The 57,671-nt window shown below is 70.7% G+C and carries 47 protein-coding genes (2 of these 47 running past the window's edge); 32 read left to right on the top strand and 15 right to left on the bottom strand.

Annotated features, from left to right (window positions below):
* Nucleotides 1–109 carry the beginning of an SDR family NAD(P)-dependent oxidoreductase gene (locus tag IPJ17_10810; GenBank protein ID QQR76030.1) on the bottom strand. Its footprint begins 587 nt before the window's first position, so the window shows 109 of its 696 coding nt (coding positions 1–109); its start codon is at nucleotides 107–109; the stop codon falls past the left edge of the window.
* Nucleotides 110–144: 35 nt separating this feature from the next.
* On the bottom strand, nucleotides 145–1,554 hold the full coding sequence (locus tag IPJ17_10805) for a class II fumarate hydratase (protein ID QQR76029.1): 1,410 nt from the start codon (nucleotides 1,552–1,554) through the stop codon (nucleotides 145–147).
* A 267-nt stretch (nucleotides 1,555–1,821) separates the two neighbouring features.
* Here IPJ17_10805 and IPJ17_10800 point away from each other — a divergent pair, with 267 nt between their 5' ends.
* The 4 genes from IPJ17_10800 to IPJ17_10785 all read left to right on the top strand — a co-directional run bounded on the left by IPJ17_10800 (nucleotide 1,822) and on the right by IPJ17_10785 (nucleotide 9,161).
* Nucleotides 1,822–4,071, top strand: coding sequence for a hypothetical protein (locus IPJ17_10800; GenBank protein QQR76028.1), 2,250 nt, complete (start codon nucleotides 1,822–1,824; stop codon nucleotides 4,069–4,071).
* A 17-nt stretch (nucleotides 4,072–4,088) separates the two neighbouring features.
* On the top strand, nucleotides 4,089–4,577 hold the full coding sequence (locus IPJ17_10795; protein QQR76027.1) for a hypothetical protein: 489 nt from the start codon (nucleotides 4,089–4,091) through the stop codon (nucleotides 4,575–4,577).
* 29 nt (nucleotides 4,578–4,606) lie between these two features.
* Nucleotides 4,607–6,781: a hypothetical protein gene (locus IPJ17_10790; protein ID QQR76026.1), complete on the top strand. Its 2,175-nt coding sequence runs from the start codon at nucleotides 4,607–4,609 to the stop codon at nucleotides 6,779–6,781.
* Nucleotides 6,782–6,959: 178 nt separating this feature from the next.
* The gene (locus IPJ17_10785; protein ID QQR76025.1) at nucleotides 6,960–9,161 is read left to right on the top strand and encodes a hypothetical protein; all 2,202 of its coding nucleotides are present in this window, start codon (nucleotides 6,960–6,962) and stop codon (nucleotides 9,159–9,161) included.
* Between the two features lie 221 nt (nucleotides 9,162–9,382).
* Here the strand turns inward: IPJ17_10785 and IPJ17_10780 are convergent, their stop codons facing one another.
* The 3 genes from IPJ17_10780 to IPJ17_10770 form a co-directional block, all read right to left on the bottom strand.
* The gene (locus tag IPJ17_10780; protein ID QQR76024.1) at nucleotides 9,383–11,440 is read right to left on the bottom strand and encodes a ferrous iron transporter B; all 2,058 of its coding nucleotides are present in this window, start codon (nucleotides 11,438–11,440) and stop codon (nucleotides 9,383–9,385) included.
* On the bottom strand, nucleotides 11,440–11,721 hold the full coding sequence (locus IPJ17_10775; GenBank protein QQR76023.1) for a ferrous iron transport protein A: 282 nt from the start codon (nucleotides 11,719–11,721) through the stop codon (nucleotides 11,440–11,442). Before IPJ17_10775 ends, IPJ17_10780 begins: the two co-directional genes overlap by 1 nt.
* A gap of 174 nt (nucleotides 11,722–11,895) precedes the next feature.
* Complete coding sequence (locus IPJ17_10770; GenBank protein ID QQR76022.1) at nucleotides 11,896–13,716, bottom strand: NUDIX hydrolase; 1,821 nt, start codon at nucleotides 13,714–13,716, stop codon at nucleotides 11,896–11,898.
* Between the two features lie 489 nt (nucleotides 13,717–14,205).
* Between IPJ17_10770 and IPJ17_10765 the strand changes: the two genes are divergently transcribed.
* On the top strand, nucleotides 14,206–15,624 hold the full coding sequence (locus IPJ17_10765) for an IgA Peptidase M64 (protein ID QQR76021.1): 1,419 nt from the start codon (nucleotides 14,206–14,208) through the stop codon (nucleotides 15,622–15,624).
* Nucleotides 15,625–15,687: 63 nt separating this feature from the next.
* Here the strand turns inward: IPJ17_10765 and IPJ17_10760 are convergent, their stop codons facing one another.
* A complete protein-coding gene (locus tag IPJ17_10760; GenBank protein ID QQR76020.1) occupies nucleotides 15,688–17,346 on the bottom strand; it encodes a VCBS repeat-containing protein in 1,659 nt (552 codons plus the stop codon).
* Between IPJ17_10760 and IPJ17_10755 the strand changes: the two genes are divergently transcribed.
* Nucleotides 17,345–18,427: a 1-acylglycerol-3-phosphate O-acyltransferase gene (locus IPJ17_10755; GenBank protein QQR76145.1), complete on the top strand. Its 1,083-nt coding sequence runs from the start codon at nucleotides 17,345–17,347 to the stop codon at nucleotides 18,425–18,427. The two genes, IPJ17_10760 and IPJ17_10755, sit on opposite strands and share 2 nt — an antisense overlap.
* Before the next feature lie 12 nt (nucleotides 18,428–18,439).
* On the opposite strand, the gene IPJ17_10750 is transcribed toward IPJ17_10755, so the two are convergent.
* From IPJ17_10750 to carB, 7 genes are all read right to left on the bottom strand, one after another.
* On the bottom strand, nucleotides 18,440–18,871 hold the full coding sequence (locus IPJ17_10750; GenBank protein QQR76019.1) for a nuclear transport factor 2 family protein: 432 nt from the start codon (nucleotides 18,869–18,871) through the stop codon (nucleotides 18,440–18,442).
* 167 nt (nucleotides 18,872–19,038) lie between these two features.
* The gene (locus IPJ17_10745) at nucleotides 19,039–20,022 is read right to left on the bottom strand and encodes a class I SAM-dependent methyltransferase (protein QQR76018.1); all 984 of its coding nucleotides are present in this window, start codon (nucleotides 20,020–20,022) and stop codon (nucleotides 19,039–19,041) included.
* Nucleotides 20,023–20,133: 111 nt separating this feature from the next.
* On the bottom strand, nucleotides 20,134–23,424 hold the full coding sequence (locus IPJ17_10740) for a glycosyltransferase (protein QQR76017.1): 3,291 nt from the start codon (nucleotides 23,422–23,424) through the stop codon (nucleotides 20,134–20,136).
* Nucleotides 23,425–23,553: 129 nt separating this feature from the next.
* Nucleotides 23,554–25,056 carry a hypothetical protein gene (locus IPJ17_10735; protein ID QQR76016.1) on the bottom strand — a complete coding sequence of 501 codons (1,503 nt, stop codon included), beginning with the start codon at nucleotides 25,054–25,056 and terminating at the stop codon, nucleotides 23,554–23,556.
* A gap of 46 nt (nucleotides 25,057–25,102) precedes the next feature.
* A complete protein-coding gene (locus IPJ17_10730) occupies nucleotides 25,103–27,814 on the bottom strand; it encodes an insulinase family protein (protein QQR76015.1) in 2,712 nt (903 codons plus the stop codon).
* 49 nt (nucleotides 27,815–27,863) lie between these two features.
* Nucleotides 27,864–30,041 carry an EAL domain-containing protein gene (locus IPJ17_10725; protein ID QQR76014.1) on the bottom strand — a complete coding sequence of 726 codons (2,178 nt, stop codon included), beginning with the start codon at nucleotides 30,039–30,041 and terminating at the stop codon, nucleotides 27,864–27,866.
* Nucleotides 30,038–33,250, bottom strand: coding sequence for a carbamoyl-phosphate synthase large subunit (gene carB / locus IPJ17_10720; GenBank protein ID QQR76013.1), 3,213 nt, complete (start codon nucleotides 33,248–33,250; stop codon nucleotides 30,038–30,040). Before carB ends, IPJ17_10725 begins: the two co-directional genes overlap by 4 nt.
* Nucleotides 33,251–33,478: 228 nt before the next feature.
* Between carB and IPJ17_10715 the strand changes: the two genes are divergently transcribed.
* From IPJ17_10715 to IPJ17_10705, 3 genes are all read left to right on the top strand, one after another.
* Complete coding sequence (locus IPJ17_10715; GenBank protein ID QQR76012.1) at nucleotides 33,479–33,874, top strand: hypothetical protein; 396 nt, start codon at nucleotides 33,479–33,481, stop codon at nucleotides 33,872–33,874.
* A 267-nt stretch (nucleotides 33,875–34,141) separates the two neighbouring features.
* Complete coding sequence (locus tag IPJ17_10710) at nucleotides 34,142–35,134, top strand: NAD(P)-dependent alcohol dehydrogenase (protein ID QQR76011.1); 993 nt, start codon at nucleotides 34,142–34,144, stop codon at nucleotides 35,132–35,134.
* 337 nt (nucleotides 35,135–35,471) lie between these two features.
* Nucleotides 35,472–35,945 carry a DUF1203 domain-containing protein gene (locus IPJ17_10705; protein ID QQR76010.1) on the top strand — a complete coding sequence of 158 codons (474 nt, stop codon included), beginning with the start codon at nucleotides 35,472–35,474 and terminating at the stop codon, nucleotides 35,943–35,945.
* 134 nt (nucleotides 35,946–36,079) lie between these two features.
* Here the strand turns inward: IPJ17_10705 and IPJ17_10700 are convergent, their stop codons facing one another.
* On the bottom strand, nucleotides 36,080–36,655 hold the full coding sequence (locus IPJ17_10700) for a hypothetical protein (GenBank protein ID QQR76009.1): 576 nt from the start codon (nucleotides 36,653–36,655) through the stop codon (nucleotides 36,080–36,082).
* Nucleotides 36,656–37,289: 634 nt separating this feature from the next.
* Between IPJ17_10700 and IPJ17_10695 the strand changes: the two genes are divergently transcribed.
* The 14 genes from IPJ17_10695 to IPJ17_10630 all read left to right on the top strand — a co-directional run bounded on the left by IPJ17_10695 (nucleotide 37,290) and on the right by IPJ17_10630 (nucleotide 51,079).
* A complete protein-coding gene (locus IPJ17_10695) occupies nucleotides 37,290–38,060 on the top strand; it encodes a DUF4157 domain-containing protein (protein ID QQR76008.1) in 771 nt (256 codons plus the stop codon).
* A 142-nt stretch (nucleotides 38,061–38,202) separates the two neighbouring features.
* Nucleotides 38,203–38,625: a hypothetical protein gene (locus IPJ17_10690; protein ID QQR76007.1), complete on the top strand. Its 423-nt coding sequence runs from the start codon at nucleotides 38,203–38,205 to the stop codon at nucleotides 38,623–38,625.
* A 368-nt stretch (nucleotides 38,626–38,993) separates the two neighbouring features.
* Complete coding sequence (locus IPJ17_10685; protein ID QQR76006.1) at nucleotides 38,994–40,724, top strand: beta-lactamase family protein; 1,731 nt, start codon at nucleotides 38,994–38,996, stop codon at nucleotides 40,722–40,724.
* A 263-nt stretch (nucleotides 40,725–40,987) separates the two neighbouring features.
* Entirely contained in the window at nucleotides 40,988–42,394 is a 1,407-nt protein-coding gene (locus IPJ17_10680; GenBank protein QQR76005.1) for a hypothetical protein, read from the top strand.
* A 90-nt stretch (nucleotides 42,395–42,484) separates the two neighbouring features.
* Nucleotides 42,485–42,925 (top strand): hypothetical protein, encoded by a 441-nt coding sequence (locus IPJ17_10675; GenBank protein QQR76004.1) that lies wholly within the window; start codon nucleotides 42,485–42,487, stop codon nucleotides 42,923–42,925.
* A gap of 279 nt (nucleotides 42,926–43,204) precedes the next feature.
* Entirely contained in the window at nucleotides 43,205–44,146 is a 942-nt protein-coding gene (locus tag IPJ17_10670; GenBank protein QQR76003.1) for a PD40 domain-containing protein, read from the top strand.
* A gap of 179 nt (nucleotides 44,147–44,325) precedes the next feature.
* On the top strand, nucleotides 44,326–45,006 hold the full coding sequence (locus IPJ17_10665; GenBank protein QQR76002.1) for an SDR family oxidoreductase: 681 nt from the start codon (nucleotides 44,326–44,328) through the stop codon (nucleotides 45,004–45,006).
* Nucleotides 45,007–45,209: 203 nt separating this feature from the next.
* The gene (locus IPJ17_10660) at nucleotides 45,210–46,244 is read left to right on the top strand and encodes an alpha/beta hydrolase (protein QQR76001.1); all 1,035 of its coding nucleotides are present in this window, start codon (nucleotides 45,210–45,212) and stop codon (nucleotides 46,242–46,244) included.
* Nucleotides 46,245–46,322: 78 nt separating this feature from the next.
* Complete coding sequence (locus tag IPJ17_10655; GenBank protein ID QQR76000.1) at nucleotides 46,323–46,775, top strand: hypothetical protein; 453 nt, start codon at nucleotides 46,323–46,325, stop codon at nucleotides 46,773–46,775.
* 175 nt (nucleotides 46,776–46,950) lie between these two features.
* Entirely contained in the window at nucleotides 46,951–47,922 is a 972-nt protein-coding gene (locus tag IPJ17_10650) for a c-type cytochrome (protein QQR75999.1), read from the top strand.
* 104 nt (nucleotides 47,923–48,026) lie between these two features.
* Entirely contained in the window at nucleotides 48,027–48,617 is a 591-nt protein-coding gene (locus tag IPJ17_10645; protein QQR75998.1) for a hypothetical protein, read from the top strand.
* Between the two features lie 13 nt (nucleotides 48,618–48,630).
* Nucleotides 48,631–49,053: a hypothetical protein gene (locus tag IPJ17_10640; protein ID QQR75997.1), complete on the top strand. Its 423-nt coding sequence runs from the start codon at nucleotides 48,631–48,633 to the stop codon at nucleotides 49,051–49,053.
* On the top strand, nucleotides 49,050–49,502 hold the full coding sequence (locus IPJ17_10635) for a GNAT family N-acetyltransferase (protein QQR75996.1): 453 nt from the start codon (nucleotides 49,050–49,052) through the stop codon (nucleotides 49,500–49,502). Before IPJ17_10640 ends, IPJ17_10635 begins: the two co-directional genes overlap by 4 nt.
* Nucleotides 49,499–51,079, top strand: a complete 1,581-nt coding sequence (locus IPJ17_10630) for an MFS transporter (GenBank protein ID QQR75995.1) — start codon at nucleotides 49,499–49,501, stop codon at nucleotides 51,077–51,079. Before IPJ17_10635 ends, IPJ17_10630 begins: the two co-directional genes overlap by 4 nt.
* A gap of 94 nt (nucleotides 51,080–51,173) precedes the next feature.
* Here the strand turns inward: IPJ17_10630 and IPJ17_10625 are convergent, their stop codons facing one another.
* Nucleotides 51,174–51,392 (bottom strand): hypothetical protein, encoded by a 219-nt coding sequence (locus tag IPJ17_10625; GenBank protein ID QQR75994.1) that lies wholly within the window; start codon nucleotides 51,390–51,392, stop codon nucleotides 51,174–51,176.
* A 621-nt stretch (nucleotides 51,393–52,013) separates the two neighbouring features.
* Here IPJ17_10625 and IPJ17_10620 point away from each other — a divergent pair.
* The 9 genes from IPJ17_10620 to IPJ17_10580 all read left to right on the top strand — a co-directional run.
* Nucleotides 52,014–52,745, top strand: coding sequence for a class I SAM-dependent methyltransferase (locus IPJ17_10620; protein ID QQR75993.1), 732 nt, complete (start codon nucleotides 52,014–52,016; stop codon nucleotides 52,743–52,745).
* Between the two features lie 91 nt (nucleotides 52,746–52,836).
* On the top strand, nucleotides 52,837–53,691 hold the full coding sequence (locus IPJ17_10615) for a hypothetical protein (protein QQR75992.1): 855 nt from the start codon (nucleotides 52,837–52,839) through the stop codon (nucleotides 53,689–53,691).
* A complete protein-coding gene (locus IPJ17_10610; protein QQR75991.1) occupies nucleotides 53,688–54,146 on the top strand; it encodes an aminotransferase class III-fold pyridoxal phosphate-dependent enzyme in 459 nt (152 codons plus the stop codon). The genes IPJ17_10615 and IPJ17_10610 overlap by 4 nt, the downstream gene beginning before the upstream one ends.
* Nucleotides 54,147–54,224: 78 nt before the next feature.
* The gene (locus tag IPJ17_10605) at nucleotides 54,225–54,941 is read left to right on the top strand and encodes an aminotransferase class III-fold pyridoxal phosphate-dependent enzyme (protein ID QQR76144.1); all 717 of its coding nucleotides are present in this window, start codon (nucleotides 54,225–54,227) and stop codon (nucleotides 54,939–54,941) included.
* A 92-nt stretch (nucleotides 54,942–55,033) separates the two neighbouring features.
* A complete protein-coding gene (locus tag IPJ17_10600; GenBank protein ID QQR75990.1) occupies nucleotides 55,034–55,432 on the top strand; it encodes a hypothetical protein in 399 nt (132 codons plus the stop codon).
* A gap of 54 nt (nucleotides 55,433–55,486) precedes the next feature.
* Entirely contained in the window at nucleotides 55,487–55,759 is a 273-nt protein-coding gene (locus IPJ17_10595) for a DUF2007 domain-containing protein (protein ID QQR75989.1), read from the top strand.
* A 7-nt stretch (nucleotides 55,760–55,766) separates the two neighbouring features.
* Nucleotides 55,767–56,633 (top strand): TlpA family protein disulfide reductase, encoded by an 867-nt coding sequence (locus IPJ17_10590; GenBank protein ID QQR75988.1) that lies wholly within the window; start codon nucleotides 55,767–55,769, stop codon nucleotides 56,631–56,633.
* 197 nt (nucleotides 56,634–56,830) lie between these two features.
* Entirely contained in the window at nucleotides 56,831–57,265 is a 435-nt protein-coding gene (locus IPJ17_10585) for a hypothetical protein (GenBank protein QQR75987.1), read from the top strand.
* 50 nt (nucleotides 57,266–57,315) lie between these two features.
* Nucleotides 57,316–57,671: the 5' portion of a hypothetical protein gene (locus tag IPJ17_10580; protein ID QQR75986.1), read on the top strand. The gene runs 52 nt beyond the window's last position; 356 of the gene's 408 nt are visible here — the first part of the coding sequence; its start codon is at nucleotides 57,316–57,318; its stop codon lies beyond the right edge, outside the window.

The following is a 57,671-nucleotide window of genomic DNA, read 5'->3' as shown; positions in this document are numbered from 1 at the left end:
CCCCGAGGCCACGGACGAGAGGAAAGACGGTCCATCCACGTCCGAGGTACTCGTCGAGCAGTGCCCGCCCGAACCCCCGGGCTGCACCGGTGATCAGGACAGCCGGCACCTCGTCACCCTCCCCGCATCGGCGATGACGACAACTCAGGCGTCCCCGCCGTGCAGGCCACCCTCCGTCTGGCTCCACGGATCGAGCACGGCGCGCAGATCGTCGGCCGGCAGGAGCTGCTGCTCCTCGCAGAGCTGCCGCACCGTCTTGCCGGTGGCGAGCGCCTGCTTGGCGAGCGCTGCCGCGGCGTCGTAGCCGAGGCGCGGCACCAGCGCGGTGACCATGGCGAGCGAGAGCTCGACGAGCTCGGTGCTCCGTCCGCGGTCGGCGACGAGCCCGGCGACGCAGCGGTCGGCGAGCAGACCGCAGGCGCTGGCCAGCAGATGGATCGAGTGCAGCAGGTTCCAGGCGATGACCGGCATCATCGTATTGAGCTCGAAGTGCCCGCCGGCACCGGCGATGCCGATCGTCACGTCGTTGCCCATCACCTGGGCGGCCACCATCAGCGTCATCTCCGGAATCACCGGGTTGACCTTTCCCGGCATGATCGAGCTGCCCGGCTGCAGCGCCGGCAGCACGATCTCGCCGAGCCCGCAGCGCGGCCCCGAGGCGAGCCAGCGCAGATCGTTGGCGATCTTGGTGAGCGACACCGCGATCGTGCGCAGCGCCCCCGAGGTCTCGACCGCGGCATCCCGCGCCGCCAGCGCCTCGAAGCGGTTCGGCGCCGGGACGAACGAATGGCCGGTGCGGTCCGCCAGCCGGGCGATCACCGCGTCGGCGAATCCGGGCGGCGCGTTGAGCCCTGTCCCCACCGCGGTGCCGCCGAGCGCCAGCTCGGCGAGCCGCGGCTTGACCGCGGCCAGGCGAGCGAGGCCGTTGCGCACCTGCTGGGCGTGCCCGCCGAGCTCCTGGCCGAGCCGCACCGGCACGGCGTCCTGAAGGTGGGTGCGGCCGATCTTGACGACATCGTCGAATTCGCGCGCCTTCGTCTCGAGCGCCGTGGCCAGCCGCGCGAGGGCCGGCTCGAGCTCCTCGGCGATCGCACCATAGGCCGCGACGTGGATCGCCGTCGGGATGACGTCGTTGCTCGACTGCCCGGCGTTGACATGGTCGTTGGGATGGACCGGGTGCTTGCTGCCGCGCACCCCGCCGAGGATCTCGATCGCCCGGTTGGCGATCACCTCGTTGGCGTTCATGTTCGTCGAGGTCCCCGAGCCGGTCTGGAAGACGTCGACCGGGAACTGGTCGTCGAGCCGGCCCTCCGCCACCTCGTCGGCCGCCTGCCGGATCGCCCCGGCCAGCTCGGGTGAGAGCCGTCCGAGCCCGGCGTTGACCGCCGCCGCCTCGCTCTTGATCGCCCCGAGCGCCCCGAGGAAACGCCGCGGGAAGACCCACCCCGACACCGGAAAGTTCCGCCGCGCCCGCTCGCTCTGCGCTCCCCAGTACGCCTCGGCTGGAACCTCGACTTCGCCAAGACTGTCCTTCTCGACGCGGGTGGCTGACATAGACCCTCCGTTCTCGCGTTCGGGGCCCGAGCTGTTCGCCGATCGGCCCCGTCGACCGTCCGATCCTCCTCCGATTCGCCGCCGCGACCAAGCGCCGCCCGCCCCGACCCTTCGGAGGCCTCCGCGAGACCGGTTGTCGCAATCATCCATGCCGCTGTCGCGATCAGCCATGGAGTCTCGAGAAGCACCCCTCTAGCCTCGTGGGCATCCGCCGCCACACCTGGGGCGCTCGCCGATCTTCGGTCGCGCCGCCAGGAGGGAGGTCCGATGTCGCGATCCGGGCCGGTCTCCATGCTGAGCACACCTTTCCAACCGCTCCCGCCCAACCCAGGCACGAATCCCACCTGGGGCGGCACCCTGCCGCCGCGTGTCGCGCTGGCAGGTCTCCTTCTGCTTGCCGCCTCGAGGGGGTCGACCTCCGGCGCCGAAGGCTCGGCGCAGCCCGTCTCGCCCGGCGAGGTCGATCGGACGGTCGAAATCGCCACCTCCTGCCCGACCTTCACCTGGGCCGCCGGCGACGGCGCGGCAGGCTACGAGCTCGCCGTCCTCGACCTGGGGCGTGCGGAGGAGCCCCTCGTCGCCTTCCGCCGGACGATCTCCGGCGCCGCCACCGCCTGGACCCCCGCCCGGGCCGATTGCCTGAAGGCCGGCGGGACCTACGCCTGGACGTTGCGCGCCCTCGATGCGGCCGGACAGCCGCCGGACGGCGAAGCCTCCTGGCCTGCGCTGCGCCACTTCTCGTTACCGGCGACGCCGAGCGCGGAAGAAGTGGCCACGGCTCTCGACACGCTCCGTCGCTGGCAGGCCGCGGAGACCCCGACCGTCGCGCCCGGAACCGCCAGCGCCCCGTCTCACGACTCCCCCTCCCCTCGCGTCGCCGACAGGTTGGTCGAGGCCGCCGGCACCGCGGCCGTCCGCGGCGAGAACCCGGCCGGAACCGGCGCGAGCTTCGGCGTCCTCGGCCAGAGCAGCTCCGCCGCTGGCGCCGGACTCGTGGCGATCAACCTCGCCGCCGGCCCCGACCTCCTGCTCGACGGTGCCGCGCAGGGTGAGGTGGACACGAGCCTCACGCAGAGCGGCGTCGACCGACCCTCGGCCTCCGCCCAGACCTTCGACGTGCGCAACTCGGGAGGAGGCGGCATGGCGCTGCGCGTCGACGGCACTTCGGTCAGCCTGCTCGGACACACCCACAGCGGCGGAGAAATCGTCTCGGGCACCGTCGCGGAGAGCCGCATCGCCTCGACCCTCGCCCGCGACAGCGAAGTGATGACTCTCGTCCTCGCGGGCGACGGCAGCGGCTCGACGCTCGACGCCGACCGCCTCGACGGACAGGAGCCGGGCAGCACGGGCTCGATCAACAGCGCCAGCAACCCCGTGCACTGGACCAAGCTCAAGGGCGTGCCCGCGACCCTCGCCGACGGCGAGGACTCCACGATTCCTCCGCGAAAGCCCTTCCGCTCCATCGCCATCGATGCCGCCGGCGACGTCGGCGAGTTCGCCTCGGTCTCCATCGGCGCCGACGGCCTGCCGATCGTGAGCTACTACGACCGCACCAACGGCGACCTCAAGGTGGCCCATTGCGAGACGATCGACTGCGCCGAGGCGACGGTCACCACCCTCGATGCCACCGGCGATGTCGGTCAGTACACCTCGATCGGCATCGTCGGCGACCTGCCGGTCATCGCCTACTTCGACGTCACCAACCTCGACCTGAAGCTCGCGCGCTGCGACGACGCCGCCTGCACCTCCGCCGAGCTTTCCGTGCTCGACGCTGTGGGCGACGTCGGGCGCTTCGCCTCGCTGATCGCCGCCAACAGCCTCGGCGGACCGTCGGTCGCCTACTTCGACAACAGCAACGGCGACCTCCGCTTCCTCCGCTGCCGCAACGCCATCTGTTCGGCGACGGACCGCACCACCGTCGACGCGGAGGGCCTCGTCGGCTACTTCGCGTCGCTCGCTGTCGCTCCCGACGGCGACCCGGTGATCTCCTACTGGGACCTCTCGGAGAACCAGCTCAAGCTCGCCCTGTGCAGCAACGTCACCTGCTCCTCGAAGTCGCTCGTCGTGCTCGACGCCTCGGGCAACGCCGGCTCGCACGGCTCGCTGACCGTGAGCTCCGACGGGCTCCCGCTCGTCGTCTATCGCGACGCGTCGGTCAGCTATCTCAAGGCGGCCCACTGCAACACCTACGACTGCTCCTCCGTCACCCTCACCCCGCTCGTCTCCGACGGCGGCTTCTACACCGCGGTGACGGTCGGCGAGGACGGGCTCCCGATCATCACCCACCACCACTCGGGGGCGGGCATCCTCGGCGTCGCGCACTGCGCCGACCCCGCCTGCACGAAGTCGCGTTCGGCCCAGGGGCCCTACCTTTCGACGGACTTCGGCGAGTACACGTCGGTCGCCATCGGCGTCGACGGCTTCCCCTTCCTCGTGCACCACGACGAGGCCAATGGCGACCTGATCGTGCAGCACTGCTCCGACCGCTTCTGCACTCCCGGCTTGCGCCGGCGCTGACTCGAGGAGGACTCGTCATGTTCCGTCTTCCCTTCGCCCTGGCCCGGTTCGTCGGTCTGCAGCTCCTGCTCACCGCGGCCGCACCCGCCGCCGGGCCAGCCGCGATCTGCAACGTTCCGTCCGTGGGCTACCCGACGATCGCCGCCGCCCTCGACGACGCCACTTGCGATCCGATCCAGCTCGCTGCCGGGACGATCGCCGAGAACGTGGCGGTCTCGCGCTCCGTTTCCGTCGTCGGCAGCGGCTCGACGGCCACCACCCTCGCCGGCTGGCTGCGGGTGCGCGGCGCGACGACCGTCCTCGCGATCGGCTCGCTTCGGATCGACGCGTCCGCGGCCACCGCGGACCTCTGCCACGCGAGCGGTCTCGACGCGCGCGGCGGCGCGCAGGCGGCGGGGTCCGACCTCGTCGTCGTGGGACGGCCGACGCCGACGGCCTCTTGTGGCTTCTTCTCCGACGGCTTCGAGAGCGGCGATCTCACGCCGTGGTCCGCTCGACGACCTTGATCCGCGACCCTTCGAACCGGAGATCCTCCATGCGAATGCACTCGGCCTTCCCCCTCTCGACCGTCCTCACTGCGAGTCTCGCGCTCGTCCAACCGGCGGCCGCCGTTCCTCCCGCGACGACGGTCTCGCCCGGCAGCCTCACCGCATCCGTCGGCGCGCCGAGCGCCTGCCCCACGTTCAGCTGGTCCGCGGTGGCCGGGGCTGCCGGCTTCGAGCTCGTCGTGCTCGACCTCTCCGCGAGCGAGGAGTCTCGCGTCGTCCTCGCCCCGCGCATCGCGGGCGCCGCCCTCTCCTGGACACCTGACGCCGGAGAGTGCCTGGCACCCGGGCGCCTCTATGCCTGGACGGTGCGCGCGCTCGACTCCACCGGTGCTCCGCTCGACAGCTCCGGCGATGCCCAGGGCTGGGCGCCGCCACGACGCTTCACTGTTCCGAGCCTGCCGACCGCGAGCGAGGTCGCCGCCGCGCTCGCCACGCTGCGCCGCTGGCAAGAGGGACAGACAGCCCAATACTCCCTCCCGCCGGCAGAAGTTCTCCCCACTTCTCCCTCCTTGCGCGAGCGGGCCGCCGCAGCGGAAAACAGCTCCGCGGTGCGCGGCGAGAATCCGGCGACTTCCGGCGCCAATCACGGCCTCTGGGGGCAGACCGGCTCGGCCGCCGGCGCCGGCGTCGTCGCTGCGAACCTCGCAGGCGGGGCGGACCTGCGGCTCGACGGCGGCAGCGCCAGCGTCACCGATGCCATCCTCACCGAGAAGTCGCTCGATCGGCCCTCCCCCTCCGGCGAGAGCTTCAGCATCACGAACTCCGGTGGCGGGGGCATGAAGCTCTATGTGCAGGGCACAGAGGTCAGCCTCACCGGGCACGGTCACAACGGCAGCGACATCATCAGCGGAACGATCGCCGAGGCTCGCATCGCCGCGACGGTGGCGCGCGACGCCGAGGTGATGCCGATCGTCCTCGCTGCCGACGGACCGGCGTCGGGCCTCGATGCCGACACGCTCGATGGCCACGAGGCGGCCGGTTTCCAAGCTCGCGTCACCGAGTTCTGCGGGAGAGGCGAGTTCATCAGCTCGATCGACGCGAACGGCGGCGTCACCTGCAGTCCGAGCGGGGGCTACACCGCACAGATCGTGGTGGACAACCCGGCCAACGCGGTGGGCGAAGGGGCCGCCCTCGCCATCGGCCTCGACGGCTTGCCGGTGATCAGCTACCGCGACTCGTCGGCGACTTCCCTCAAAGTGGCCAAGTGCCTCGACCCGGTCTGCGCCCGCCGAATCGTCAGCACCGCCGACAACGGCGGAACGGTCGGCTACGAGACCTCGATCGCCATCGGTCGGGACGGCTTTCCGGTCATCAGCCACCGCAACCCCGGGGACGGCTGCCTGCGGATCACGAAATGCAACGATCCCGCCTGCACCGGCGGCGACGAGACCTCGACCAACGTCGACGACTTCGCCAACGACACCGGGAACTCCAGCTCCATCGCCATCGGCGACGACGGCTTCCCGGTGGTGAGCTACCTCGACGCCACCCTCGATGCCCTCAAGGTCGCGAAATGCAACGACGCGGCGTGCACGACATCGACCCGGACCGTCGTCCACGACCCGGTCGACCAGATTCTGGGCAAGACCTCGCTCGCCATCGGCAACGACGGCAAGCCGGTGATCTCTTTCCTCGACTGGACCGCGGGAACGCTCAAGGTCGCCAAGTGCAACGACGTCGCTTGCACCGGCGGCGGCGAGACGATTAGCACGGTCGACGACTCCGCATGGGTCGGAAGCAACAGCTCGATCGCCATCGGCCTCGACGGCTTCCCGGTGATCTCCTACTTCGACGACACCAACGACGATCTCAAGGTGGCCAAGTGCAACGATGCCGCCTGCGCCGGTGGCAACGAGACGATCACCACCGTCGACGGCTTCTCGGAATCTGTCGGTTGGTACACCTCCATCGCCATCGGCACGGACGGATTCCCGACCGTCAGCTATCTCAACTTCGAGTTCAATCAGGTCCGCCTGCTCAAGTGCTCCTCCGCGAGCTGCGCGGCTCCCGGCCGCACGATCTCGGTCGTCGACAGCTCGACCTTGGTCTCCTGCCAGACAGCGATCGCGATCGGACGAGACGGCTTCCCGCTCGTCGCTTACTGCGACAGCGCGGGCAACACGCTGCACCTCGCCAAGTGCAACAACGCGACATGCAAGTAGTTGACGGTCTCGACGCGCGCGGCGGCGCGCAGGCGGCGGGGTCCGACCTCGTCGTCGTGGGACGGCCGACGCCGACGGCCTCTTGTGGCTTCTTCTCCGACGGCTTCGAGAGCGGCGATCTCACGCCATGGTCCGCTCGACGACCTTGATCCGCCACCCTCCAAACCGGAGATCCTCCATGCGCATGCACTCGGCCTTCTCCCTTTCGACCCTCTTCACTGCGGGTCTCTCGCTCGCCCAACCGGCGGCCGCCGTTCCTCCCGCGACGACGGTCTCGCCCGGCAGCCTCACCACATCCGTCGGCGCGCCGAGCGCCTGCCCCACGTTCAGCTGGTCCGCGGTGACCGGAGCTGCCGGCTTCGAGCTCGCCGTGCTCGACCTCTCCGCGAGCGAAGAGTCTCGCGTCGTCCTTGCCCCGCGCATCGCGGGCGCCGCCCTCTCCTGGACGACCGACGCCGAAAAGTGCCTGGCACCCGGGCGCCTCTATGCCTGGACGGTGCGCGCGCTCGACTCCACCGGTGCTCCGCTCGACAGCTCCGGCGATGCCCAGGGCTGGGCGCCGCCACGACGCTTCACCGTTCCGAGCCTGCCGAGCACGGGCGAAGTCGCCGCCGCGCTCGCCACGCTGCGCCGCTGGCAAGAGGGACAGACAGCCCAATACTCCCTCCCGCCGGCAGAAGTTCTCCCCGCTTCTCCCTCCTTGCACGAGCGGGCCGCCGCAGCGGAAAACAGCTCCGCGGTGCGCGGCGAGAACCCGGCGACTTCCGGCGCCAATCACGGCCTCTGGGGGCAGACCGGCTCGGCCGCCGGCGCCGGCGTCGTCGCTGCGAACCTCGCAGGCGGGGCGGACCTGCGGCTCGACGGCGGCAGCGCCGGCGTGACCGACACCATCCTGACCGAAAAGTCGCTCGATCGGCGCTCACCGAATGGCGAGAGCTTCAGCATCGAAAACTCCGGCGGCGGCGACATGAAGCTCTTCGTGCAAGGGGTTCTGGTGAGCCTCACCGGCCACCCGCACAGCGGCGGCGACATCACCGCCGGCACCGTCGCCGACGCCCGCATCGCCACGACCCTGACCCGCGACAGCGAGGTGATGCCGCTCGTGCTTGCCGCCGACGGTCAAGGGTCGGGTCTCAATGCCGACCTGCTCGACAACCTGCATGCCTCGGCCTATCAGGTCCGCGTGAGCGGCGCCTGTGCATCGGGACAGGCGATCCAGCTCGTCAACTCCGACGGCTCCGTGGTCTGCGCCTCGGCCGGCGGGCCGCCGGTCGTGTCGGTGGTGGACGACCCGACGACCAACCTGGTCGGCTCCTCGCCTTCGATCGCCATCGGTGCCGATGGCCTGCCGGCGATCTCCTACCAGGACGGCACCGCCAGATCGCTCAAGCTCGCCAAATGCAACGACCCGGCCTGCACCGGCGGCGACGAGGCGATCGTCACCCTCGACGATCCAGCGAACGAGGTCGGCAATCCCAATGACCTCGCCATCGGAGCGGACGGCAACCCGGTCATCGCCTACTACGACGCCACCTTGCGAGACGTGAAGGTCGTCAAGTGCAACGATCCGGCTTGCTCGGGAAGCGGCGAGACCATCACGGTCGTGGCAGGCGCGCATGCCGCCGGGTCCTGGCTTTCCGTCGCCGTCGGCCTCGACGGGAACCCGGTGATCGCCTTCTTCGACGACACCGACCACGGGCTCCACGTCGTCAAATGCAACGACCCGGCGTGTGTCGGCGGCGACGAGACCGACACGGCCGTGGACACGACGGCCAGCTACGTGGGGTTCTTCGCTTCCATCGCGGTTCCTGCAGACGGCCTTCCTGTCGTCGCCTACTTCGACGACACCAACAACCACCTGAAAGTCGCCAAGTGCAACGATGCGACCTGCGCCGGCCACAACGAGACGATCAGCGAGGTGGACGGCCCGGGCATGGACTTCTACTACGTGTCGATCGCCGTCGGGAGCGACGGTCTGCCGGTGATTTCCTACAAGAGTGAGTACCAGGGCACGGTTCGCGTCTGCAAGTGCAACGATGCGGCCTGCAACGGCGGAGACGAGTCCATCGTCGTGCTCGACGGACCCACTCCTCCGGTTGGCGCTCCGACCGCGATCGCCATCGGCGCGGACAACCTGCCGGTCATCGCCTATCAGGATCAGCAGCTTGATGCACTGAAGGTGGCCAAGTGTCTGGACTCGATCTGCTCGCCGCCCCCCGTGGCTCATCTCACCATCGTCGACCACCCGGCCGAGGCCGTGGCCAGCGGGATCGACATCGCAGTCGGCACGGATGGATATCCGGTGATCGCCTACCACGACTCGACCGCAGGGCGCTTGAAGGTCGCCAAGTGTTTCACCCGCAGCTGCTTCGCCCCCTGACGCAAGAGCGGGCGAGGAGAAGCGACTCGTCGCGGCGAGCGCTCCGGCGAGTCAATGCGGCAGAGTCGGATCTTTCCTTGCCGCTTCGCACCGAGGACAAGCCGGGCAGGCCGGCTCGTTCGCGCGACGGCGGCGAAAATACCGCCGGAGGACGAAGACGAGCGCGACGGCGGCGAGCGCGGAGACCGCCCAAAACTGCGCGTCGCCCCACGGAATCGCGCTCACGAGACCCCCAGCAGATGGAGGCCGTGGAAGGTGACGAAAGCACCGAGGTAGGCGACCGACGACATCCAGACGAGCTGGAGCGCCGGCCACGTCCACGAGCCGGTCTCCTTGCGCGACGTGGCGAGCGTCGGCAGGCACTGCATCGCCAGGACGAAGAAGACCAGCAGCGAATAGGACGTCGCCGGCGAGAGCAGCGGCGTGCCGTCGGCGCGGGTGGCGCGGCGCACCTTGTCGATCACCCCCGCGTCGGGCTCGGCGCCGGCGTCGGTCCCGGCAAGCAGGACGGTGAGGCTCGAGACGAAGACCTCGCGAGCAAGGAAGCTCGTCAACACCGAGACGGTGATCTGCCAGTCGTACCCGAGCGGAGCGAATACCGGCTGCACGGCCCGGCCCATCCGGCCGGCGAAGCTCTGTCCCTGCTGGTGACGCGCCTGGAGCGCCTCGGCCTCGGCAAGCAGCCCCGCGGCCCGGGCCGCGTCGCGGCCCGCCGACGCAGCCGCTTCGACGCGTAGCGCCTCGGCCGCCGGCGACGGCCCGGCCTTCGGATAGGCCGAAAGCCACCACATGACGATGCAGATGGCGAGGATCACCGTCCCGGCGGTCTTGAGAAACGAGAGCCCCTGCTCCGCCGCGGCGAGCAGCGCGCTGCGCAGCGACGGCAGCTTGTAAGTCGGCAGCTCGAGGACCATCGGCCGCGAACGCCCCGGCAGGATGGTCCGCCGCGCGATTGCCGCGCTGCCGAGCGCCGCTCCCGCACCGAGCAGATAGCAGCCGGCGAAGACGAGCCCGGCCTTCAGCGGATCGTCGCGGAAGAGCAGGCTGGTCAGCAGGACGTAGACCGGCAGGCGCGCCGAACAGCTCATGAACGGAGCCACGAGGATCGTGGCCAGGCGATCCTGCCGATCGGGGATCAGCTTGGTCGAGAGGATCCCCGGCAGCGCGCAGGCGTGCGACGCGAGCAGCGGCACGAAGGCGTAGCCCGGCAGCCCGAATCGACAGAGCACGCGGTCCATGACGAAGGCGGCGCGGGCGAGGTAGCCGGTGTCCTCGAGCAAACTGATGAGAAAGAAGAGCAGGCAGATCTGCGGCAAGAAGACCACCGTCCCGGCGATGCCGCCGAGGACGCCGCCGGCCACCAGATCGCGCAGTGCGCCGGGCGGCAGGGTCGTCTCGACCCAGCTCCCGAGGTGGGCGAAGGTCTTCTCGATCAGGTCCATCGGCAGCGAAGCGAAGGCGAAGATGGTCCAGAAGAGACCGCTCATCACCAACCCGAAGATCAGCACCCCGAGGATCGGGTGGGTGAACGCCTGGTCGAGCCGCTCGACCACCGTGTCGCTCGCCGTGCCGAGCGCTCCGGCGCCGCCGACGCTCGCCTCGACCACGGCGTCGGCCCACCGCTCGAGCTCTCGCATCGGCAGCTCGCCGCGCGGCCCGACCGGGAGATCGGCGAGCGGCGCCGGCGCCTTCGGCTCGCGGAGCGCCTGCCGCAGGAAGCCGAGGAGGATCTCCATGCCGATGCCGCGCCGGGCGACCACCGGGACCACCGGGCAACCGAGCAGCGCCGCGAGACGCGGCGCGTCGACGGTGAGCCCGCGTCGCTGGGCGAGGTCGATCATGTTCAGCGCGACGACGGTCGGCAACCCCTCGCGCAGCAGCTCGCCGACCAGGTAGAGGTTGCGCACCAGGTTGGTGGCGTCGACGACGACCAGCACCGCGTCGGGGCGCGAGTAGGGCGCCTCGCCACGCAGGATGCCGCGCACCAGGGTCGACTCCGGCAGCTCGAGGTCGAGCCGGTAGAGGCCGGGGAGATCCAGCACTTCGGCCGGCAGCGGGCTTGGGTCGTTGCCGAGTTGCGCGCGTCCGACCCGCAGATCGGTCGTCGTGCCGGGGAAGTTCGCCGTCTTCGCCCGCACGCCGCAAAGGCGGTTGAACAGGCTCGTCTTGCCGGTGTTGGGATTGCCGACGAGCGCCAGGCGCGGGCGCTCGCGCGGTGGAGTCGCAGGCGATCCGGCGGCACGCTCCGTCGGCGGGAAAGGCGGTGGTTCCGTGGCCATCAGTCCGTGCCCGTGGGCACGACGCGAATCCGCTCCGCCATCCGCTGCGAGAGCCCGATGCGGGTCGTCCGCACCTGGACGATGCAGGGGTCGCCGGCCTGGCAGACGCGCAGCAGGCACTGGTCGGTAAGCCCCAGGGCGTGCAAGAGCTCGCAGTCCTCGCGCGTCAGGTCGGCGGAGGCCATCCGCCCGCTCTCGCCCCGCCCGAGTTGCACCAGGCGAACGCCCCCGGCTTCGTCGGCGGGGGCGTGCGGGCAGTTCGGGTCGTCGGGCGAAGGCATGGCGGCAGCGTGCGATCGATTCGGGTCGGCTCGCGACCGGCGGCGAGCGCGGCTCAATCTAGCACGGGGGTGACCGGCGGCCATGATCCCGGTCACCTGCCCGGTCGCTGCCCGGTCGCGTCGTCGCCCCGCACCGCGGCCTCCTCGGTGGCCGCCTCATCCCTGCGCTGCCGCCTACTCTCCGAGCGCGCCGTAGCGGACCAGCCGATAGCGGGGCCCCTCGGCCTCGCGCAGCCGCTTGCCCAGCGGCTCGTGCAGCGTGGCCGTCCAGGCGCTCCAACGCTCGAAGAACGCCTCCGCCGCTTTCGGGTCGCCGCCGGACTGGAGTGCCAGCACCTGCTCGAGCAGGCTCGCGACCGCCGTCGGGTAGCGCTCGAATCGGATCGTCAGCCTCCCCTGCCCGTCCACCGCCAGGAGACCCTGGTCGAGGAACCAGTTGAACTGCACGAGCTCCATTCGCTGGTACGGCTGGTCGGGGCGCGGACGGTGGTTGAGCAAGGTGCGCAGGACTCCGTCGGCCTGGACACCGGCGAGCCGCTCGCGCGTCATCACCCCGCGCTCGGCGAAACGCTGGACGGCGAAGAGCGACACCAGGTCGGCCTTGAGCTCCTCGAGGGTGTCGGCCCAGCCGGCGAGCGCCTGGGCGAGCGGCCGGCCGTCGGCGGTGCGATCGGGGCCGAGGTAGTGGCCGACTTCGTGCCAGAGAGTGCGCTGATAGCCGCCGTCGAGCGCCAGCGCACCGCCGTGCTCCGGCGCCACCGCCGCAAGCCAACGGCGCTCGGCCGCGGCGAAAAGATCGGGATGCGTCATCACGTTGCCGCGCAGCAGGATGGTGCGCCCGTAGCGGCGGGCGAAGAGCGCGTCGTTCGGCAGGATCGAGGCGGTGTTGGTGCCGCGTGCCTGGCCGAAATCGGCGATCACCGCGTAGGCCCCGACGGGGATGTCCGCTCGCACCCGCTTGTGCGCTGCGTACGGCAGCGCATCTTCGACCTCCTGCAGGCCGGCGAGCCCACGCGCCAGGTCCGCCGATGCCGCGGCGTCGCGCAGCAGGAGGCTGAACGAGGGGAACGCCTTGACGCCGAAGAGCGCGTCGTCGTACGTCTCGTAAGCGCCGATCTGTGCGTTGAGCCGGCCGAAGTGCCCGGTCACCCAGGCGGCGTCGCCGCTCTCGTAGTCGTTCGACAGCAGGTCGCGGCCGCGGTTGCGCAGGTAGCGCGCGAGCTCGGCATCGTCGCCCTCGATCGCCGCGGCGGCGCGGAAGAGCAACCGTTGGGCGGCGACGTGCTCGTCGCTCCAGGCGACACTGTAGGGCACGGCGTAGAGCGTGGCAGCGTCGGGTCGGGCGGCAAGCGCGCGCAACCGGTCGCCGAGACCGGGGTGCAGCGCATCGAGCACCGGATGGCGTGCGAGCGCCGCGAGATCGGCCGCCAGGGCCTCGCGCGTCGCACGGCGCACGGCGGTGCGCTCGCCGAGGATCTCGGGGCGCTCGCCAGGGTGTGCGGCGAGGTAGCGCTCGACCTCCTCGGCGGTGATCCCCGGCGGGTAGACGTTCTTGCCCGGCGATTCGGGCTCGACGGCGAGGAACGGCTCGCGACGGTTCTCGAGCGTCGTCGCGATCGGCCCCTGAAAGAGGCGATACAGCTCGACGCGACAGGCCACCGGATCGTCCGGAAGGCGGGTCGAGCGCAAGCGGAAGCGATCGGCCTCGTCGCGCGCCACGCCAGCCTCGCGGTGTTTGGCCTCTTCGTAGAGGCGCTGGAAGATCGCCCCGACCTCGAGCAGATCGGCCACGGCGGTCTTCTCGCCGGAGGAAAGCCCCGAAAGATCGGGCGCCAGCCGGACGGTCAGGGTGCGATCGAGAATCTCCCGGCAGCGTTCGACCGACCATGCCGAAGCCACGGGCGGAGTTTCGGCGGGAACGTCGGCGGCGAAGGTCGGGATCGGGGTCATGGTCACCAGGAGAAGGCTCGTCGTGGTCAGGAGGACGCGGCGCATGCTCCAAGGCTACGCGGAAAACCCGGACAGGCACAGATTGCGCCGGCGAACGATATCGTCCGGCGCTCTTCCCTGTCTCCGGGCGGGGGCCGCGGGTGGCCGGACGGAGGGCTCCCATCCCCGCGCGGAGCCCGGATCGAGATTCGTGCGGCGACTCACGGCACGGCCGCCCCGGGCGAGCACGGAGATGGGAAGCCGGCCGGACAGGACCCGCGGAGGGCGGAGCCTGCAACGTTGCCGGCGGGCGAAAGGCCCCCGCCCGGGCCGACGGGGGCTTCTCCTCCACGGGGCCCGTCGCTTTTCCGGCCGTCCCATCGACGGGCTCCCCACCCAACCCCCGGATGTCGATGGGCCCCTCCGGAGACGCGCCACCCGCTCCGGAGAAGCCCCCGTCGGCCCTGCCCCCGCCGGAAGGAAGACCAGACCGGAGGGACACCCCGGACGCATCCATCCGCTTTTCTGCCAAGCTCCCCGCGACAGGAGGTGCCCATGATTCACCGACCGATCTCGCTGGCTCTCTTCGCGGCCCTGGTGGCGGTCGCTCCCGCCGCGATGGGAGCCGACTCTCCCCGCACGCTGCGCGTCGACTACTTCCACACCGGCAACGCCCGCGAGGAGCGCTTCTCGCTCGAGCGCATCGTGCTCGAGCCGCTCCCCTGGCCCGGCGATCCCGCCAAGGCGATCGACGACACCAACCTCGGCAAGTACTTCTTCGAGGTGATCGACCGCGCCACCCACCGCGTCCTCTACTCGCGCGGCTTCTCCAGCGTCTACGGCGAATGGGAGACCACCGGCGAGGCGGCGACGCTCGATCGCACCTTCTCCGAGTCGCTCCGCTTCCCGCGCCCCGAGGCTCCCGTCCAGTTGGTGCTCAAGAAGCGCGACCGAGTGAACGACTTCCGCGAAGTCTGGTCGCTCGTCGTCGATCCTGGAGACATGCTGGTCGACGCCTCACGGCCGCCGAGCGCCGGCGAGCTCATCGCCTTCCAACGCTCGGGCGAGTCGCGCGACAAGCTCGACTTCCTCATCCTCGGCGACGGCTACACCGCCGCCGAGCGCGGCAAGTGCGAGGCCGACGCACGACGCCTGCTCGCCGTGCTCTTCGCGGTCGAGCCGTTCAAGAGCCGGCAGAACGATCTCAACGTCTGGGGGCTCTGTCCGGCGGCGGCCGAGTCCGGCATCTCGCGGCCCTCGCTCGGCGTGCATCACCGCTCGCCGGCCGGCGCGACCTACGACGCCTTCCGTTCCGAGCGCTACATCCTGACCTTCGACAACCGCGCCTTCCGCGATCTCGCCTCGCAGGCGCCGTACGAAGTCGTCGAGATCCTCGCCAATGGTCGCACCTACGGCGGCGGCGGGATCTTCGGCCAGTACAGCACGGTCGCCGCCGACTCGCTGTGGGCGCCCTACGTCTTCGTCCACGAGTTCGGCCACCACCTGGCGGCGCTCGCCGACGAGTACTACACCTCCGACGTCGCGTACGAACCGGCGGCCGATCGCACCGAGCCGTGGGAGCCGAACGTCACCGCACTGCTCGATCCGACTCGGCTCAAGTGGCGCGACCTCGTCGTCTCCGTGACGCCGATCCCGACCCCGTGGGAGAAGGAAGCCTACGAACAGCGCTCGCGCGAGATCCAGGCCGAACGTCGGAAGCTCCGTGCCACCGCGCGCCCCGAAGAGGAGATCGACGCCCTCTTCACCCGCCAGCGCGACGAGGAGGAGAAGCGTCTCGGCGGCGAGAAGCACGCGGGCCGGGTCGGCGCGTTCGAAGGCGCCTCCTACGAAGCCCGCGGCCTCTACCGCCCGCAGGTCGATTGCATCATGTTCAGCCGCGACCGCGTGCCGTTCTGCCCGGTCTGCCGTCGCGGTATCGAGCGGGTGATCGATCTCTACGCGCGGAGAAGGTAACCGCGCCACGACGTTTCGCAACCTGGCTTCCGCGCACCGTCGGTCTTCGCGTCGGCTTCGATCTCAGGGACTCCGGCGCGACCAGGCGACGAGACCGCCCGATTCGAAGCTGTCCCGGAATACCCGACCGACCGCCGGCACGACCAGGGTGCCCGCGGCCCGCGCCCCGGCGGTGAACGAACTGTCCACCGCCCGCATGCTCCAGCTCCAGGTTCCCGGCGCGAGCCCGTCGATTCGCCACCCGATCGTGGTGTCCAGATTCCCGGGCTCGGGCAAGCGTCCGGTGGTCGGCACCGGAGCGCCCAACGGGCGCAGCTCGAGCTCGTAGGTCAGCGCCGTCGTCGCCGTGTGGTCGTCGGCGGCGGGAAGCCAGCTGAAGAGCAGACCCTCCCCGGTGAACGTCGCCGTGGCGCTCCCCGGCATCCCCGGCGCCAAGTTCGCTGCCGGAGCCCCATTGCGGAAAAGCTGCATCCGCGACTCGACCAGTCCGTTGCCACCCGGGACGTAGTAGGCCCCGGCCACCAGATAGTCGAGGTCGCCGTCGCCGTCGACATCGAACCAGGTGAAGGCGCCGCCACTTCCGATCGACGAGATCGGCGCCGGGAGCCCGACGCCGAGAGCGGTGAACTGCCCGCCGCTGTTGGCGAAGATCTCCGAGTGTCCGACGATCTCGCTCTCGCCGACCCTGTTGCCCGTGACCAGGAGATCGACGTCGCCGTCCGAGTCGTAGTCGGCCCAGGTGGCGGCGTGAATGTCCAACCAGTCGGCATTGGGCGCGTCGATCAGGGTCGACTCCGAGAAGCTTCCGCCGTCCTGGCGATAAACGCGCAGGACGGTCGAAGCGGTGCCTCCCGCGTCGACGATGTTGCCGGCGACGAGCACGTCGAGGTCGCCGTCGGCGTCGTAGTCGCCCCAGTCGGCGAGCCCCGAATCGACGCGGATGGCGAGCAGGTTCTGCGCACTGAACGAGCCGCCGTCGTTGCGGTATCGCTGCACGAATCCGCTGTCGAGGTAGGGGTCGACGTTGGTCAGCAGGAGGTCGAGGTCGCCGTCGCCATCGTCGTCCGCCCAGGCGGACTGGGCGTGGGTCGTCCCCTCGAGCGTCACGGCGGCCTCGTTGAACGTCCAACCGCCCGCGCCATCGGCGCCGTCGTTGCGCAGCAGCCGAGTCCCGTAGCTCGACGTCCCGGCATCCCAGACCGACGGCACCAGGAGGTCGAGGTCGCCGTCGTTGTCGAAGTCCGCCCAGGTGATCGAGCGTAGATCGTACGCGCCGAGGTACGTCGAGTCCTCCCAGTACCCGGGCAGCGCAAGAGCGAGTGGGGAGAGGACGCCCGCGGTGTTGCGGAAGAGCACGGTCGCCCCGTCAGAGCCGACGACGAGATCGTAGTCGCCGTCGCGATCGAAATCGCCCCAGGCGAGGTCCGAGGCACCGGCGGTGAGACCACCGAGCGGCACCAGCCGAGGGGTGAGCTGCCAGGCGCCTCCCACTCCCGGTCCCTCGTTGAGCAGCAGCACCAGTCGATCCTCGACGCTCTGGTTGTAGACGACGTAGTAGCCGAGCACCGCCAGATCGAGATCCCCGTCCCCATCGACATCGGCCGGCGCCACGGCGCTGATCCAGAAGTCATCGGTCTCCGGCGTGACGAAATACGGATTCTCCGCCGGTGTGATGTCGACGAACGACGGCTGCGCTGCTGCTCGTGCGGCGACGAGCGACATGACGGCAAGGCTAGCGAACCACAGATCTCTCATCTCTTCCTCGCTTCCGAAGCTCGTCCTCGACAGCCGGCAGGAGACCGGTAACGGCCAACGAGGGGACGTCCTCCCGGCCTCGTCGATTCAGACAGGCGAGGATCGCGGCTGGAACAAACCAACGGGAACCGCGTCGCCGCCCTCCCCACGCGCACCCATCTGCCCGCGCCGCCACAGAGGTTCGATACAATCCCGCTTTCCCAGACGCCATGTGGCGCATCTCGCGGAGGAAGGAGCGGCGCAGATCGTGGAGCTCGAGCGGAGCGAGAGCGTACAGCCGGCCAGCGGCAGGTCGGCGCGCCCAGCCGGTACCTGGAGCGAGCCGCTGCGCTGGCTCTTCGTGCCGTGGACGCTCGCCGTCACCTACCCGGTGCTCCTCGTGACCACCATCTTCTGGGGGTTCGTCGCCGTCGCCGTCTCGGCGGTGAGCCAGCGGCTCGCCTTCTGGGCCGGCGTCGTCTGGGCCTGGTGCCTTGCCTGGGTGACCTGGGTGCGGGTGCGCGTCGTCGACCGCGAGCGCGCCGTGCGCGGCCAGTCCTACGTCATCATGAGCAACCATCAGGGGGCGTACGACATCCTCGCCCTCTACGGCTTCCTCGGACGCGAATTCCGCTGGGTCATGAAGCAGGAGTTGCGCAAGGTCCCCTTCCTCGGCTGGGGCTGCGCCGCGATCGGCCACATCTTCGTCGACCGGGGCAACTCGGCGCGGGCCATTGCCAGCCTCGAGGCCGCCAAGTCCCGCCTGGACGGTGGCATTTCGGTGCTCTTCTTCCCGGAAGGCACGCGCAGCGACGACGGGCACCTCCTGCCGTTCAAGAAGGGCGGCTTCGCGATGGCGCGCCAGCTCGGCCTGCCGATCCTCCCGGTGTCGATCGCCAACTCCTGGCGGATCCTGCCGAAGAGCTGTCTCTTCCCGCGGCCGGGCGAGGTGCGCGTGCGCTTCCACGCCCCGATCTCCCCGGCCGACTACGCCGACAACGACGCCCTCGTCGCCGCGGTGCGCGGGGCGATCGACGCCGGGCTCGATCTCGACGACCGGCGCCGCTGACCGCACACGCGCTCAGCGCGTGGCGAGAATCTCGTAGACCGGCTTGTTGTCGGCGTAGATCTGCAGCTCGGCCACCCGGCCGTCCTCGACCTTGATCCGCCACGCCGCAGGAATGCTCCACCAGGCCTCGCGCGGATCGCTCGCTCCGGCGTAGGTGCCGAAGGCCCGGCCGAAGAAGGCGACGAGGTCGCCCGCCGCGAGCACGTCGGCGATGTCGAAGCGGTAGTCGGGGAAGAGCTCGAAGTAGACCCGCCACGCCTTGCCCACCGACTCGTGACCGTGCACGCGGCGACCGAGGCCGTCGATGAGCGTGTGCTCGACGGCGCAGAGAGCGAGCAGTCCCGGGAGGTCGTGAGCGTTGATGCGCGCCACGAGTTGACGGGCCACCGCCTCGGGCTCGGCAGCGAAGGTGAGCAGCGACTGCGCGACGTCGGGAGGGGTCATCGCGCGGCACCGCCCCCCGCCGCACGAGGCGAGCGGGACCAGAGAGGGGCGGGGCGCCGGAGCGCGGCGCAGGCGCGAGGGCTCAGGATGGCCCGAAAGTATAGGCAGGAAAGGGCCTGGTTCACAAGCACCGCGGCCGGTGGTCGGCCCGCCGGGTGGTCACCGGCTCAGCTGAAGGCGGCGCGGAGCTTGCCGAGCAGACTAGGCGCTTTCGGGGCGTAGAGCCCGAAGAAGGTCTCCGGACGCAAGAGGCCGGCGTCGAGATAGTGGCGATCGAGCGCCCAGACGAAGTCGAAGACCGCCCGGTCGAGCGGCTGGGTGAGGTCGTAGTTGGGGCCGTACATCGTGTCGAGGAGCCGCCGCGACAGGCTGAAGTACGGCACATAGGCCCGCTCGTCGAAACGGCGCCGCAACACGTCGAGGATGTCGCCGGAGCGCACGCATTCCATTCCGTGCTGGCTGGTGTCGGCCTCCCAGACTTCGGCATCGACCCGTCGCTCGCCATAGGCCGTGTGGTTGACCCGCAGGCGCTCGGGCAGGGCGCGAAAGATGCTGCGCACGATCTCGCGCGTCTCCGGCCACATGAGGTAACCGCTCGGCGTCACGATGTCGACGGTCAGCAGCTCGCCGCCGGGGCGAAGCGCCCGGGCGATCCCGTCGGCCACCCGCTCGAGCTCGATGACGTGGTGGAGCGAGGCCGCGCAGTAGACCAGGTCGAACTCGCCGGACGGCAGGGCGTCGACATTGAGGTCGGCGGCGACGAATTCCATCGCCAGTCCGAGCTCGGCGGCGCGCGCCCGCCCGAGCTCGAGGAGCTCGGCGTTGAGATCGACACAGACCACGTGCGCCGTCGGCACCGCCTGGGCAAACGCGATCTCCATGCCCGCCGGTCCCGAGCCGAGAGAGAGCATGCGCGCCCCCGGCCGCGCAGCGAGGCGCCGCGTGACATGGCCGTAGAGCACGTCGCCGGTACGCTGACGGATCACCTCCGAGGCTCGACTCTCCGCCTCCTGCCAACTCGGAGGGATCGGCTGGTGCAGCGTCTCGCGACCTTCGCCCTCGCGAAACAGGCTGCTGTAGTGACCGATCTCCTCGTCGACGTGCTGCTGGTACTCCGCCGTGCCGGGCTTCGGGGGGGCTTGCTGGCTCATCCGCCGGAGGATACCGCGACCGGGGCCGGCATCCCTCGACCCACCCCGACACTCTCCCCCGCTCGTGTCCGGCGCCGGCACCTCGGGCCGGCCCGGGGCGAGATCCCTGGGTCAGGCCTGCTGCGGCACGCTGCCGCGGCGCTGCAGCTTGTTCCAGCCGTGGCGGCGTCCGCGCAACGTGGCCAACAGAGAGCGGAACGTGACGACGTACATGAACTGTCGATAGAAGAAGCGCTGGACGAGGATCAACCACATCAGCCGCCGCGGCCGCCGCTCGAGGGTGAAGGCGAGCAGCGACCCGGCGAGGTCCATGAGCAGGAAGAGCACATAGCCGCTCGCCACCGCGCGCAGATCGCCGCGCAGGAGGGCGAGCAGGAAGACGAGGTCGCCGATCGGCGAGAGGATCGGGAAGAAGATCTGAAAGAGGAAGAGGTTCGGCAGACCCACCCAGCCGAGCGAGCCGTGGAAGAGCGCCGAGCGGTGCTTCCACAGGCATTGGAAGGTCCCGTAGCTCCAGCGGAACCGCTGCCGGGCGAGTGCCGCCATCGTTTCGGGCGCTTCGGTCTTCGAGCGCGCCTCCGGCTCGTAGACGATCCGGCCTCCGGCTCGCAAGAGGCGCAGCGTGATGTCGGCGTCCTCGGTCAGGGTGTCCTGCTGATAGCCACCGAGCGCCAGGACCCGGTCCCGCCTCCAGGCGCCGGTGGCGCCGGGCACGACGGTGATGCAGTTGAGGATTTCGAACGCCCGGCGATCGAAGTTCTGCGTGGTGATGTACTCGAGCGCCTGGAAGGCGGTGAGCGCGTTGCGCACGTTGCCCACCTCGACGTTGCCGCAGACCGCGTCGATCCGCTCGTCGGCGAACGGCAGCGCCAGTCGCTCGAGCGCCCCGGCGTCGAGGAGCGTGTCGCCGTCGATCGTCACCACGATCGCCGTTCGTGCCTCGCGAAAACCGAGGTTGAGCGCCGCCGACTTGCCGCCGTTGACCGTCGAGATCAGGCGGAGGCGCGGCTCGGCGGCAGCGATCGCGGCGACCACGGCGGCCGTCCCGTCGGTGCTGCCGTCGTCGATCACCAGCACCTCGAGCTCCGGGTAGCGGCTGGCGAGCACGCTCGCCAGCGTCTTGGCGATGACGCGCTCCTCGTTGAACGCCGGGACGACGACGGTGAGCGGGGGGAAGGTCGGCTCCTCCGGCACGCGGTGCAGGGCACGACGAGCGCCCCCGAGGACGAGGGACCCGAGCAGCAGGATGCGCACGAGAGAAAGCCCCGTGGTGAGCGCGAAGAGCACCACGACCGCGGTCCAGCCGTAGTGGCCGAGGGCGGTCAGCAGCGAGGTGGCGCCGACCAGCAGGCGCTCGCTCGCCGGCAGCGGCGGGCTCAGCAGGTCTCGCGGGATCCCGCTCGCCTCCTCGAGGCTGACGAAGCGGAAGCCGCGCGCCCGCAGCTCCGGAACGATGCGATCGAGCGCCGCCACCGTCTGCGAGCGGTCCCCGCCGGCATCGTGCAGGATGATCACGTGGCTGTCCGGCTCGGCGGCCAGGCGCTCGACCGTCGCCGCGATCGCCTCGGCCCCCGGACGCTCCCAGTCGTTGCCGAAGATGTTCGCGCTGGCGATGACGTAGCCGAGCTCCGACGCGCCCTCGAGAGCGGCGAGCTCGCGCGTGTCGCGCGGTCGGCTGTCCGTGTCGTAGGGCGCCCGGAAGAGCACCGTGCGCCGATGGGTGATCGACTCGATCAGTCGCTGGGTGCTGTTGAGCTCGGCGCGGAGCCGGGCCGGCGAGATGGTGGCGATGTTCGGATGAAGGTACGAGTGGTTGCCGATCAGCATGCCGCGCTCGGCCTCGGCTCGCACCAGCTCCGGGTGCCGCAGTGCCTGATCACCGACGACGAAGAAGGCCGCCGGCACGTGCAGGCGGTCGAGCGTCGCGAGAACCTGCGGCGTCCAGACCGGATCGGGGCCGTCGTCGAAGGTCAGGACCAGCGTCTTCGGCGGCATCTCGGCGCCGACCCGCGCCACCGTGTAACCCGCCGGCGTCACCAGGTAGCGCGCATAGTCGACCAGGTCGCCGTCGAGCGAGAGGTCGACCTGCCCGCCGTGCGGCACCGATTCGATGCGCAGCAACTCACCGGAGGCCGGGTACTCGATGCGCTCGAGGGCGGGGACGGCGGCCAGCGCCCGTGCTTCGGCCAGCCCGCCATCGATCACGGCCCAGGTCTGCGGCGCTTCCGACCCCAGTCGCCAGAGGCCGAGCCCGGCGACGTGGCGGCGATGGGCCAGCACCGTCTCGTTCCAGGCGGTCAGCGCATCGAGGAACCAGACGTCGTGCAGGGCACCCTCGTCGTCCTCGTAGGTGAAGTGCGGATTGCGCTCGCGCCCGCGCACCTCTGGCTCCGCCTGGAGGTCGTTGGCGAGCGCCATGACGTCGTCGTAAGTCAGCGTTCGCGCCGGCGCGCGCTCGCCGCGCGTCCAGTCGTAGCCGTAGTTGCCGAGCGCCACGACCAGCTTCGACGGCGGCAGCTGTTCCAGCGCCGCGTCGAGGCTCTCTTCGAACCAATCCTCTCCGGCGACCGGCCCGGGCTCGGCGCTCGGATAGTGCTGGTCGTACATCATCAGGATGACGCCGTCGGCCACCCGGCCGATCACCGGCAGGTCGAACGTCGGGTCGTTCGGGGTCACGTCGACGGTCAGGAGCTTGCCGCGCTGGTGCAGACGCTCGGCGAGGAGCCGCACGAATCGCGAGAGCGGCTCGCGGTCGGTGCGCGGCAGCAGCTCGAGGTCGAGGTTGATCCCGCCGACGCCGAGCTCGTCGGCCACCTGCGCCACCCGCTCGGCCGCGGCGCGGCTCCCCTTCGCCGAGGCGAGGAGCTGCTCGAGGTCGGCCACGTGCCAGGAATCGCCGGCGACGTTGCTCAGGCGCGGTAGTACGGTGACGGAGCGTCGACGCAGCGACGCCGCCACCGACGCGTCCACCTCGACCTGCACTTCGGGGCCGGGACCGGTGAGCGTCAGCCAATCCGGCACGACGGCGTCGATCCGCTCGGCATGCTGCTCGAACGCGGCCAGGCTGCGTGGATCGGACTGGACGAGAAAGCCGAGCGCCAGCGTCTCCCCCTTCTTCGGCAGCCGGGCGAGCCCCACGGCACCGAGAGAGAGCGGGCGCGGTGAGCGCGGCGGACGCGTCGCCGGCAGCGCGGGGGGGACGACCGCGGGCTCCGTCTCGAGGATCGAGTGGCGGCGGCGCGCCGCCTGCTGCAACGAAGGCAACGGCGGGTTCACCATCAGGTCGGAGACGAAGACCGCCGCCAGGCCCAGGCCGACCGCGAGGAAGAGTCCGAACGTCGCGACCGTCCACCGCCAGCGTCGCCGGGAAGGGTCTTCGAAGATCTTGCGCGTTGCGCTCACGGCATGGCTTCCGGGTCGGGTCGTCTCCGGACGGCATTCGGCGGCAGGCGCCGAATTGGCACCCCACCTCGTCCACCGGACGGTGGAGCAAGCCGGGTGCCACCTCGCCGCCGAGGCGCCCCGATCTCGTCAGCCGGCCACCGCTCCGGCGGCCCGCGACCGTCCTAGGCGCGCGGCGAGGGTGCCGAGCCCGGCGCTCAGGGACACCACCTGGACCCACAGGGTTGCGGGCGCCATGTACCGGTAGTCGAGCGCCACGACGGCCAGGAGGTAGGTCGCGTCGTAGGCGAGCGGCACGAGCAGCACGAGGAGGAGGAAGAGGTCGGCCGGCCGGCGCGAGCGACCCCAGCGCCATGCCACCCCCCCGACCCAGACGAGGTTGGCGGCAATCCAGAGCGCATGGACGGCACTCGCCCACCGGACGAGCGGCCGCTCGGCGGCATGCCAGACGATCTCCGCCCAGCGCTCCCGCACTCTTTGGCCGTGCTCGTCGAGAGCGAGACCGAGGTCGTTGGGGTCGTCCTCCGCCGTGAAGAAGTAGACCGTGCGATCGAGACCGAGCAAACGCACGAACGCGCGGAGCTTGACCCCCGCGAGCGCCACCGGATGGTGCCGCACGGCGTGGCGGTACTCGGCGGCGAGGGCGGGGTTCTCGCTCGTCGAGAAAAGCTCCGGGCGCGCCACGCGTGGCTCCTCCTCGTAGAGCGGCTCGATCTCCCCGGCTCGATAGACGCGCTTGAAGAGGTCGCCCTCGAGCGCTCCGCGCGTGACCGGGAGATCGGCACAGACCCGGTCGCTCGTCGCGCAGACGCCGACGAGGTCGAGCGCCATCACCAGGTTGCCCACCGCTTCGTGCTGCACCGCGAAGCCGCGTGCCAGGCCGGTGTCGATGACGAGGAACAGGGCAAGCGGCGCGGCGACGAGTGGCCAGACCTGGCCACCGGATCGTCCGCGGAACCGCGCGAGGAGGGCGACGACGATCAGGCCGAACGGCAGGAGGAGCGGCGAGGCGTTGTGCCGCACCGTCGCGGTCACCGCCATGAGCAGGACCAGCGCCGCGAGGCGCGCGACGAAAGCCGGCGGCGCGAGCTCGCCGGCACGACGAAAGAGGTCGAGGGCCGAAGCGCCGATCCACAGCAGGCCGATCATCAGCCAGACGTCGGTCCAGAAGGTCATGAAGTAGAACGGCCAGGCGGAGACCGGCAGCAGCAGGAGCAGCAGCACGCCGAGCGCGAGCCCGCCGCGGCGGCGGCGCGTCAGCCGGTCGCCGAAACAGAACGCCAATATCGCCGTGGCGAGGCGGAGGACGCCGAAGACCGCGGCGAGGCATTGCAGGAATCCCAGCGCGCGCAAGCCGGGACCGGCGGCCAGAAAGCCCGAGAGCACGATCGCCATCAACGGCGGGTGCCAGTCGTCGAACGATCCGGTGAGCGCCTGCTGGTACTGCAGGATGGAGTCGGTCGACATCACCGCCGGGCCGAGCAGGACGGCGAGCCCGACGGCCACCCCGAGACCGCACAGCGCCGGGACGAGGTCGACGAGGACGGACGCCGGTCGCTGCCCCGTCCTCTCCCCCGGCCCTCGCCCGCCTTCCGCGACGGGACCGGCGCCGCCGCCTGCCGACTCTTCCATGCGGATCAGTCTACGGCGGGACCGCCGCCCGCGCCGCGACCGGCCGTCACGACGCCGAAGCGGCCGCCGCGGAGGCGAAGTTGCCGGCCCGCACGAGCACCAGGCGGTCGAGCCGCAGCTGGCGGCGCATCGCCGCCAGGATCGCCTCGCCGTCGAGCGCCGCGGCGCGGGCTTCGAGCGCCGCGTCCCAGGCCAGCGTACGACCTTGGAACTCACGCTGGGCGAGCGCGCGTGCCAGCTCGCGATCGTTGCCGCGCGCCAGGTCGCGGCCCTGGAGCCATCCCTGCCGCGCCACGGCGACCTCGTCCTCGGCGAAGCCGTCGGCGAGGATCCGCTCGAGCTCCTCGGCCATCGCCGCGGCGAGCCGTTCGTGGTTCTGCGGCGCGTAGAAGGCGTAGGCGAGGAAGACCGCGTCCGGCTCGAAGGCACTGGCGCGGAACGACGAACCGGTGCCGTAGGAGAAGCCCTCCTTCTGCCGCAACCGCGTCGCCAGGCGGGAGTTGAGGAAGCCGCCGCCGGTCATGAAATTGCCGAGAACGAAGGGAGCGAAGTCCGCGTCGTCTTCGCGCAGCGGGAAGGCGGCGCCGGCGACATGGACGGCGCTCTCCTTGTCGGTGATCGGGAAGACTTCCTCGCCGGCGTCGTAGGGCCGGAACGGGGTGGCGAGCCGGGCGAACGGTCGAGGGCTGCGCCACGAGCCGAACAACTCGCCGAGGAGCGCCCGCAGCGCCACCGGATCGAAGTCGCCGACGACGGCGATCTCCCCCGTCGAGGCCCCGGCCTGCCCCTCCCACAGCTCGCGCAAGCGCTCCGCGCGCACCTCGGCAAGCGCGGCGATCTTCGCCTGCGGCAGCCAGACGTGTCGCGGATCGCCTTCGGGGAAGGCGGCCAGACGGCGGCGGAAGGCGGTGAACGCCACCTGCTGCGGGTCGCGCCCCGCTTCGGCCAGCGAGGCGAGATGCTCTTCCCGCAACAGCTCGAGCTCGCGCTCCGGGAAGGCCGGCTCGCGCAACAGCTCGGCGAGCAGGGCGAGCGCCGCCGGGAGCTCGCCGCGGCCGACCTCGAGGGTCGCCTGCACCGCGTCGGCTCCACCGCCGAGACGCAACTGGGCGCGCAGCCGGTCGAGCTCGTCCTGGATCGCCTGGCGATCGCGCCGTCGGCTGCCGCGGGTCAGCATCGCCGCGGCGAGCTCGCCGTCGAGCCCCCGGCCGGCGAGGCTCGCCTCGTCGCCGAAACGGAAGGTCGCCGCGAGCTGCACCGTCCCGCCGCGCGTGCGCTTGGGCAGCAGGACGACCCGTGTCCCCGCGTCGAGGGTGAAACGCTCCAGTCGCGCCTCGATCGCCGCCGGGGCCGGATCGAACGGCTCGCCCGCGGCGAACCCCGGATCGCCGCGGTATCCGGCGACCATCGTCGCGAGGTCGGGCGCCGGCGGCACGGCGGCGCGACGCGGCCCGTCGGTCGGCACGAAGAGGCCGACGGTACGGTTCTCGGTGGCGAGGTAGAGCGCGGCGACGCGCTGCACGTCCTCGACGGTCGCGGCCTGGAGGCGGTCGCGGTGGAGGAACATCAGGCGCCAGTCGCCCATCGCCGCCCACTCCGAGAGTCGCAGGGCCGCCCGCTCCGAGTTGCGCATCGTGGCGTCCCACGCCTTGAGCCGTGCGGCCCGGGCCCGTTCGACCTCGACCTCCGCCGGCGGCTCGTCGCCGGCGAGCCCGTCGAGCTCGGCGAGCATGGCGTCGCGCGCCTCGGCGAGCGACTGCCCGCGCCGCACTTCGGCCACCAGGTAGAGCAGGCTCGGATCGCGGAACTGGAACGCCCAGGCCCCTGCCGACGAGGCGAGCCGGCGCTCGACGAGGCGGCGGTGGAGCCTGCCGGCCGGCGTGTCGCCGAGCACGTGGGCGAGCAGGTCGACGGCGGCGAAGTCCGGGTGCGCTCCCGCCGGCACGTGGAACGCCGCCGCCGCCAGTTGCACCTCGCCGGCGCGATGGAGGGTCACCGTGCGTTCGCCGTCCTGCGCCGGCTCCTCGGTCCAGGTCTCGGGAAGCTGCCGCTCGGGTCGCGGAATCGCCCCGAAGGTCCGGGCCACCGACTCGAGCGCATGGTGCTCGTCGAACCGTCCGGCCACCACCAACACCGCGTTGTCCGGCTGGTACCAGCGGCGGTAGAACGCCTGCAAGTTGCCGATCGGTACCCGCTCGATGTCGGAGCGCGCGCCGATCGTCGACCGCCCGTAGTTGTGCCAGAGGTAGGCGGTCGAGAAGACCCGCTCCATCAGGACGCCGTGCGGGTCGTTCTCGCCGATCTCGAACTCGTTGCGCACCACCGTCATCTCGGAGTCGAGATGCTCCTGCGCGATGAAGCTCGACACCATGCGGTCGGCCTCGAGGTCGAGCGCCCACTCGAGGTTCTCCGGCGAGGCGGGGAAGGTCTCGAAGTAGTTCGTGCGGTCGACCCAGGTCGAACCGTTCGGCCGTGCGCCGCGGGCCGTGAGCTCCTGCGGGATGTCGGGGTGGCGCGGCGTCCCCTTGAACACCAGGTGCTCGAGCAGATGCGCCATTCCGCTCTCGCCGTATCCCTCGTGGCGCGAGCCGACGAGATAGGTGACGTTGACGGTGGTCGTCGGTTTCGACGGATCCGGGAAGAGCAGGAGCCGCAGGCCGTTGGCCAGGCGGAGCTCCTGGATCCCCTCGACCGACGTGACCGCTTCGATTCCCGCGGGCAGCGGCGGTGCAGCGGACGAGCCGGGAGACAGGGTCATCGACGATCCTCCAGAAACGCCGCCTCGTCGCGGCGATCGATTCGTGCGGTCAACGTGTTTCGAGCGCCGCGGCGGCGGCGAGAAGCTCTCCGATCGCCTCGGCCGGAGCCGGGCGGGCGAGCAGGAACCCCTGCATCCGGTCGCAGCCGCGCGAGACGAGGAACGCTCGCTGCTCCTCCGTCTCCACCCCTTCGGCGACCACCGTCAGCCCGAGGGCGTGCGCCAGGTCGATGACCGCGCTGGCGATCGCGGCGGTCTCGGAGGCGAGCGGCGTCTCGTCGAGGAACGAGCGGTCGAGCTTGACGGCGTCGACCGGCAGGCGCTGCAGGTAGGAGAGCGAGGAGTAGCCGGTGCCGAAATCGTCGATCGACAGGGTGACGCCGAGCGCACGCAGCTCGGCGAGCGCGGCGAACACCGCTTCGGCCCCCTGGATCGCATGGCTCTCGGTGATCTCGAGGTCGAGGAAACGCGGCTCGAGCCCGGCCTCCGCGAGCGCCCCGGCGATTACCTCGACGAGGTGCGGCTGCTGCAACTGGCGCGCCGAGAGGTTGACGCCGATCTTGAGGTCGCGCCATCCCGCGTCGTGCCAGCGCCGGAGCTGCGCGCAGGCCGTCGCCAGCACCCACGGTCCGATCGGCACGATCAACCCGGTGATCTCGGCAAGTGGCACGAACTCCGACGGCGGAACGCAACGGTCCGCTCGCTGCCAGCGCAGCAACGCCTCGACGCCGGTCACCCGGCCGCTGCCGCAGTCGAGGATCGGCTGGTAGTGCAGCAGCAGCTCCCCCTTGGAGAGCGCTCCGCGCAGGCTAGTCTCGAGCGAGAGCCGGTCGAGAGCGCTCACCGTCATCGCCGGCGAGTAGAGCTGCAAGCTGTCGCGCCCCTGTTCCTTGGCCCGGTACATCGCGCTGTCGGCGTGCTTGAGCAGCGCCTCGCCGTCCTCGCCGTCTTCCGGGTAGAGGCTGGCTCCGAGGCTCGCCGTCGCCCAGAGCTCTCGTCCGTCGACTTCGACCGGCAGTCGCACCGAATCGAGCAGTCGCTGGGCGATCGACCCCACGTCGTCGGTCCGTTCGAGCCCGGAGAGCACCAGCGCGAACTCGTCGCCGCCCAGCCGCGCCACCGTGTCGCCTTCGCGCACGGTCGCCGCCAGCCGCTCGCCGAGGACGCGCAGCACGCGGTCGCCGCCGCGGTGCCCCAGCGAGTCGTTGATCAGCTTGAAGTGGTCGAGGTCGAGGAAGAGCACCGCCACCCGCTGCTCGGCTCGCCGCGCCTGCGCCAGGGCCACGTCGAGGCGGTCCTCGAAGAGCAGGCGGTTCGGCAGCCCGGTGAGCGCGTCGTGGTAGGCCAGGCGGCGGATCTGCTCCTCGGCGCGCTTGCGCTCCAGCGCCACGGCGATCTGGCGCGACACGAAGGTGAGCACCTCGCGATCGGCGTCGCGGTAGCGATGACGGGCGTCGTAGGTCTGCACCGCCAGCACGCCGAGGACGCGCTGGCCGCTGGCGAGTGGCACGCCGAGCCAGTCGACCGAGTCGGCACCGACCTGTTCGACCTCCCCCTTCGCCACCAGGTCGGCGAAGACCTCGGGGCTGGCGAGCAACGGTCGTCCGGTGCGCAGGACGTACTCGGTCAGTCCGCGGCCGTACGGCTCCGGAGCCGGGGCCGGATCGTGGGCGTCGACCCAGTAGGGGAAGCTCAGGCGGCCGGCGAGCGGATCGTCGAGGGCGATGTAGAAGTTCCCGGCGAACATCAGCTCGCCGACGATGGCGTGCAGCTCGCCGCAGAGCTCCTCGACGTTGGCCGTGCGGCTCGCCACGTCGGAGATGCGGAAGAGCGCCGCCTGCAGCTGCTCGCTCCGCCGCCGCTCGCTGACGTCGTGGACGATCGAGTGCAGCAGCACGCGACCGCCCACCTCGACCGGCCCGGAGGTGACCTCGACGTCGCGCACCTCGCCCGAGGCGAGGCGATGGCGGAAGGCGAAGCGCGAACGCAGGCGGCGGACGGCGTCGGCCATCGCGGCGGCGATCTCCGCCGCCGGGGCGACGTTCAGGTCGCCGATCCGGTGCGCCGCCAGCGCGGCACGATCGTAGCCATAGAACTCGCAGGCCGCCGGATTGGCTTCGACGATCCGACCGTCGGCCGGGTCGACGAGCAGCTGCACCGCCGGGTTGCGTTCGAAGACCTGGCGGTAGAGATCGTCCGGGCGAGATCCGAAGCCGTCGGCGTTCATCGCCGCGCGCCGAGCTCCTGCAGCGGCATCACCTCGAGCCGTTTCTCCTGCAGCGCCGCGATCCCTTCCGCGGCGGCCATCGCCCCCGAGAGGGTGGTGATGCACGGCACGTCGTGCTTGAGCGCGGTCTGGCGGATCGCCGCGTCGTCGTCGTGCGACTCGCGCCCGAGCGGCGTGTTGACGACGAGCTGGATCTCGCCGTTGATCAGCGCGTCGACGACGTGCGGCCTCCCTTCGTGCACCTTGCGCACGCGCTCGACGGAGTGGCCGTGGCGGTCGAGAAAGTCGGCGGTGCCGGCGGTGGCGACGAGCCGGAAGCCGAGCCCGGCGAGCCGCCGCGCCACCGGCAGCACGCCGGCCTTGTCGCGGTCGTGCACCGAGAGGAACGCCGTTCCGGCAAGCGGCAGGCGGTTGCCGGCGCCGATCCAGGCCTTGGCGAAGGCGCTGCCGAAATCCGGCGCGATGCCCATCACCTCGCCGGTCGACTTCATCTCCGGTCCCAGCACCGGGTCGACACCCGGGAAGCGCCGGAACGGGAAGACCGGTGCCTTGACGAACTTGCCCGGCACCGCCGGCTCCTCGGTGAAGCCGATCTCGGCGAGGGTGCGCCCGGCCATCACCTGACAGGCGATGGCGACGAGCGGTTTGCCGACCGCCTTGGCGATGAACGGCACCGTGCGCGAGGCGCGCGGGTTGACCTCGAGCACGTAGAGCGGACCGCCCTCCTGCCAGGCGAACTGCACGTTCATCAGTCCCCGCACGCCCAGCCGCAGCGCCAGCCGTCGCGCCACGTCGCGCATCTCGTCGAGCAGCGCCGCGCTCGCCTTGTACGGCGGCAGGACCGCCGCCGAGTCGCCGGAGTGGATCCCCGCCTCCTCGATGTGCTGCAGGATGCCGCAGACCACCGCGCGCTCGCCGTCGGCCACCAGGTCGAGGTCGAACTCGAAGGCGTCGTCGAGGAACCGGTCGAGCAGGATCGGGTGGCCGCCCGCCACCTCCGCCGCCTGATCGACGTAGTGCAGCAGCGTCTCCTCGTCGTGGCAGATCGCCATGGCGCGTCCGCCGAGCACGTAGCTCGGCCGCACCAGCACCGGGAAGCCGATGCCGCGGGCGACGACCAGGGCCTCCTCGCGCGTCACCGCCGTGCCGTTCTCCGGCTGGCGGATCCCCTCCTCCTCGAGCAGCGCACCGAAGCGCCGCCGGTCCTCGGCGAGGTCGATGGCGTCGGGCGACGTCCCCCAGATCGGCACGCCGGCCGCGGCGAGCCCGCGGGCGAGCTTGAGCGGCGTCTGGCCGCCGAGCTGCAGGACGACACCCTCGGGCTTCTCGCGGGCGACGATCGCCATCACGTGCTCGTGGGTGAGCGGCTCGAAGTAGAGCCGGTCGGCGGTGTCGTAGTCGGTCGAGACGGTCTCCGGGTTGCAGTTGACCATGATCGTCTCGAAGCCGAGCTGGCGCAGCGCGAACGCCGCGTGGACGCAGCAGTAGTCGAACTCGATCCCCTGGCCGATGCGGTTCGGACCCGAGCCGAGGATCATCACCTTGCGGCGGTCGGTCGGCTCGATCTCGTCCTCGAGTCCCCAGGTCGAATAGAGATACGGCGTGCTCGCCGGGAACTCCGCCGCGCAGGTGTCGACCCGCTTGTAGACGCGGTGCAGGCCGCGCTTCTGTCGCTCCGCCGCCACCGCTTCGCGGCCGCAGGTCATCAGCAGGCCGAGTCGCGCATCGCCGAGGCCGGCCGCCTTGGCTTCGGTGAGCACCTCGTCGGGCAGGGTGGCGGCGGTCCAGCAGCGCACCTCCTCCTCGAGCTCGACGACGCGCTGCATCTCGCGCAGGAACCAGGGGTCGATCGAGGTCGCCGCGGCGATCTCGGCGACCGTCCAGCCCTGGCGCAGCGCCGAAATGACGGCGAAGAGCCGCTCCCAGCTCGGCGTCGCGAGCCGCTGGCGGAGCCGCACCGGATCGGACATCTTCTGCTCGCGCGAGGCGAGGGTGCCGTCGAGCTCGAGCGCGGCGAGCGCCTTGCGCAAGGCCTCGTGGAAGGTCGAGCCGATCGCCATCACCTCGCCGACCGACTTCATCGAAGTGCCGAGGGTCGTCGGCGTGTCGGGGAACTTCTCGAACGCCCAGCGAGGGATCTTGACCACCGTGTAGTCGAGCGTCGGCTCGAAGGCGGCGAACGACTTGCCGGTGATGTCGTTGGGGATCTCGTCGAGGGTGTAGCCGACGGCGAGCAGCGCGGCGATCTTGGCGATCGGGAAGCCGGTCGCCTTCGAGGCGAGGGCCGAGGAGCGCGAGACGCGCGGGTTCATCTCGATGATGACTCGCTCCCCCGTCTTCGGGTCGACGCCGAACTGGATGTTCGAGCCGCCGGTGGCGACGCCGACGCGGCGGATCACCCGGAAGGCGTCGTCGCGCATCGCCTGGTATTCGGGGTCGGAGAGCGTCTGCTGCGGCGCGCAGGTGATCGAGTCGCCGGTGTGCACGCCCATCGCGTCGACGTTCTCCACCGAGCAGACGACGATCGCGTTGTCGGCGGTGTCGCGCATCACCTCGAGCTCGAACTCCTTCCAGCCGAGGACCGACTCTTCGAGCAGCACGCGGTGCGACGGGCTGGCGGCGAGCGCCGAGGCGACGATCTCCTCGAGCTCGAGGCGGTTGTAGGCGACGCCGCCGCCCTCGCCGCCGAGGGTGAAGCTCGGGCGGATGATGATCGGGTAGCCCAACCGTGCGGCGATCTCGAGCGACTCCTCGAGGCTCCCGGCGTAGCCGCTCTTGAGGACGCGCAGACCGACCTCCTCCATCGCCTGCTTGAAGAGCTCGCGGTCCTCCCCCACCCGCAGGGCGTCGATCCCGGCGCCGAGGAGCTCGATGCCGTACTTCTCGAGCGCCCCGCGCTCGTGGAGCGCCACGGCCAGGTTGATGCCCGTCTGCCCCCCGACGGTCGGCAGAATGGCGTCCGGCCGCTCGCGCTCGAGGATGCGCTCGACGATCTCCGGGATCAGCGGCTCGACGTACGTCGCGTCGGCGAACTCCGGATCGGTCATGATCGTCGCCGGGTTGGAGTTGACCAGGACGACCCGGTACCCCTCCCGCTTCAGCACCCGGCAGGCCTGGGTACCGGAATAGTCGAACTCGCAGGCCTGACCGATGACGATCGGCCCGGAGCCCAGAACCAGAATCGAATGGATGTCGGTGCGCTTCGGCATGTCGGGGGGGAAGTCTAGCAGTCGGGATCGGCCCCGACTCGGTCCTCAGCCGGCGCGACGACGAGAGCCCACCGGCCCCGGACGTCCTCGCCGAAGGCCTTCTCTCGCCGCGATTTGCGCCAAAGTAGCGGCCCAGCCAGCGACCGGTCCGGACGGACCGCGGTGTCGATGCGGACGATTCGGGCCCCAGAGGTGATAGAACCGGAGGCCCCGACGAGAGGACTGCGCATGAGAAACCTGCTCAAGCTGGTCCTGATCGCGACGGCGCTGATTGCGCCGGCGGCTCGGGCCGAGGGATTCCTCTGGCGCACCGAGAGCATCCGCGCGACCGTCCAGCGCGACCCCATCACCCCGCGGCTCGGGCAGTTCCTCCGGCTCGAGCAGACGCTCGAACCCGGGGAGACCGGATGGGGCATGATGAAGATCGACCTGCCGGAGAACTGGTCGGTCAAGGAGATCACCGTCGCGGCCGGACGGGTCACGCTGAGGCTGGAAGACGGCAGCCGCTACGAGCTGACCGAGAAGAACTTCTCCGCACTCCAGTTCGAAATCCTCGACAGCGGCGCCAAGAGCGACTCCGCCCTCGACGAGCTCTGGCGGAAGCACGCGCGCGTCGAGAACTGAGAGCCGCTCGTCGCGGTGCCGTGTAGGCGCTGAGCAGGTGCTGAGCAGGTGCCAGGGACTTTCCCGGGCCCGCTCAGGTCCGGGCGAGGGCGGTGCTGCCGAGAAGGTGCCAACGACTTCCCCGAGAAAGTGGGAGGCAGGCAGCGGTTTCTCCGGTTCTCGCTAGCCGATAGCGCGGTCACCGCCGGCATCGATCCGCTCGGGCCGGCCCCAGGGCCGTAGGATGGACGGGCAGCGGCAAGCGGGGCGAGCAGAGAGGAGGCGGTGATGAAGGCCATCGTCTGTCGGGGTTACGGTCTTCCCGGAAGTCTCGCCGTCGAGGAGGTCGAGCGGCCGGTCGCCGGGGAGACGGAGGTCCTCCTGCGCGTCGAGGCCGCGGCCGTCAATGCGCTCGACTGGCATCTCCTGCGCGGCACGCCACGGAGCGCGCGACTCTTCCTCGGGCTTCGCCGGCCGCGCTACTCGCGGCCGGGGCGCGACGTCGCCGGCGTGGTCGAGGCGGTGGGGAGGAAGGTGACGCGACTCGCGCCCGGCGACCGCGTCTTCGGCACCTGCCGAGGGGCCTTCGCCGAGCTCGCACGCGCCGCCGAGAGCTCCCTCGTCGTGCTGCCCCCGAACACGACCTTCGAACAGGGCGCCGCCGTGCCGATCGCGGGCCTGACCGCGCTGCAGGGATTGCGCGACGCGGGACGCCTGCGACCGGGCCAAGCGGTCCTGGTGCACGGCGCCGGAGGCGGGGTCGGCACACTCGCCGTGCAGATTGCCAAGATCCTGCGGGCCGACGTCACCGCCGTCACCAGGACGGAGAACCTGGAGACCATGCGCGCCCTGGGCGCCGATCGGGTGATCGACTACACCCGCGAGGACTTCCTGGCGAGCGGGCAGCGCTACGACCTGATCCTCGACTGCTTCGAGAACCGTCCGCTCGCTGCGCTCCGCAGCGCGCTGAAAGCGGAAGGCCGGCACGTCGCCGCCGGGGGGCCGGTCACCTCGATCACCGCCATCGTGGTCGGCGGACTCGCCCGCCTCGTCCGGTCGTGGTCCGGGCGCCAGAAGTTCGTCTCGCTCCTCGCACGAGGGAATCCCACCGACCTCGGACTTCTGGGTGAGTGGCTGGCAGCCGGAATGCTCCACCCGATCATCGACCGCCGCCTCGGACTGGGAGAGGTCCCGCGAGCCATCTGCGATCTCGGCGCAGGCCGCGCCCGAGGAAAGATCGTCATCGTGCCCAGCCGGGAAGGTGTCGACGGCATTTCCTGAGTCGATCGACGGGGCGCCCTTCTCGCCAGCGAGCAGAGGCTCGCAAACCGGACAGAGAAGGTGCTAAGCAGGTGCCAGGGATCTTTCCGGTTCAAGACACTCCCGCGGTGGCATGGCTGCACCGTAGGCCCGCCGAAGAAGGTGCACGGAGCCTTCAGGGGAAGGTGCGGGCGAGGGCCCGCAGGAAGGGGCAAGGGATCCTCTCAGACCGCGTCGAGGTCCTCCCCAGCCGGGCATCCCCGGATTGACCGCGCGACCCAGTCGAGATTCGACGTCCCTTTCTCGGTAGCAGCCCGCTCCGCCGCCCGGCAGAATCGCCTCCTCGAAAGGAGGCACCTTGAGCAACTCGTTCCAGTTCCTCGCCCTGCCAGCCGAGAGGTTCGCCCCGCTCTTCGATCGGAGCGACGCCGAGCTGCGAGCGATCGGTGCCCAGCTCATGGTCGCCGACGCCAAGCCGGGATTCCCCTGCCGGGTGAGCCTTGCCGATGCCGAGATCGGCGACATCGTCCTTCTCCTGCACTTCACCCACCATGACGTCGCATCGCCCTACCGGTCCTCCGGGCCGATCTTCGTCCGGCGCCGCGCCGCGACGGCTCAGCCTGCGGTCGGCGAGATCCCGCCGCTGCTCGCGTCGCGGACGCTCTCGCTGCGCGCCTACGACGAGTCCGCCATGATGATCGGCGCCGAGGTCGTCGAGGGCGGCGATCTCGAGATGGCGATCCGCCGGCAGTTCGCCGATCCGCGGGCGAGCTATCTGCACGTCCACAACGCCCGACCGGGCTGCTTCAATTGCCGTGTGGAGCGGGCGTGAGCCGAGCTGCGGATCCTCCCCCGTTGGACCGCAGGAACGCCGTGCCAGGGGCCTCCTGAAACGATGCCGAAACGGTGCCAGGCACTTTTCCGCCTTTCCGGTGCCCGCGAAGGTGCGAGGCACCCGCCGAGCGCTCAGCCCCAGGGGAGTCCGTGGGTCACAGCACAGGTCGGGCCGTAACCGACGCGGACGCTGCGCGGGTCGGAGAGTCGCCGCTGGCAGAAGCAGCACTCGCCGGTCTCGCGCCCGTAGCGCGCCGCGACGTGGACCGGGTCACGGTCGAAAGCGCCGAGAAGCTCCAGGAGCCCTTCCAGGCTCCGGTCGCTGGGGCGGAAGCGGCCACTGTCGAGATCCAGCGTGCCGTAGCTCGCCCAGGTCTCGACGGGGTTCCCGTTCGAGAGGTTCACGTGAGGCGAGCTGCGGGTCCAGGAGAAGACGACCGGCTCGTTCCTTTCCGTGCGGAGCCGGATCCGGCGCTCGAAGGCGCGCCCGCGCGTGGCCGCATCGCGCAGCCGCTTCGCCAGCGCGCCGAACGAAGCACAGGCGTGAAGGTCTTCGCTGTCGACGGTCGCGCTCCTGCGACCGGCGGTGTCGCGCTCGACACCCTCCCGGATCTCGACCGGGAAGGTGCCGCCGCTCGCCGCCGGCAGCCAAGCGACCTCCTTGCCGCAGGTGCAGTCGCGAATCTGGTCCGTTCTGACCCGAGTCATCGCTCGACCCTCCCCATGTCATGAGGGAAGGCCCGGCGGGCGGGGGAACTCTCGGCCCGACCCGAACGCCGGGTACCCCCCATCTAGAAGACGAACGAGCCGTCGAATCCGGGCAGCCGGAGCCACGGCCTGCCCGCCTCACGCCCTGCCCACTCCAGCCAAGCCAAGGTGCCAGGCACTTGGCAGGTTGGTTGACGAGAGCGGGCGCACCCGATCTTTCACCGGTAGCTCACGGTTCGACAGGGCCTGACGCGTTCCGCGGCCCCTCCCTTGCCTGTCCCGGACTGGAGTATCCAAGAGCAGCCAGGGCACTTCGAGTAGACTCCCACCAGAGACTCCACTGGATTCGTCAGACCTCTTCTCGAGAGCCGCCGGAAAGGCGGATGACGGGGAGACTGCGAGCGGCCCACATGGATTCCGCCTCCTCGCGGCGGACCTGAGTGGGAGTTGCTTCGCTCGAGGTGTCGTGCGGTTGGTTTGCTCTCGGCGCACTTGGCTCGGGCCGCGCTTCCTGTGGTGCAAGGGCGAGCCCAGAGCGACCGTGGCAACCGTATGGGCGCTCGGCAGTGGACTCTCGCATCGGCGTTCACGGCATCGCGGCAACCTCGGTGCCGACCTCGGGGGGATTTGGACCATGGGACTTTTCGACAAGATCCAGGAAGCGGTCACCAACGTGGCGAACGCGGCGGTCACCACCGTGACGGCACCGGCGACGGCCATCGTCGAGGTCGCTACAGGCAAGCCAGTGAACGAAGCCGCTGAGACCGCCGCGAGCCATCTCGCCGCAGCTGCGGGAGACGTTGCCGCGGCATCCACGATTCCGGACCACGCCCTGGTCGACGCGGCCGCGGCCATTGGCGGCGAGACCGGCGGCAAGATCGCTCAGGCCGCAGTTGCGGGCCATGTGTTTACTGCGAATCTCGCCGCCGCAGTGCCCGCGATGGTCGCTGCGGAGGGTCAGGCGCCATCGGTGGTGGAGGTGGTGGCGACCCCACTGTCCGTCGTGCTCGCTGGGACTCTCGGCGCCGCTGCAGAGCAGCTCCGCGGAAACGCCGTGCCGATCCCCAAGCTGGTTCGTCTGGCGTTAAGTTCAATCTTCCCACCAGAGGTGCTCGACCGAGCTCGCTACACCATCGGCAGGGTCGGCATCACCCTGCCCGAGGCGATCAACGGTTTCCAGACCTTCATGGGCAATCACGAGCACGCGGTGACGGTGGACGAGATCATGGTCTTCTCCCAGGAGCCCGGCCAGTCCGAGAGCGCCGTCCGTTGGTGGGCGCACGAGCTTCAGCACGTCGCCCAGTATGGTCTGCTCGGCGTGGCGGGCTTCGCCTCCCGCTATGTCACCGATTACCAGAGCCTCGAGGGCGAGGCCGAGGCAAAGGCTGCCTCTCTCGTCCTCTGAGTCCCGCGAAGATGGTCTCGCGCTCCTCCGCACGCTCCGAGGCGGCAGGCGGACGAAGCGTGGCGAAGCGAACGCCTCCTGCCGCCAGAGGACCCTCGGACGTGTGACACGGAACCGACCTTGATCGAGCTCGAGAACCCCAATGACCAAGCCGAAGACCAGCTCATGGTGGACCACTCTTCCTGGCATTCTCACGGGCATCGCGGCGGTGCTGACCGCCCTGGTGGGCCTCTTCGCCGTCATCTCGCCCTCGGATGAGCCGGTGAGGGAGATCACCTGCAGCGAAAACGTACCGTGCGATGGGACTGTCCTGGCCTGCCAGGCATCCGGCGATAGGCCCGGCGAGGTGCCGGCAGGCAAATGGCTCTATGGGCCGAGCTCGCCGGAGTACATGAACAACGTGCAGGGTGTCGCCAGAACGGACGCGATCGAATGGGGCGGGTGGTCCAACTCCGAATGCGGGATCCACGGCGAGGGCTGGCACGCCAAGGTCGGAACCTGCGGGACCGGCACAGGAACCGGGTGGCAACGCTGCGCGAATGTCAGGGTGCGCCCGCCTGGCTGATCGTCGAGAGGTCCAGCGAGGAAAGCGGAACGGCGACGCGCTGGCGGACCTGGCGGCCCGGGCATCGCACCAGCGCTCTCCGGGCTCGATCTCGCCAGGGAGAGGATCGACCTCTTCCTGGCGTTCCGCTTTCGGCAATGGGGCTGGCGGGCCACGTCATCCTCTGACTTCCGATGCGTCGGGCTGTCGACTCGACCTTCGCACCGCGGCGAAGGGCCTCCCCACCGAGCGCCAGGCACCCACCCCCGACCACCGGAGTAGACTCCCAAGCGGTGCCGCCTCCCACCGGAGGGATCCCCCCCTTCGGAGCGACCGCTCGGGACGAATTCCCACGGGGAGGCAGGCCCTTCCTCCTGCGAGGCTTCACCTTGAACCCTCCCCGTTCGGCCGTCCTGGCCCTCGTTGCCCTGCTCGCATCCTCTTTTCCGGCCCTCGCCGACGGAGGCGCCGTCGCTCCCGCTTCGCTCAGCCGGGAGCAGGTGCAGATGCTGATTCGCGAGTCCGAGGAGCAGGTGGCGACGATCCTCGCCCGAGAGATCTATCTGCCGGGGCTCGCCGTGGCGCTCGTCAGCCGCGACGAGGTTCTGTGGACCCAGGCGTTCGGCTACCGCGATGCAACCGGGGGCAAACGGGTCGACGAAGACACTCTGTACGGTCTGCTGTCGCTGTCGAAAACCGTCACGGTGACGGGCCTCATGGCGGCGGTCGACGAGGGGCTTCTCGATCTCGACGTCCCGATCCGGACCTACCTCCCCGACTTCCACCTCAACTCGCGCTTCGCCGAAGACCCGATGGCCACCATCACGCTGCGGCATCTTCTCGGCATGACGTCGGGGCTCACGCACGATGCGCCGGTCGGCAACAACGCGGACCCGTCGACCCCGTCCTCCGAGGCGCACATCCAGAGCATCTCGCGCACCTGGTTGCGCTTTCGGACCGGCGAGCGCGCCGAGTACTCGAATCTCGGCATCGAGCTCGCCGCCACCATCCTCGAGAGAGTCACGCACCGGCCGTTTACCGACTACATCCAGAAGAAGGTGTTCGATCCCCTCGAGATGAGCCGCAGCACCTACGCGCTCGACCGGATCGAGCGCGACGAGAACCGGGCCGTCGGGCAAAACCGGAACTTCGAGCGCGTGCCGCTCGCCAACCCGATGCTCGCCCCGGGAGGTGCCTTCGCGAGCATCCGCGACATGGCGAAGTTCCTGCAGTTTCAGATCGACGACGGCAAGCTCCACGGCCGCTCGGTCATCCGCGAACCGATCCTCCGCCAGATGCGCACGATCCCGTTTCCGCTGAGAGACCAGGTGGCCGGATACGGCATGGGACTCTGGATCGGGTGGTTCCACCTCGGCGGGCAGGACGTGCGCTGGCTCGCGCACGGCGGAGGCGGCTTCGGCTATCGCTGCCAGATGAAGTGGCTGCCCGATCTCGGCTACGGCGTCGTCGTGCTGACCAACGCGCAGGATCACGACAACGTCAACGAAGGCCTCGCCGACGACATCCTGCTGAAGGTCGTCGAGCTCCTCACGGGCAAGAAGGATCTCGGCCCGGCCGACTGGCTCACCCGCCACACGCCCCCGCACACGGTCGACGCGTCGTATCTGCCGGTCGACCTCGCCGGCCGGTACAACGGGACGAGCGACGACATGCTGTTCCTGGTCAAGGACGGCAAGTTCGGGTACGCCTCGGGCACGACCTTCGTGCCGTTCACCCCGATCTCGCGCGACGAAGTCGCCTCGAAGCGATACCTCTATCGGTTCGTCCGCGATGCCGCCGGGAAGCCGGTCGCTGTCGTGCGGCCCTACGACGGCACGGTGTGGACCTTGGGAAGCCCCGCCGACGAGCCGAAGGGTCCCGCGAAGAGCGAGTGGACGGCCTTCCTCGGCAGCTACGTGCGGAAGCGCTTCGGGTTCGGCGAGCGGCTCTACAACGTCACGATGCGGAACGGCTGGCTCCACTTCCAGGGCGACGGCCAGGACTTCCGCCTCACCGAGCACACGCCCGGCCTGTTCTTCACGCCCGACGGCGAGGCGGTCGACCTCCGCGGTCCGGCATTCACCTTCAGGAACATCCGCCTCGACAAGGCCGGGAGCTGACCTTTTCGGTATCGTTCGCAACGCGTGGGCGCTGCCGAGCGGCAAGATGCTGCGACCACCGCTGCGTCGCTGCCTTCTCCGCTCTCGTTCACCAGTACGCGCCTCTGCCGCGGGCGGATGAAAGACGACTCGACCGCAAAGAAGATCGCGATGACGCACGTTGCCTTCCACGTCTTGCCCAACCTTCGTTCGATTTCCTGCGTACGATAGAGAGGCCGCGTCGCGGTTGGGGATGCTTGTCGTTCAGGAGAGAGAGAGTCGCATTGACGAAATCCACGATCGCTTCGTCGGCGGGGATGGCCGTGGTGGTCCTCCTCGCCCTCGTCGCGGGCTACCGCGCGCTCGAACACGGCGAAGCGCGCCTCGTCGCCGCGTCGCCCGGGAGCACGCCAGCGCTCGCTCCCGGAGCTTCGCCGGGCCCGGCGCCCGAGCTCGTCACGCCGGGTTGCCTCTATGGTCGGATCACCGCGAAAGACGGCACGACCTACGAGGGCCGGATGCGCTTCGCGGGGTCGCAGGAGGCGTTCTGGGACGACCTGTTCAACGGGGTCAAGCTCGACAACCCATGGGCCGTGCACGTCCCGGCCGAACGGCTGAAGGGTGAGCGCCAGCCGATCGCGGTGCTCGGGATCGAGATCGGCGAACGCCGTCATCCGTTGGAGCTCTCGCGCCCGTTCCAGGTGCGCTTCGGCGACCTCGCCCGGCTCGAGTCGGAAGGACGAGAGGTCCGCGCGACGCTCAAGAGCGGCACCGTCGTCGCCCTCGATCGGCTCGAGGCTGGCGACTTCGACGACGGCATCCGCGTCTGGGACCGTCGACGCGGCGTCGTGGATCTCGAGCCGCTCGCGATCCGCACCGTCGAGTTCCTTCCCACCCCACCGCTCGCCGAGGCTCCGACGCGGCTCCGCGGCACGGTGCACACGCGACAGGGAGAGCTCGGCGGTTTCGTCGCCTGGGACCGGGACGACGCGCTCGGCACGGACGAGCTCACGGGTCGCACCGCGGAGGGGAGAGTCGCCCTGCGGCTCGACACGATCCGCTCCATCGCTCGCACTTCGCGCGACGGCCTCGACGTGACGCTCCGCGACGGTCGCACGCTCGCCCTCCTCGGCCGCCGCGGAGACGGCCCCGGACACCGCGGCATCGCCGTCGGCGACCCGCGCCTCGGGCGCGCCGTGGTCTCGTGGGGCGCCTTCGAGCGGGTCGATTTCGCCGCCCCGCACACGGATCCCGGATCGGCCGATCCGGCGAGCGGCCCGGCCTACGGCGACTTCCCCACCGGTCAGCCGCTCACCGGCCGGCTGACCACGCGCGGCGGCCGGAGTCTCGCCGGCCGGCTGGTCTTCGACCTCGACGAGAGCGAGACGACCGACACCCTCGATGCCCCCGCACACGGCGTCGACTACAGCGTCCCCTTCGGCCTCGTCGTGGCGATCGAACCCGCGGCGAGGGTCGGCGTCGGCCCGCGGACGGCACGTCTCACCCTCCACGACGGCACGATCCTGGAGCTCGATCCCGCCGGCGACCTCGGCGATCGCAACGGCGGGATGCTCGTCTTCGTCGGCGGCAGCGGACGCGAAGACGCCGCCGACTACGTGCCGTGGAGCGATGTCGCCCGCCTCGACTTCTCCTCGATTCCGGCGGGCGAGACGCCGCACCCGGGACGGTAGACTCGTCGTCTCGAGCGGAGGCGCGACGGTCGTCGCGCTCTCGCCCGGCACGGCGGCGAGGCGGCTCGGCCGCATCGCGAGGAGGTGCGAGTGAGCGTGCAGCCCGACATTCAGGTGCTCCGCATCGTCCGCTGGCAGATCGTCTTCGCCGGCGCCTTCGCGCTCCTCTGCGGCGCCGCGCTGGCGCTCGTCGTCGGGCGCGAAAGCGGTGTCGTCGCGATGGCGGGTTGCGCGCTGCTGACGATCGGCGCACTCGCCGCCTTCGCGCACGCGATCACCACCCGAATCGCTCTCCGCCCCGAGGGGCTCGAGATCGTCCACAACTTCCGCCGGCGGCTCCTCCCGCGCGAGGCGATCGAAACGGTGCGCTGGGAACGGGGCAGCGGGGTCGCACTCAAGCTCGTCGGCGGCGACTGGGTGAAGCTCCCGGAGACCGGGCACGAGAACCAGCACCGCGCCGAGAAGATCCGCGCCTGGCTCAAGCGGCCGCAGGCGATCGGCGACGGCACGCGGCGACGCCATCGCGCCTGACCCTGGGGAGCGCCGGCCCCTTCCGGGCCTGATCTCGGGCACGACCCCGCCCGAGCGACCCACAGCGGACAAAGGGCGCAACTCCCGCTCGCCGACCGGCGTATTCGCAGGAGAGGGTCCACGGAGCCGTCCGTCGACGACACCTCTCTCGAAGGGCTCGCACGTCGGCAAGCGACACCCGCCCGCCGAGCGCCTATCGTGCCACGCGCGAACGACAACCCTTCGCGAGCGCAGCACCTCGTGGGGGTCATCCACTCCATCGAGCGTGAAGGAGATGCCATGCTCTCGTCATTCGACGAGGTTCCTTCCCGTCGCTCCATCGAACGCCGGCAGTTCCGTCGCCTCCCGCTGATCGTCGCCACGCTGCTCGTCCTGGCGTCCGGTCGCTCGGCGCGGGCGGTCGCCTACCTCGGGCAGACGCCTCCCGGCGAGATTCCGCGCGTGTTCGCTCCCGGCGTCGTCTCGCGAGGGAACGTCCACGGCCGGCTGGTGATCTCGCCGGACTCGCGCGAGATCTTCTGGACGACCTTCGATCCGGCGACGTTCACGACGCAGATCCTCGCCGTGCGGTCCGCCGGCGAGGCCTGGTCGAAGCCGGAGGCTCCCGCCTTCGCACGCAACGGCAAGTCCCAGGGGCCGGTGTTCTCGCGCGACGGCACGAAGCTCTACTTCTGGGTCGACCGCGGCGAGAGCTGGGAAGCACGGGTCGTCGAGCGCACCGCCGAGGGATGGAGCGAGCCGCAGAGCGCCCGCGTCGCTCCACGGAGCAGCGCCTCGTTCACCCGCTCCGGCGACGTCTTCTACTCGGCCGAGATGGCGTCGAAGGTCTGGGGCTCCGGCATCTTCACCGCGCAGGACGCAGCCGAAGGCCCGATGCACGCTCGACCGCTCGGTCCGCGGATCAACATCGAGCACGGCATCGACTACACGCCGTACGTCTCCCCCGACGGCTCGTTCCTGCTCTTCACGTCCAACCGCCCGGCGGTGGGCGACAAGGAGGAGATGCACCTCCAGGTCAGCTTCCGAGACCGCGAGGGCGAGTGGTCGACGCCGGTGCGGGTCACCGAGATCGAGGCGAGATTCCCCTCCCTGTCGCCCGACGGCAAGCTGCTGTTCTTCTGTGGTGACGACGGCAACATCTACTGGGTAGCCGCCTCGATCCTCGAAGGCCTGCGGCCAGCCTCCCAGGCCTCCCCACCCACCTCGACCCCCGCACCGTAGTCCTCTCCGCCAGGTGCCAGGGACTTGGCAAGTCCTTGATTGACAACACTTGAACTCGTGCCGGCGGGCAACCGCGAAGGTGCCAGGCACTTTTCAACAGCAGGTTGGACCATCGTCCCGGCCATTCCGCGACCGAGGGTGCCGGTGGCAAGATCCCCCCCGGCGACGGAGGGGGTCCGATGCAGAACCTGCTGGCCGGCAAGCGAGCGCTCATCACCCAGGCGGGCGAGTTCATGGGGCCCGCGCTCCGGGAGGTCTTCGCCGAGCAGGGGGCCGAGGTCGTGGCGAGCCACGAGCCGCTGGCCGACCCGGAAGCGGCCGAACGGGTGGTGAGCGAGGCCGGCCCGATCGACATCCTGGTCGCCAACCTGGCACGGACGGCCCCGTCGACCCCGGCCCTCGAGGTCTCCGAGGAGGAGTGGCGCACGGTCTTCGCCGCACTCGTCGACCCGCTGCCGCGACTGGTGCGCGCCGCCGCGCCGCAGATGATCGCCCAGGGCGCGGGAAAGATCCTGGTGATGGGGAGCGCCTCGGCGCTGCGCGGCATGAAGCGCGCGTCCACCTACAGCGCGGCACGCGGCGCCCAGCTCGCCTACGTCCAGGCTGTCGGCGTCGAGCTCGCGCCGCAGCGGGTGCAGGTCAACGCGATCGCTCAGAACTTCGTCGACAATCCGACCTACTTCCCGCCCGATGTCCAGGCAGATCCGCGATTCCAGGAGCGCCTCGCCCGCGAGGTTCCGCTCGGCCGCCTGGTCGCAGCGCGCGAGGACGCCCTGTTCGCCGCCTACCTCTGCAGCGGCGCCGCCGGCTGCTTCGTCGGACAGGTCTTCCCGGTCTGCGGCGGCTGGGTCGGGCGCTGAGGAACGGCCGCGCCGCTTCGCGCTCCCCGCCCCGAAGCCTGTCCTCCGACCGGAGCGCTTTTCGCAGCTCGACATGGGCGCTCCTCTCTCCTCCGGGAAGACGACGCCCCGGACGCCGCAGCCCGTGCCCGGCAGGGGTCTCCCACCGGACGATTCCGCCGCCCCTTCCCGACTCGAACGGGCGGCGGGAAAGGATCTCTCGCATGCCACGCACCTCGCCTCGACTGCCGTTCCGACTGAGCGGCAAATGGTCCCATCGCCTGATGAGCCTCCAGGCGCTCTACCACGCGACCCTCTTCGTCGCCCTTCGCCGCCTCGCCCGCGGTCCACGCCTCCCCAACTGGAGCTGGAGCTTCGAGACAGCGATCCGCTTCCTGCAACTGCAGACCGCCCGGGCCTTCGACATGGCCGACCCGGCCGAGGGGCGCGCCTACGAGAGCTCGCTGGTCTTCCACTCGCCAGCGGTCGCCAAGGTCGAGATCGAGCCGGTCGCCGCGCCGGTGAGCGGCCACTGGTTCCGGCCCCGGGCGAGCGCAAGCGGAAGCTCGCGCGACCTCACCGTCCTCTACCTGCACGGCGGCGGCTACGCCTACTACGCCGAGGCGCATGCCAATCTCATCGCGCTCGTCACCCTGGCGACCGGCGCGAGGACGTTCGCCCCCGACTACCGGCTCATCCCGGAGCATCCGTTCCCCGCGCAGCTCGACGATGCCCGCGCCGCCTACGCCTGGCTCCTCGCTCGAGGGGTGCGGCCTGAGCGGCTGGTGGTCATCGGCGACTCGGCTGGCGGCAATCTGACGCTAGCGCTCCTGCTCGCCCTGCGCGACGCCGGGGAGCCGTTGCCGGCTCTCGGCGTCGGCATCGCACCGTGGACGGACGTCGGCAACTCCGGCGCCAGCATGCGGGACAACGAGGCCTACGACTGGGTCGAGAAGCGGATGGCCGACCGCTGGGCCGAGTGGCTCTGCCGCGATGCCGACCCGCGCGACCCGCTCGTTTCACCGATCCACGCCGATCTGCAGGGACTGCCGCCGATCTACCTGCAGGCCGGCGACGCCGAGATCCTCTACGACATGATCCGCGCCTTCGCCGAGCAGGCCCGGGCCCGCGGACACGACACGACGCTCGACGTCTGGCCGGGAATGAACCACGACTTCCAGGCCTTCGGCGACGCCATCCCCGAGAGTCGGGAGGCGTTGGCCCGCCTCGGCGAGGTCGTCGCCCGACACGTGCCGTGATGGCATCGAACCGACGCGGGGCGCGGGCACGGTCGGGCGCATCCGCACCGGCGACGTGACATCCGCTACGATCTCGGCGTGCGTCGCCTTCGCGCCCTACTCCGCCTGCTGCTCTTCCTGCTCGCCGCGTTCCTCGCGGTCTCCGCCCTTCCCGGCGGCATCATGCTGCTCGCCGGGATCTACACCCCGCCGGTCGAGCAGCTCCGCGGTTCGATCTTCTCGAGCTTCCTTCTCCCGGGACTGGCGCTGCTGTTCGTCGGCGCCGGCGCGCTGCTCGCCGCCGCGCTCGTCCTGCGCGGCAACCGCTTCGCCCGTCCGGCAGGTGCCCTGGCCGGCGCCGCCGTGATGAGCTTCGAGTTCGTCGAGGTCCTCACCATCGGATCGCCCGCGGGTCCGGCCTTCGTCATGCAGACGATCTACTTCGCGGTCGGTCTCGCGCTCGTGGCGCTCGCGGCGTTCGATGCGATCGCCGGGACGCTCGCCGGCGTCGCCGAATCGCCGTCCCCCCCGAAAGCCCGAGACGCCGGCTGAACGACGAGCGGGGGACGCACGGCTCGTGGCCGTCGTCTTGCGAGGCGAGCCCACGCCGCCTAGACTGCCCACGAAACACCATGCGCCCGGCAGCGGTACGGCCGGTCCTGCCGCGACCTCGCGACCGTCGTGGCTCGAGAACGGACCGCTTCGCGACCGGACACCAGGAGCCTGGATGTCGATTCGAAATCGCGCGCTCAAGGCGCTCTCGCTCGTCACGCTGTTCGGCGCTGCCGGCGCTCGCGGCCAGGCTACCGCCGAGGTCCCGATGTGGGCCTATCCGAGCCCTCCGCCGGGCTTCCAGCACCCCGCCGACGACGGCGTCGCACGCCGCGTGCCGGGAAGCCAGGTCACCTACACGCTGACGCAGTTGCGTGATCCGTTCTTCGCCCCCGACTGGCATCCGCAGGAGCACCCGCCGATGCCCGACGCGGTTCGCCAGGGGCGCCGGCCGGACCAGCTCGCCTGCGGCTACTGCCACCGCGCCACCGGCACCGGCGGGCCGGAGAACGCCAGTGTCGCCGGGCTGCCGCGCACTTACATCCTGCGTCAGTTGCGCGACTATCAGAGCGGCGCCCGCCGCACCGCGGTGCCCGGTCGCGCGCCGACGGCCCTGATGATCTCGACCGTCAAGGCGGCGAGCGACGCGGATCTCGAGGCGGCTGCGGGCTACTTCTCGAAGCTCAAGCTGGCCGCCCGGATCCGCGTCAAGGAAGGGTCCGCCGCACCGAAGCTGACGCTCTCCAACTGGCTGTTTGCCGCAGCCCCCGGCGGTGGCACCGAGCCGCTCGGCCGGCGCATCGTCGAGGTGCCCGAGAACCTCGAACAGTTCGAGGCCCGCGATCCGCACGCCCGCTTCGTCGCCTACGTCCCGCGCGGCAGCGTGGCGCGCGGCGAGCAGCTCGTGAAGACCGGCGGAGGCAAGACGCTCGCCTGCGCCGGATGCCACGAGGCGAACCTCCGGGGGACCGCGGAGATCCCGCCGATCGCCGGTCGCTCACCGACCTACATGGTGCGCCAGCTCGTCGAGCTCCAGCGCGGCGTCCGGCGCGGGGTCGACGCCGACCAGATGGAACCGGTCGTCTCGGGCCTGACGCTCGACGACATGATCGACCTCGCCGCCTACCTGGCGACGCAGGCGCCGTAGCGAGGCGAACGGGCCGTCCACGGCGGCAGGCCGACACACCTCGAGGGCGACCGGTTCGCCGCGCTTCGCCCCACCCGAGCCATCCGACTTCACGGAGCCAGCGCTTGAACTTCACCGAATCCCAGGACCGTGCCACCGGCGAGCTGGTCGAGCTCGTCGCGAGCTGTCTCGGCGCCGAGCGGGCGATTCACCCCGAGACGGCGATCGCCAGCACCGCCCGCCTCGCCGGGAGCCTGCTGTTGCGTTCCTTCGGCCTGCCGCTCGGCAAGCTCGAGCCCGGGTCGGTCGTGCTCTCCGACGCGGCGAACGAGAAGGGGCCGATGCTGGTCGAGATCCTGGCGGCCTACCTGGCCGGTGCCGAGGTCCCGATCCAGCGCGACCAGCTCGGTGGCGAGCCCGCCCGTCGCGGCGCCCAGCCGCATCTTTCGACCGTGCAGTCGCTGGCGCAACTCCAGGACGAAGCGATGGCGATCGCCGAGCGCCATGGCCTGACCCTCGAGCAGCTCGCGCAATCGGCGGCGCTCGCCACCGCCTTCCTGGTTCGAGAGTGCGCGCCGCGGATCGGCGCCGAGACCGGCTTCAACATCGCGACCTACGGCTTCGTCGAAGGCAGCAAGACGGTGCCTCCGCGGAGCTCGCGCCCCGGCAGCGGCCCGGTGCCGGCGGCAGCGCGGCCGTGGTACAAGTTCTGGTGAGCGAGGGCACACCATGTCCGACGAACCCGAGACCGCCGCCGTCGATTCGAGCCTGCAGTCGAGCGTACTGATCCCGCCGGGAGAACGGCCGCTGAGCGAGGCGATCGCCGAGGTGCTGCGTCTGCCGGTCGAAGAGCGGGTCCCGGTCTTCGGCGCGCGGATGCGCGAGATCGAGGCCTGGGTCGCGACGCACCACCCGGAGCACCCGTGGACCTGCACCTTCCACCGCGGCGTCGACGGCTCGCACGTCTTCCGCGGTGGCGTCGGACATTCGCTGGTCATCGACCCCGACGGCCGGCTCTGGCGCGCGCTGAGTCACGAGGACTTCCTCACCACCTGGGACATCACGCCGACGAGCTGCACCATCGCCACGCTCGAACCGCTCTACGCTCAGATGCGCGAGTACCGGCCGCGCGACGGATCGGCTGCGCCGTGATCGAGGTCGAGCTCGGCAGCGATGCCGATACCGAATGGGCGGCACGGTTGATGGCCGGCTCCGAGCCCTGGATCTCGCTCGGACGAGGCCTCGAGGCCTGCCGGGCGGCCTGCCGACGGCCCGACCATCAGCTGTTCGTCGCGCGCGCTGAGGGTGAAGCGCTCGGCTTCGTGCTCGCCCACCCCAAGGGCCTCGCGGGATCGCCCTACATCGCCGCCGTCGCCGTGACCGCTGCAGCTCGCGGCCAGGGGGTCGGCGCGCACCTGCTCGCCCACGTCACGGCGCACTTCCGCCCCCAGGCGCGGCATCTCTTCCTCTTCGTCTCGTCGTTCAACTCCCGCGCGCAGCGCTTCTACGAGCGCCACGGTTGGCAGGCGGTGGGCGAGGTGCCGGGGCTCCTCGTCGACGGAGCCTCCGAGATCCTGATGCACCAGAGGCTTCGCCCGTGACGACGACGCCTGCGACGGTCCCGCGGACGCTGTGGGGCGACCTCACCCGCGTGGTCAGCGACCCGCGCCTCCGGGCGGTCACACTGCTCTCGTTCGCTTCGGGCTTGCCGCTCGGGCTGATCTGGTACGCGATCCCGGCGTGGATGACTCGCGCCGGCATCGATATCAAGGTCGTCGGTCTCTTCACCCTGGCGCAGGCTCCCTGGTCGTTCAAGCTGCTCTGGTCGCCGACGATGGACCGCTACCCGCTTCCCTGGCTCGGCCGCAAACGAGGCTGGATGGCTGCCGGGCAGATCGGGCTGCTCGTTCTCGGTCTGCTGCTCGCCGGCGCCGCGCGTCATCCCGAGGCGGTGTGGGTGATCGGAGCGCTGGCCTTCGCCATCGCCTTCGCCTCGGCCACCCACGACATCGCCTACGACGCCTACACGGTCGAGGTGCTCGAGCGCGACGAGCTGGGCATCGCCACCGGCTGGCGTACCGCGCTCTACCGCCTGGCGATGCTGGTCTCCGGCGGCGCGGCGATCACCCTGGCCGCAGAGACCTCGTGGGTCGTCGTCAACGTCGCCCTGGCCCTCGTCTACTTGCCGTTCCTCGTTCTCACGGCCCGGGCACCGGAGCCGGCGAATCTGCCGCCGCCGCCGCGCACGCTCCGGGAGGCGGTGTGGGGGCCGTTCGTCGGCTTCCTCGGCCAGCATCGCGCGCTCGAGATCCTCGGGTTCGTGGTGCTCTACAAGCTCGGCGACAACCTCACCCAGGCGCTCACCCGGCCGTTCCTCATCCAGCTTGGCTTCAACGACGTCGACGTCGGCATCGGTGCCGGCACGATCGCGGCGGCGGCGATCGTCGCCGGGACGTTTCTCGGCGGCTGGTGCACCGATCGCATCGGACTCGGGCGAGCGCTCTGGATCTTCGGCTTCTTCCAGATGTTCTCCAACCTCGGCTACGCGCTGCTCGCCCAGGTCGGACCGAGCCGCCCGGTGATGTGTGCCGCGATCGCCTTCGAGCTCGGATCCTCGGGTCTCGGTCAGGGCGCCTTCGGCGTCCTGCTGCTGCGCCTCACGCAGAAGCGCTTTTCGGCGACGCAGTACGCCCTGCTCTCGAGCCTCTTCACGCTCCCGCGCATCCTCTCCGGACCGGTGGCCGGCGTGCTCGCCGACGCCATGGGCTGGCGCGACTTCTTCATCCTGACGGTGGTCTTCGGCGTCCCCGGAATGGCGATGCTGACGCGCTTCGTGCCGTGGGGTGTGCGCGAGGTCGAGTTCGAAGTGCTGGCACCGCGCCGCGGCCCGGCGCTGTCGCGCCGGGCCTTGGTCACCTGGGCCACGCTCGGTGGCGCCGTCACGCTCGCCGTCGGTGTCGGCGGTCGCGCGGCGGTCGGCGGCCTGCGGGCGCTGCGCGCCGGCCACGGCTTCGACTGCCTGCCGACGCTCGCCGGCCTGGCCTCGCCGGCCTCGGTCGGCGACTGGCTCACGCTGGCCGGACTGCTGGTGCTCGCCGCCCTCGGCGCCCTCGCCACCGCCGCGACGCTGGTCGCCCGCCGCGGCCTGGCTGCGGGCGATCCGCCGGCGACGGCCTGAGACGCCCAGTCCGCGCACCGCTCCCTCGCGGTGCCAGGCACTTTCCAGAGGCTCTTGCGCCGCCTGACCGGTGCCAGGGTTCTTCCTTGAACCGTCAAGACGGCGGGAGCCAGCTCCGGCGTTCCGCCTCCGCCGCGCCTTCCGGCGGCGGTTCTCCACCGGCGTCGCGCTGCAGAACGAGCACCTGCGACGGGCGACTGAGCAGCCGCGTCATCTCTTCGATCTGGTCGAGGCGAACCGGCACGCCGGTGAGCGCACCGAATTCGAGCGTCAGGTAGGCGAGCAGCGTCGCCAGCTTCCTCTTTCGCACCATGGATCCTCCGTGGGGTTCGTCGGACACGTCGAGAACGCGAGACGAACCGCGGGAGGACCCCGGAGCAGGAGCGCGGCAGAACCGAGTCGCGGCCGCGAAACCTGTGCGAGGGAAGCGAAAGCCGCCGCACCGACCCATGGCGCGACGATGGCGACGAGAGCCGCCGGCACGGCGAGCCCGAGGAGCACCATCCCGCCCCACGCCGCGCCCGCGGCGGCGAGCAGGAGGAGGGCCAGCAGCAGCACGGGAAGCGCTCGTCGCATGCCAGAGGGAGTCTATCCGAGGCGGCGGACGCCCCGCCCAGTGCCGGTCGCGCTCGTCCCCTCGCCCCCAGCACAGGTGGCTGGCACCTTTCCCGGAGAAAGCAGGGTCGACCCCGCCTGTGGCATCGGCTGGCCGCGGATCCTCAGCAGCCTGAAGTCCCGGCTCGAGACGGGGCGCCACGAGCCAACTTCGCGGGCTGAGCGCTTCCGGCCAGGTGCCAGGGACTTTTCCGGCAAGGTGCCCGCCAGGGGTACTCCGCGTGGTGCCAGGGTAACTCCCGTGCACGCACCCGGGGCTCCCGCGAGGTCCTCGCCGCCAGGCGTGTCAGACTGGACGCGCAGACTCGCGAGGGCCCTGGTGGAGATCAACCTGTCGCCGAGACGGCTCTGGAACGCGGCCCGCAAGGTCGTTGCCGGGCTTCCGCTCGGTGGCGAGGCCGTCTGGCCCGGGCTACGCAACGACCTTTTTGTCGCCCACGAGTCGATCTACCGCTACGCCGCTCGCTGGGCGCCGGCTTGCCGCATTCTCGACGCGGCTTGTGGGACGGGCTACGGCTCCCATCTGCTCGCCTGCTCTGGGGCAAGGTCCGTCCTCGGGGTCGATCGTGAACCGCGGCGGGTCCGATTCGCCTCGCGCCGATACTCCCACGCCGCGCTTTCCTTTCGTGTCGAAGACTGCGAACGGCTCGACCTCTCGCCTGGCGCCTTCGAGCTCGTGGTGTCGTCGAACACTCTCGAGCACCTGGCGGAGCCCGAGGCGTTCCTGCGTGGCGTCGCCGGAGCCCTCGGTGCCGCCGGACAACTCCTCGTCGCCATGCCGCCGGTGCTCTCCGACGCCGACCTGCGCGAACACGCCTGCAATCCTCACCACCTGTCGAATCTGTCGGTCCGCGGCTGGGGCGAGCTCTTTCGGCGCGAAGGATGGCAGTTCGAATACCTCAGTCATCGCTGCGCGAAGCCGCTCGACTTCCACTCGTTCCGCGCGAGCCGCGTGACCTCGGAGGACTTCGCGTTCGTCGGGGAGGCGCTCGAGGCCGCCTATGCCACGCCTCCCATCACCGCTCTCTTCCGCTTGCGGCGCGAGCGCTGACCCCGAACCCGTCAAAGTGCCAGCGACTTTCCCCCAGAGCCAGACCCACCCGAACCTCGCAACGGCACAACCCCTCGACTCCCTCAGACCGATGAGCCCGTCCGTCGCCGCTCGCAGGACCTCCCGTCTCCCCGCAGCCGCCGCGGCGCTGCTCGCCCTGGCACCCGCCGCCTTCGCCGACGCTGCCAAACCCGCGCTCCAGGGACCTGCCACGGAGGTCCTGCGCCGCGCCGAGGGCGGGCGCTGGTGGAGCGATGCCGCCCGGCTGAACCCGGAGATCCTGCCCACCTCGGACGGCCGGAGCTTCGTCGTCGTCTGGCGCCCGGCGGGGGCGACCCCGACGCGCTGGATCGTCTCGCTCCACGGATCGCGCGGCTTCGCGACCGACGACCTGGCGATCTGGTCTCCGTCGCTCGAGGGCCGCGACCTCGGGATCGTCTGTCTGCAGTGGTGGATCGGCACGGACGACTCGACGTCGTCCTACCTCACGCCGGTGCAGATCGATCGCGAGATCGGTCGCGTGCTCCAGCGCCTCGGCGTAAAACCGGGCCGGGCGATGCTCCACGGCTTCAGCCGCGGCGCCGCCAACATCTACGCCGTCGCGGCGCTCGACGCCGGCGGCGGCCGGCGCTCCTTCGCGCTCGTCGTCGCGAGCTCCGGCGGCGTCGCCGAGGAGTACCCGCCGACGCGCGCCCTGCTCGCGGGCAGCTACGGCGACCATCCGCTGCGCGGCACGCGCTGGGTCACGGCCGCCGGCGCACGCGACCCGCACCCCGATCGCGACGGCATCCCGGCGATGCGGCGGACCGCCGAGTGGCTCGTCGCGCAAGGCGCCGTCGTCGTCGAGCGGATCGAGGATCCCTCGCAAGGTCACGGTGCGCTCCAGCTCGATCGCGCCAACGCGCGGCACCTGGTCGATCTCTTCCTGAAGGAAAGCGTCGAATGAACGAGCGTGAGGCGCGTTGCGCACCGGATCCCGATCCATCCGTTGCCTGGTACCCCGGACACGAGCTGCTCCTGCCCGAGATCGTCCGGGCGGAGAACTGCTCGCTGTGGGATGCCGCCGGAAGGCGGTTCGTCGATCTCGAGTCCGGCGTCTGGTGTACCTCGGTCGGCCACGGACATCCGCGGCTGCTGCGCGTGATGGCCGAGCAGGCCGCGCGGGTCGCTCACGCCGGCTTCGGCTACTCGCACGCTGTCGTCGCCGAGAGCGCGCGGGAGATCCTCGATCTGTTGGGGTTCTCCGGCGGTCAGTGCGTCTTCCTCTGCTCGGGCAGCGAGGCGGTCGAGTACGCCGTCCGTGTCGTGCAATCGCTCGCCGAGCGACCGTTGCTGCTGACGATGAGCGACTCCTACCTCGGGGCCTACGGCTCGGCGAACCGGAAGCGCGACGACGAGTGACTCGGCTTCGACTGGGAGTCCTGCGCCGCGTGCACCCACTCCGCCGCTGGCAGCGAGCTCTGCGAGCACCTCGCCGCGATCCCCTTCGACACGATCGGCGGATTCGTCTTCGAGCCCGGCAGCTCCTCGGGGCTGGTGCGCTTTCCGCCCGGCCCGCTCGTGCGGCGGATCGTCGAGCGAATCCGCGCCGACGGCGGCCTGGTGATGGTCAACGAGGTGACCACCGGCATCGGCCGCACCGGCGAGTGGTTCGGCTTCCAGCACGACGGCCTCTCGCCCGACATCGTGGCGCTCGGCAAGGGTCTCGGCAACGGCTATCCGGTGAGCGTCGCGGCGTTCGCGCCGCACCTCGCCGAACGCCTGAGGGCCCAGCCGCTGCGGTACTCGCAGTCGCACCAGAACGACCCGCTCGGCGCGGCCATCGCTCGCGAGGTCGTCGCCATCGTCCGCGACGAGGGGCTGATCGAACGCGGGCGGGCGATCGCCGCCCAGCTCCGTTCGGGTCTCGAAGGGATCGCACAGCGCACCGGAGGGATCGAGACGATCCGTGCGCGCGGGCTCATGCTCGCGGTCGTCCTGAAGGACGGCCCCGGGACCCCGCTCACCCTCCAGGCGCACCGCGAGCTCTTCCGTCGCGGCTACCTCGTCGGTCGTCGCCCCGGCCTCGCCGTCCTGCGCCTCGACCCCAGCCTGACCATCGAGCGCGCCGACATCGCCGGGTTCCTCGTGGCGTTCGAGGAGGTCCTGGAGGCAGCGGTGCGGTCGCGCACGGGCTCGGACCCTCGAGCGACGTGAGCTCCCCCCGAGCGTCGCCTCTCCTTGCCGTTCTGCCCCCGGGCTCCTACACTCGCCACCATCGGAGCACCAACCCTCGGAAAGGAGACCCCATGACGAACCGCCGTCGCCTCGTGCTGGCTGCCGCCGCTCTGGTCTTCGTCGGTCTGGTCGCCTCGCTGAAGGCAGCTCCCGCTGCCCGGCCGAGCGCCGCAACGCCGGCCATCGGCGTCGAGCTGGCGATCTCTCCGTCGACCCGCGGCGACAGCACCTACACCTGCGTCGCCAGCCTGCGCGATCTCGCCACCGGCCAGGTGCTCTCCGAGCCCCGGGTGGTCTTCCGCAGCGGCGAGAGCGCCGAGATGCGCTCGGGTCTGACGCTCGACGGCGAGCCGGCCCACGTCGACCTCGCGATCGCCGCCGACGGCACCGACCGCACGGCCTCCGTCCGCGTCGACTTCACCCGCGGCGAAGCGCACACGACGATCCAGAGCGTCCGCGTTCACCTCTGATCGCCGCGGGCCACGCGGCGCTCGGCCCGTCACCTCCACCGACAGGAGCTTGCGATGAGCGACGAAGACGAGCTCGTGACCGCGCTCGAGACGGGCGATGCCGGCCTCGTCATGCTGGTCCGTTCGATGCTCGAGGATGCGGAGGTCCCGTGCGTCGTCCAGGGTGACGCGGTGCAGGAGCTGTTCAACCTCGGCCGCTTCGGAACCGGGTTCAACCCGCTCGCCGGCCCGGTGCGAATCCTCGTCCGGCGCTGCGACGAGTCGACGGCACGCGAGCTCTTGCGCCAGACGACACCACTCGTCGAAGGCGACGAGGGGCACGCCTAGGGCTACGATGCGACGACGCGCTGCTCTCTTCGCCCTGTTGACGATCGGCTGCGTGGCGTTCGCCGCGAGCTCACCGGCGCGGGCCGAAGGCACGGTGACGTTCCGACCCGGCCTCCCCGACGACCCCGCGGCCAGACGTCTCCGCCTTCGCAACCCCCAGACAACGACGATTCCGCTGCGCGACTCGACGAAACGCCTTCCGGTCCTCTGGGCCAAGGACGAGGCGGGAGACGACGCGCTCTGGATCGTCCTCGAGCTACCGGAGGGCGGCACCGAGCTGCGTTCGGTGAGCTTGCAGGTCAGCGACTCCGGCACCCGCGCGACCCGCGTCTCTCTGCCATTGCAGGCCGATTCCGGTGTTCTGACCGGCCTCGATCTCAGGCTCCTGCCATCGACACGCGAGCTGCGCTACCGATGGTCGCAGACGATGCTGTCGACTGCGGAGGCCGGGTCGGTCCTCCGCGGAAAGCCGCTGCCCCCCTTTGCGTTGCGCGAGCTCGGGAGCACCGTCGAGACGCCCTTCGCATCGTCGTCCGCTCTCGTCGTCATCAACTCCTGGACGACCTCGTGCGGCCCCTGCGTCGCGGAGATGCCCAGCCTCAACGAGCTGGTCGCGAAGTGGTCGCCGCGCGGCGTCCGTTTCGTGGCGATCGCCCAAGACAGCCCGGAGCGGGTCACCCGGTTCTTCGCTTCGCACGAGTTCCGCTTCCACCAGACCCTGGGCACAGAGTCGAGCGCTGCCGTCTTCGGCCTCACCTATCCTCGCCACGTGCTCCTCGGCCGGGACGGTCGCGTCCAGTTTGATGCCGTCGGCGGCTCGCCGCAGATCGCCAAGCGTCTCGATGCCGCCCTCGCGAGGGCGATGCACGAGTAGCCCCCCGATCTCGCGGAGGGATCCTCTCCCTGGGGGCGTTTCGTTCCGTGTCCTCCCCGAGTCGGTGAACGCGTAGCCTGGTACATGAGCGTCTCGACGAGCACCAGCCTCTCTCGGTCCAGCTGGAGCCCGATCGCCCCGGCGAGCCGGAAGGGTCGGGGCCGACCGCTCCGCTGCCTACGCTTTTCGGAAGATCGATGACCCGTACACCTCAACGGATCCGCAAGGCCTGGGCCGTGCTCCTGGCCTACTGCATCCTCACCTTCGTCGGCGGGCTCTACCCGTATCTGACGCTGACGGCCGCGGTCCGTCCGGCGCAGCTGGCGCAGGTCGCCGTCGATGCGGTGGCGATCTACGGTCTCGCCGGCTTCGTCCTCCGCCGGCCCGTCCGGCAGATCGCGCTGCGCCTACTGTTCCGGGTGATTGCCCTTGTCTTCGTCGCCCGCGCGGTTGTCGTGGCCCGCCTGGTCTCTCCCAATCTCACCCCGTGGGAATCGACGCGGGAGCAACTCGTCTCGCTCCTCCTGATCGCGACGCTGCCGCTCGCGCTCCTGGTCGCTGTCGCGCTCTGGCGGCACAGCTTCGCGGACCGGGCGACGCCGGAGCGCAAACAAGATTCTACAACTCGGTGATTTCCCTCCCTCGTCGCGCCGACCCTGTGGCAGACTTCTCCCTGCACCGCATGTCCAGAACCTCTCTCGTCGTGACGGTCGCCGGAGCGCTCGCACTCGCCGGGCCCTTGCTCGCCGCAGTCTGCCTTGCCGCCGGACCGAAGCCGGCGCCGTACGGAGCGAAGGTCGCCTTCCGCGCCGGCTCGCCGATCCGTTTCGCCGATTTCTCCCTCACCTTCCTCGGCACCCGGCGGGTCGCCTCCGAGACGTACCCGCGGGGATTCGTCTTCTACGATTTCCGCATGGTCCGGGAGGACCAGGTCGTCACCGTCTCGTGGAGCGCGGGGACCGGCGACATCGGGCCCGTGACCTTCTCGCTCGGCGGGCGTCGTTTCGCACTCGAGCTCAAGCGCTCGGATCGCCTCGG

This window comes from Holophagales bacterium (assembly GCA_016699405.1).
Taxonomy (GTDB): Bacteria; Acidobacteriota; Thermoanaerobaculia; order Multivoradales; family JAGPDF01; genus JAAYLR01.
Note: the sequence above shows the minus strand (reverse complement) of the source record. Positions and strands in the feature narration are given on the sequence as shown.

Excerpts from the sequence above, each read along its gene's own strand:
- IPJ17_10805 (QQR76029.1), bottom strand. The coding sequence starts at position 1,554 with ATGTCAGCCACCCGCGTCGAGAAGGACAGTCTTGGCGAAGTCGAGGTT.
- IPJ17_10800 (QQR76028.1), top strand. The coding sequence starts at position 1,822 with ATGTCGCGATCCGGGCCGGTCTCCATGCTGAGCACACCTTTCCAACCG.
- IPJ17_10795 (QQR76027.1), top strand. The coding sequence starts at position 4,089 with ATGTTCCGTCTTCCCTTCGCCCTGGCCCGGTTCGTCGGTCTGCAGCTC.
- IPJ17_10790 (QQR76026.1), top strand. The coding sequence starts at position 4,607 with ATGCGAATGCACTCGGCCTTCCCCCTCTCGACCGTCCTCACTGCGAGT.
- IPJ17_10785 (QQR76025.1), top strand. The coding sequence starts at position 6,960 with ATGCGCATGCACTCGGCCTTCTCCCTTTCGACCCTCTTCACTGCGGGT.
- IPJ17_10780 (QQR76024.1), bottom strand. The coding sequence starts at position 11,440 with ATGGCCACGGAACCACCGCCTTTCCCGCCGACGGAGCGTGCCGCCGGA.
- IPJ17_10775 (QQR76023.1), bottom strand. The coding sequence starts at position 11,721 with ATGCCTTCGCCCGACGACCCGAACTGCCCGCACGCCCCCGCCGACGAA.
- IPJ17_10770 (QQR76022.1), bottom strand. The coding sequence starts at position 13,716 with ATGCGCCGCGTCCTCCTGACCACGACGAGCCTTCTCCTGGTGACCATG.
- IPJ17_10765 (QQR76021.1), top strand. The coding sequence starts at position 14,206 with ATGATTCACCGACCGATCTCGCTGGCTCTCTTCGCGGCCCTGGTGGCG.
- IPJ17_10755 (QQR76145.1), top strand. The coding sequence starts at position 17,345 with ATGACGGCAAGGCTAGCGAACCACAGATCTCTCATCTCTTCCTCGCTT.
- IPJ17_10760 (QQR76020.1), bottom strand. The coding sequence starts at position 17,346 with ATGTCGCTCGTCGCCGCACGAGCAGCAGCGCAGCCGTCGTTCGTCGAC.
- IPJ17_10750 (QQR76019.1), bottom strand. The coding sequence starts at position 18,871 with ATGACCCCTCCCGACGTCGCGCAGTCGCTGCTCACCTTCGCTGCCGAG.
- IPJ17_10745 (QQR76018.1), bottom strand. The coding sequence starts at position 20,022 with ATGAGCCAGCAAGCCCCCCCGAAGCCCGGCACGGCGGAGTACCAGCAG.
- IPJ17_10735 (QQR76016.1), bottom strand. The coding sequence starts at position 25,056 with ATGGAAGAGTCGGCAGGCGGCGGCGCCGGTCCCGTCGCGGAAGGCGGG.
- IPJ17_10730 (QQR76015.1), bottom strand. The coding sequence starts at position 27,814 with ATGACCCTGTCTCCCGGCTCGTCCGCTGCACCGCCGCTGCCCGCGGGA.
- IPJ17_10725 (QQR76014.1), bottom strand. The coding sequence starts at position 30,041 with ATGAACGCCGACGGCTTCGGATCTCGCCCGGACGATCTCTACCGCCAG.
- carB (QQR76013.1), bottom strand. The coding sequence starts at position 33,250 with ATGCCGAAGCGCACCGACATCCATTCGATTCTGGTTCTGGGCTCCGGG.
- IPJ17_10715 (QQR76012.1), top strand. The coding sequence starts at position 33,479 with ATGAGAAACCTGCTCAAGCTGGTCCTGATCGCGACGGCGCTGATTGCG.
- IPJ17_10710 (QQR76011.1), top strand. The coding sequence starts at position 34,142 with ATGAAGGCCATCGTCTGTCGGGGTTACGGTCTTCCCGGAAGTCTCGCC.
- IPJ17_10700 (QQR76009.1), bottom strand. The coding sequence starts at position 36,655 with ATGACTCGGGTCAGAACGGACCAGATTCGCGACTGCACCTGCGGCAAG.
- IPJ17_10695 (QQR76008.1), top strand. The coding sequence starts at position 37,290 with ATGGGACTTTTCGACAAGATCCAGGAAGCGGTCACCAACGTGGCGAAC.
- IPJ17_10690 (QQR76007.1), top strand. The coding sequence starts at position 38,203 with ATGACCAAGCCGAAGACCAGCTCATGGTGGACCACTCTTCCTGGCATT.
- IPJ17_10670 (QQR76003.1), top strand. The coding sequence starts at position 43,205 with ATGCTCTCGTCATTCGACGAGGTTCCTTCCCGTCGCTCCATCGAACGC.
- IPJ17_10665 (QQR76002.1), top strand. The coding sequence starts at position 44,326 with ATGCAGAACCTGCTGGCCGGCAAGCGAGCGCTCATCACCCAGGCGGGC.
- IPJ17_10660 (QQR76001.1), top strand. The coding sequence starts at position 45,210 with ATGCCACGCACCTCGCCTCGACTGCCGTTCCGACTGAGCGGCAAATGG.
- IPJ17_10650 (QQR75999.1), top strand. The coding sequence starts at position 46,951 with ATGTCGATTCGAAATCGCGCGCTCAAGGCGCTCTCGCTCGTCACGCTG.
- IPJ17_10640 (QQR75997.1), top strand. The coding sequence starts at position 48,631 with ATGTCCGACGAACCCGAGACCGCCGCCGTCGATTCGAGCCTGCAGTCG.
- IPJ17_10625 (QQR75994.1), bottom strand. The coding sequence starts at position 51,392 with ATGGTGCGAAAGAGGAAGCTGGCGACGCTGCTCGCCTACCTGACGCTC.
- IPJ17_10615 (QQR75992.1), top strand. The coding sequence starts at position 52,837 with ATGAGCCCGTCCGTCGCCGCTCGCAGGACCTCCCGTCTCCCCGCAGCC.
- IPJ17_10610 (QQR75991.1), top strand. The coding sequence starts at position 53,688 with ATGAACGAGCGTGAGGCGCGTTGCGCACCGGATCCCGATCCATCCGTT.
- IPJ17_10600 (QQR75990.1), top strand. The coding sequence starts at position 55,034 with ATGACGAACCGCCGTCGCCTCGTGCTGGCTGCCGCCGCTCTGGTCTTC.
- IPJ17_10595 (QQR75989.1), top strand. The coding sequence starts at position 55,487 with ATGAGCGACGAAGACGAGCTCGTGACCGCGCTCGAGACGGGCGATGCC.
- IPJ17_10590 (QQR75988.1), top strand. The coding sequence starts at position 55,767 with ATGCGACGACGCGCTGCTCTCTTCGCCCTGTTGACGATCGGCTGCGTG.
- IPJ17_10585 (QQR75987.1), top strand. The coding sequence starts at position 56,831 with ATGACCCGTACACCTCAACGGATCCGCAAGGCCTGGGCCGTGCTCCTG.